The sequence below is a fragment of the Leclercia sp. GHBNCSD genome (genome assembly GCF_055805075.1).
Genome location: NZ_JBQVYO010000001.1, coordinates 2,461,809 through 2,519,479, shown reverse-complemented (window position 1 = coordinate 2,519,479; position 57,671 = coordinate 2,461,809). Strand labels below are relative to the sequence as shown.

Genomic DNA, 57,671 nt, shown 5'->3' with positions numbered 1-57,671 from the left:
GTAGGCCCGGTAAGCGTAGCGCCACCGGGCTTAAGCATTTAAAGTCACCACAAGAAACCCCATATATGAAAAACGCAACGTTCTATCTTCTGGACAATGACACCCAACAGGATGGCTTAAGCGCCGTTGAACAACTGGTGTGTGACATTGCCGCAGAACGTTGGCGCGCGGGTCTTCGCGTGCTGATTGCCTGCGAAGATGAGCAGCAGGCCATCCGTCTGGATGAAGCGCTGTGGGCACGACCGCCGGAAAGTTTTGTTCCGCATAATCTGGCGGGAGAAGGACCGCGCGGCGGTGCGCCGGTGGAGATCGCCTGGCCGCAAAAGCGTAACAGCAGTCCACGCGATATTCTGATTAGCCTGCGCAGCGGCTTTGCAGATTTTGCCACCGCTTTCACAGAAGTGATAGACTTTGTCCCTCACGAAGATTCCCTGAAACAACTGGCGCGCGAACGCTATAAAGCGTACCGCCTGGCTGGTTTTAACCTGAATACGGCAACCTGGAAATAATGGAAAAGACATATAACCCACGCGATATCGAACAGCCGCTTTACGAGCACTGGGAACAGCAGGGCTATTTCAAGCCTAACGGCGATGAAAGCAAAGAGTCCTTCTGCATCATGATCCCGCCGCCGAACGTCACCGGCAGTTTGCATATGGGGCATGCCTTCCAGCAGACCATCATGGATACCATGATCCGTTACCAGCGCATGCAGGGCAAAAACACCCTGTGGCAGGCCGGTACTGACCACGCGGGTATCGCTACCCAGATGGTGGTTGAGCGTAAGATTGCCGCTGAAGAAGGTAAAACCCGTCACGACTATGGCCGCGACGCCTTTATCGACAAAATCTGGCAGTGGAAAGCTGAATCTGGCGGCACCATTACCCGTCAGATGCGCCGTCTCGGCAACTCCGTGGACTGGGAGCGCGAGCGCTTCACCATGGACGAAGGTCTTTCCAACGCCGTTAAAGAAGTGTTCGTCCGTCTTTATAAAGAAGACCTGATTTACCGTGGCAAGCGCCTGGTAAACTGGGACCCGAAACTGCGCACCGCCATCTCTGACCTGGAAGTGGAAAACCGCGAGTCGAAAGGCTCCATGTGGCACATCCGCTATCCGCTGGCCGATGGCGCAAAAACGGCAGACGGTAAAGATTACCTGATTGTCGCGACCACCCGACCGGAAACGCTGTTGGGCGATACCGGCGTGGCCGTTAACCCGGAAGATCCGCGTTACAAAGATCTGATTGGTAAATTTGTGGTGCTGCCGCTGGTGAACCGCCGTATTCCGATTGTGGGCGACGAACACGCCGACATGGAAAAAGGTACCGGCTGCGTGAAGATCACCCCGGCACACGACTTTAACGACTACGAAGTGGGTCGTCGTCACGCCCTGCCAATGATCAACATCCTGACCTTTGACGGCGATATCCGTGAAAGCGCAGAGGTGTATGACACCAAAGGTAACGAATCCGACGTTTACTCAAGCGACATTCCGGCTGAGTTCCAGAAGCTGGAGCGCTTCGCCGCGCGTAAAGCGATCGTTGCCGCTGTCGACGCCCTGGGCCTGCTGGACGAAATCAAGCCACACGACCTGACCGTCCCTTATGGCGACCGTGGCGGCGTGGTGATCGAGCCGATGCTGACCGACCAGTGGTACGTCCGTGCTGACGTACTGGCGAAACCGGCGGTTGAAGCGGTCGAAAACGGCGACATCCAGTTCGTGCCAAAACAGTACGAAAACATGTACTTCTCCTGGATGCGCGATATTCAGGACTGGTGTATCTCCCGTCAGTTGTGGTGGGGTCACCGTATCCCGGCATGGTATGACAACGAAGGCAATGTCTACGTTGGCCGTACTGAAGACGAAGTGCGTCAGGAAAACAACCTGAGCGCTGACGTTGCCCTGCGTCAGGACGAAGACGTACTGGACACCTGGTTCTCCTCCGCGCTGTGGACCTTCTCCACCCTCGGCTGGCCAGAAAACACCGATGCGCTGCGTCAGTTCCACCCAACCAGCGTGATGGTCTCCGGCTTCGATATCATCTTCTTCTGGATCGCCCGCATGATCATGATGACCATGCACTTCATCAAAGATGAAAACGGCAAGCCGCAGGTTCCGTTCCATACCGTCTATATGACCGGTCTGATTCGTGACGACGAAGGCCAGAAGATGTCCAAGTCGAAGGGTAACGTTATTGACCCTCTGGATATGGTTGACGGTATCTCTCTGGAAGAGCTGCTGGAGAAACGTACCGGCAACATGATGCAGCCGCAGCTGGCTGAGAAGATCCGCAAGCGCACCGAGAAACAGTTCCCGAACGGCATTGAGCCGCACGGTACTGACGCCCTGCGTTTCACTCTGGCGGCGCTGGCCTCTACCGGCCGTGATATCAACTGGGACATGAAGCGCCTGGAAGGTTACCGTAACTTCTGTAACAAGCTGTGGAACGCCAGCCGCTTTGTGCTGATGAACACCGAGGATCAGGATTGCGGCTTTAACGGCGGCGAAATGACCCTGTCCCTGGCAGACCGCTGGATCCTGGCTGAATTCAACCAGACCATCAAAGCGTTCCGCGAAGCGCTGGATAACTATCGCTTCGATATCGCGGCAGGCATTCTGTACGAATTCACCTGGAACCAGTTCTGCGACTGGTACCTGGAGCTGACCAAGCCGGTCATGAACGGCGGCACTGAAGCGGAACTGCGCGGCACGCGCCATACGCTGATTACCGTTCTGGAAGGTCTGCTGCGCCTGGCGCACCCGATCATCCCGTTCATCACCGAAACCATCTGGCAGCGTGTGAAGGTCATTGCGGGCATCAATGCTGATACCATCATGCTGCAGCCGTTCCCGTCCTTCGATGCCACGCAGATTGATGAAGCCGCCGCATCCGATACCGAATGGCTGAAGCAGGCAATCATTGCGGTGCGTAATATCCGTGCCGAAATGAACATCGCCCCGGGCAAACCACTGGCGCTGTTGCTGCGCGGTTGCAGCGAAGCGGCACAGCGTCGCGTGACCGAGAACAGTACCTTCCTGCAGACCATGGCACGTCTGGAGAGCATCGCCGTGCTGCCAGCCGATGATAAAGGTCCGGTTTCCGTGACCAAAATCATCGACGGCGCCGAGCTGCTGATCCCGATGGCAGGCCTGATTGACAAAGATGCTGAGCTGGCACGTCTGGCGAAAGAAGTGGCTAAAGTCGACGATGAAATTGGCCGTATCGAAAGCAAACTGTCCAATGAAGGCTTCGTTGCCCGTGCCCCGGAAGCGGTGATCGCCAAAGAGCGTGAAAAGCTGAACGGTTATGCACAAGCAAAAGCGAAGCTGATTGAACAGCAGGCGATCATTAGTGCGTTGTAATGAGTGAAGCAATGCGTGTAAATGCTCCAGTAACGGCGCACCTGCGCCGTATCACCGCCACGGATAACCCGGCCATTGCCGGCGTTATCCGCCGGGTATCTGCCGAATACGGCCTGACGGCCGATAAAGGTTATACCGTTGCGGACCCCAATCTCGACGAACTGTACGCCCTGTACAGCCAGCCGGGACATGCCTATTGGGTTGTCGAGCAGAACGGGCAGGTTGTGGGCGGCGGTGGTATTGCACCGCTCGCCTGCAGCGAACCCGATATCTGCGAGCTGCAAAAAATGTATTTCCTGCCTGTCGTCCGTGGACAAGGCCTGGCGAAAAAACTGGCGTTACAGGCGCTCGATCATGCCCGCGCGCAAGGGTTTAAGCGCTGCTACCTTGAAACCACCGCCTTTCTGACCGAAGCCATCAGGCTGTACGAGCATCTCGGCTTTGAGCATATTGACCAGCCGCTGGGCTGTACCGGCCATGTTGATTGCGAAGTGCGGATGCTGAAAACGCTGTAACCTCTCTCCTGCCCCCTTCTGTTAAGCGGTTGTAAACTGAATGCTCTACACTCTCAGTTCAACACCACGAAGGGGAAAACTGATGTCAAAGATAAAAAGCTACGCTGCACCGCAGGCGGGTGCAGAGCTTGAGCTGTACGAATACGATGCAGGCGAGCTGAAAGCAGAAGACGTCGAAGTGCAGGTGGATTACTGCGGCATTTGCCATTCCGACCTGTCGATGATCGATAACGAGTGGGGCTTCTCACAATACCCGCTGATTGCCGGTCATGAAGTGATCGGTCGCGTTGTTGCCCTGGGCGATGCCGCACAGGATAAGGGGCTGAAAATTGGTCAGCGCGTGGGCATTGGCTGGACCGCCCGTAGCTGTGGTCATTGTGATGCCTGTATCAGCGGCAACCAGATCAACTGTCTGCAAGGGGCCACACCCACCATCCTGAACAACGGCGGCTTCGCCGACAAACTGCGTGCCGACTGGCAGTGGGTCATTCCTCTCCCTGAGCAGATGGATATTGAATCTGCCGGTCCGCTGCTGTGCGGCGGGATCACGGTCTTTAAACCGCTGCTGATGCACCACGTCACCGCCACCAGCCGCGTGGGGGTGATTGGCATCGGTGGTCTGGGCCACATTGCCATTAAGCTGCTGCATGCGATGGGCTGTGAAGTGACCGCCTTCAGCTCAAACCCGGCCAAAGAGCAGGAAGTGCTGGCGATGGGGGCTGACAAAGTGGTCAACAGCCGCGATCCCGAGGCGCTGACCGCTCTGGCGGGGCAGTTCGATCTGATCATCAACACCGTAAATGTCGATCTCGACTGGCAGCCCTACTTTGAAGCGCTGGCCTATGGCGGAAACTTCCATACCGTCGGTGCCGTGCTGAAGCCGCTCCCGGTTCCCGCCTTTACGCTGATCGGTGGCGACCGCAGCATCTCCGGTTCCGCAACGGGCACGCCGTACGAGCTGCGCAAACTGATGAAGTTTGCTGGCCGCACCGGTGTCGCGCCGACTATCGAGATGTATCCGATGTCGAAAATCAACGAAGCGATCCAGCATGTTCGTGACGGAAAAGCCCGTTACCGTGTGGTATTGAAAGCGGATTTTTGACGTCAATGTGCCGGGTGGCGGCCACGCCTTACCCGGCCTACATGTGCTTTGTAGGCCCGGTAAACGTAGCGCCACCGGGCGTTTCTCTACAACCGCACCAGAGCCGCAAACACCTCCGCCACCGCAACCGCGCCAGGATCGGCAACGCCCTGCAGATTCTCCTTATTCACATAGGATGAGCGCCCCGCTCCGGCTTTGCCCATGCTCGTCGTGGCATCTGCCCCCTCTTTTGCCGCCCTGACGGCAGCCTGAAGCCCCTCTTTCTGCCACGCTTCCAGCGCGGGCTGCAGCGCATCGATCAAGGTGCGATCGCCCAGATCGGCGCCGCCATAGTGCTTCATTTGCGCAAGCCCGGTCAGCAAAGCATCCGGCAGAGGCTTGCCGCTACGCAGCGCCTGCCCGGCGGCGGTAAAGAAGATCGACATCAACACCCCGCTCGACCCGCCCATCACCGTTGCCAGCCGCTCCCCCACCACCAGCAGCAGCTGCGGCAGATCGTTCAGCGGCAGGCGATCCTCCTCCAGCCATTGCGCAATGTCCCGCGCACCTTGCGCAAAGGTCGAACCGGTATCGCCATCCCCCACTTTCGCGTCCAGGGCGTTAAGGCGGTTTTCCAGGGCAATTAACCGCTCCGCCACCGCAGCGACGTGCTGCGCCACCTGCGCATTTGCCGACGGGGTAAATTCTACGCTGTCGTGCAGCGGGGTATGGGTCAGCGTACGCAGCGGCGCAAAGGCGACGGGCTTTTGCCAGCCCAGCGTCTCCACCGGGGCGTTCAGCGCCTGCTCAAATGCCGCGTTCAGCTTCAGCAACGATAACGAAAAGCCTTTCATGTCCAGCGAGCTCACCAGCGGCGCCGGGCCAATCAAATACGCAATCTGATCCTTCAGGGCGGAATGGGCCAGCTCTTTGGTCAACAGCGCCATCTCCAGGGCCGACACGCCGCCGAGGTTGTTGATCAGGATCGCCAGTCGCCCCTGCCCCGCCTGCGCCAGCAGGGGTTGCACCAGCGTATCGATAATGGCTTTGCTGTTGTGTGTCTCTACCACCGAGGCCCCGGGCTCGCCGTGGATCCCCAGCCCCAGCTCGACATGGCCTTTTTTGATGCGCCCTTCTTCGTCATCGCTGCCCGGCAGGTTGCAGGTCTGCATAGCCACACCCAGGCTCCAGAGATTATCGCAGGCCTGGCGGGCCATATCGCGCACCTCGTTTAGCGACTTGCCCTGTTCGGCAGCATACCCGGCTACCTTATGCACCAGCGCGGTTCCGGCGATGCCGCGCGGCTGCTTGTTATCCGGCAGGGCAATGTCATCGGCCACGATCACCATCTCCACTTTGAGCCCGTAGCGTTTGGCCTTTTCTGCCGCGAGGCCAAAGTTGAGACGATCCCCGGTGTAGTTTTTGACGATCAGCAGACAGCCCCGATCGCCCGTGACGGCCACAATGGCGCTGAGCACCGCCTCGACGCTGGGGGACGCAAACAGATCGCCGCAGACGGCCGCGGTCAGCATCCCTTTACCAACAAAGCCCGCGTGCGCCGGTTCATGGCCGGAGCCCCCGCCGGATATCACCGCCACGCGACTTTTATCCCAGTCGGCACGCACCACCACGCGGATAGCCGGATCGATATCCAGCCTGGCGAGATTGCCGTGCGGGGCGGAGATCAGCATCCCTTCAATGGCATCATTCACCAGCTGTTTGCGGTCGTTAAAGAAGAATCTGGACATAGCTTTCCAATATGTTGTTAACCGTATGCAAAAGCATAGTCCGCGCTGCGTAATGCGCTGCAAACTAAGAAATTGACACATTCATTTTGCCGGCAGGTTGCCTATACTCCACCCAGGATTCCACGAGGATGCGCATCATGAGTACACCCCTGCTGATTGCCCGGACGCCGGACACAGAACTGTTTTTGCTGCCCGCGATGGCAAACCGTCATGGTCTGATCACCGGCGCAACGGGCACGGGGAAAACGGTAACGTTGCAAAAGCTGGCCGAGTCATTTTCCACTATTGGCGTGCCGGTGTTTATGGCTGACGTGAAAGGCGATCTCAGCGGCGTTGCCCGGGAGGGGGCCGCATCGGATAAGTTACTCGAACGGCTGAAGAGTATTGGCGTGACCGACTGGCAGCCGCAGGGCAACCCGGTGGTGGCGTGGGATATTTTTGGCGAGCATGGGCACCCGGTACGGGCGACCGTTTCCGATCTCGGCCCGCTGCTGCTGGCACGTCTGCTCGATCTGAACGAGGTGCAGACCGGCGTGCTGAACATTATCTTCCGCATTGCCGATGACCAGGGGCTGTTGCTGCTCGATTTCAAAGATCTGCGGGCCATTACGCACTATATCGGGGATAACGCCAAAGCCTTCCAGACGCAGTACGGCAATATCAGTCCCGCCTCCATCGGCGCCATCCAGCGTGGCTTACTCTCCCTGGAGCAGCAGGGAGCTGAACACTTCTTTGGCGAGCCGATGCTCGACATCCGGGACTGGATGCGAACCGACAGCAACGGCAAAGGTATTATCAACATCCTGAGCGCGGAAAAGCTCTACCAGATGCCGAAGCTCTACGCGGCCAGCCTGCTCTGGATGCTCTCAGAGCTCTATGAACAGCTACCGGAAGCGGGCGATCTGAACAAACCGAAGCTGGTCTTCTTCTTCGACGAAGCCCATCTGCTGTTCAGCGATGCGCCGCAGGTGCTGCTGGATAAGATCGAACAGGTGATCCGCCTGATCCGCTCTAAAGGAGTGGGCGTCTGGTTCGTTTCGCAAAACCCGGCCGATATTCCTGATAACGTCCTGGGCCAGCTGGGTAACCGCGTCCAGCATGCCCTGCGCGCCTTTACGCCGAAAGATCAGAAAGCGGTCAAAGCCGCGGCTCAGACCATGCGCGCCAATCCGGCCTTTGATACCGAGTCCGCTATTCAGGCGCTCGGCACCGGCGAAGCGCTGATCTCTTTCCTGGATGCCAAAGGCAGCCCATCTATGGTGGAGCGCGCGATGGTCATTGTGCCCTACTCCAGAATGGGGCCGATTAGCGACGACGAGCGTAACGGGCTGATCAACCATTCCCCGCTCTACGGAAAATATGAAGATCAGGTGGACCGGGAGTCCGCGTTTGAGATGCTGCAAAAAGGGGTGCAGGCCACCACAGAGCAGCAGCAGGCGCCAGCCGCTAAAGGCCAGTCCGTGGCGGTCGATGAGGGCATTCTCGGCGGGTTAAAAGAGATTCTGTTTGGCAGCACCGGGCCGCGCGGCGGTAAACGCGACGGGGTGGTGCAAACCATGGCGAAAAGCGCGGCACGTCAGGTGACGAATCAGATTGTCCGCGGTGTGCTGGGCAGTTTACTGGGCGGACGCCGGAGATAGCGTGGGTACCCAGGGTGTGCCCAGCGCCGACCCCTGCACGCCCTGCTCGTTCAGATAGCGGTCCAGCTCTACCATCCCCGTCCAGCGATTCTCACACCACAGCGGTGCCAGTAGCGTTGGGCGACGGGCGCTGGCGGAGATGCGGTGATAGACCACTTCCGGTGGTGTGTGGCGAATCATCTCCCCGGCGGTGAGAACATACTCGTCCAGCTCAATCCCGTTCAGCCGCCCGGCTTCCCACGCTTTCGCCATAATGCTGCCACTGACGATATGCAGCGGGTGCAGCTTGATGCCATCCACGCCGGTCTCTACCACACTGTGCAGGGTTTCCAGTGCATGATGTCGCCCTTCTCCCGGCAGGCCAACAATAAGGTGGGTACAGACCTTCAGCCCGCGCTCGCGCGCCAGCCGGGTGGTGCGCTGATAGCAGGCAAAATCGTGACCACGGTTGATGCGGTGCAAAGTTTTATCGTGGGCGGTCTGCAATCCCAGCTCCAGCCAGATCTCGTACCCCTGCGCTTTATATTCGCTGAGCAGATCCAGTACCGCTTCCGGTACGCAGTCGGGGCGGGTGCCGACGCAGAGCCCGACGATATTCGCCTGGCTCACCGCCTGTTGATACATCGACCGCAGCACCTGTACTTCAGCCCAGGTACTGGTATAAGCCTGGAAATAGGCCAGATACTGCTTCGCCCGGTTAACCCGCGTGGACTGATGGGCGAGCTGGGCAGCGATAGACTGGTACTGCTGCGCTTCGTCAGCAAAAGAGGCCACATTACAGAAGGTACAGCCGCCGCGTCCGATAGTGCCGTCGCGGTTCGGGCAGCTAAATCCCCCGTGGAGCGACAGCTTATGAACCTTTTGCCCGTACCGGCGCGAAAGATCCCCACCAAACATATTGACTAATTTCTGTAACTGCATAATCTGTTAGACCGCCCCGTTGAAAGGGGACAAGCCTGCCATTTTTAACCGCCGTCGGCGATGACCTGGATCAATCGCCCTGGTGCGCTTTTATCTTTTGAATAATTAACCAGGATAATTGCAATTTCATTCACCGCCTGCTTAATTACTTTTCCTTATGTTCTGATGGTTTTTTTCATTTATATCGTCTTTGCTGAAAAACAGTGACATCATGCGGGCTTTAGTAGCATGACAGCATTTAATCCTGCTTAAATCGCACTATTTAGCATGCTACAGCGATAATACCGCTTTCATATAGTGAGTCAGATCACACTCCCCAAAAGCCCACAGCAAGGTTACAGTGATGTGAAAGCAGCTAAATATATACTTAAATCAATGATATAACCTGTTAGTAGCACATATCTGGATAAATAAGATTGCCATTTGACCTGTGTACAGATTCCCGATAAGTTGGAAATCCGCTGGAAGCTTTCTGGATGAGCAGCCTGCTCATCATATTTATGCAGTAATTGAGATTCCCTCTGAAGCAAGTCCTCAAACTTGTTTACCTGCGCGAAAAGGATATTAAGAGGGCGAATGCGAGGTACGCGTATGAAGCGCAAACCCCGTCGCCATGCTCTTTCTGTGCCTGTGCGCCACGGTTCAGTGGGAAGCCCGACGAGCCTGGGGAGGTTCACTGATATGTTGTACGATAAATCCCTTGAGAAGGATAACTGTGGTTTCGGCCTGATCGCCCACATAGAAGGCGAACCTAGCCACAAGGTAGTGCGTACCGCTATACACGCACTGGCCCGTATGCAGCACCGTGGCGCTATCCTTGCGGATGGTAAAACCGGCGACGGTTGCGGTCTGCTGCTGCAAAAACCGGATCGTTTCTTCCGTATCGTGGCGGAAGAGCGCGGCTGGCGTTTAGCCAAAAACTACGCTGTCGGCATGCTGTTCCTGAATCAGGACGCTGAAAAAGCCGCCGTATCACGCCGCATCGTCGAAGAAGAACTTCAACGTGAAACCCTCTCTATTGTCGGCTGGCGCGATGTGCCAACCAACGAAGGGGTGCTCGGTGAAATCGCCCTCTCCTCGCTGCCTCGTATCGAGCAAATCTTTGTCAACGCGCCTGCGGGCTGGCGTCCGCGTGATATGGAACGCCGCCTGTTTATCGCCCGCCGCCGCATTGAAAAACGTCTCCAGGACGATAAAGAGTTCTACGTTTGTAGCCTCTCGAACCTGGTGAACATCTATAAAGGTCTCTGTATGCCGGCTGACCTGCCGCGCTTCTACCTGGACCTGGCGGACCTGCGTCTGGAATCGGCCATTTGCCTGTTCCACCAGCGCTTCTCCACCAACACCGTACCTCGCTGGCCGCTGGCTCAGCCGTTCCGCTATCTGGCGCACAACGGCGAGATCAACACCATCACCGGTAACCGCCAGTGGGCCCGCGCCCGTACCTATAAATTCCAGACCCCGCTGATCCCGGATCTGCACGATGCCGCGCCGTTCGTTAACGAAACCGGCTCGGACTCCAGCTCTATGGATAACATGCTGGAGCTGCTGCTCGCCGGCGGGATGGATATCGTCCGCGCCATGCGCCTGCTCGTTCCACCAGCATGGCAGAACAACCCGGATATGGATCCGGAGCTGCGTGCCTTCTTCGACTTTAACTCCATGCACATGGAGCCGTGGGATGGCCCGGCGGGTATCGTCATGTCCGACGGTCGCTTTGCCGCCTGTAACCTCGACCGTAACGGTCTGCGTCCGGCGCGCTATGTCATCACCAAAGACAAGCTGATCACCTGTGCCTCCGAAGTAGGCATCTGGGATTACCAGCCTGACGAAGTGGTAGAAAAAGGCCGCGTTGGCCCTGGCGAGCTGATGGTCATCGACACCCGTGGCGGTCGCATCCTGCACTCCGCGGAAACCGACAACGATCTGAAGAGCCGTCACCCGTATAAAGAGTGGATGGAGAAAAACGTCCGCCGTCTGGTGCCGTTCGAAGATCTGCCGGATAACGACGTGGGCAGCCGCGAGCTGGATGACGATACCCTCGCCAGCTACCAGAAACAGTTTAATTACAGTGCGGAAGAGCTGGACTCTGTTATCCGCGTACTGGGTGAAAACGGCCAGGAAGCGGTCGGCTCTATGGGTGACGATACCCCGTTTGCCGTGCTCTCCAGCCAGCCGCGCATTATTTATGACTATTTCCGTCAGCAGTTCGCGCAGGTCACCAACCCGCCGATCGACCCGCTGCGTGAAGCCCACGTAATGTCGCTGGCGACCAGCATTGGTCGCGAGATGAACGTCTTCTGCGAAGCCGAAGGCCAGGCCCACCGTCTGACCTTTAAATCGCCGATCCTGCTCTACTCCGATTTTACCCAGCTGACCACCATGCAAGAGGAGCACTACCGCGCCGACACGCTCGATATCACCTTCGACGTGACCGAAGCGAACCTCGAAGAGACGGTGAAAGCGCTGTGCGATAAGGCCGAACAGATGGTGCGTAACGGTACCGTTCTGCTGGTGCTGTCCGACCGTAATATCGCGAAGAACCGTCTGCCGGTTCCGGCGCCTATGGCGGTGGGTGCAATCCAGACCCGCCTGGTGGAGAAGAGCCTGCGCTGCGACGCCAACATCATTGTTGAGACCGCAAGTGCGCGCGACCCGCACCACTTTGCCGTGCTGCTGGGCTTTGGTGCGACGGCGATCTACCCGTACCTGGCCTACGAAACGCTGGCAAAACTGGTCGACACCAACGCCATCGAAAAAGATTACCGTACCGTGATGCTGAACTACCGTAACGGCATCAACAAAGGTCTGTACAAGATCATGTCCAAAATGGGCATCTCGACCATCGCCTCTTACCGCTGCTCGAAGCTGTTCGAAGCCGTTGGTCTGCATGATGATGTCGCCGATCTCTGCTTCCAGGGTGTGATCAGCCGTATCGGCGGAGCGGGCTTCAGCGACTTCCAGCAGGATCTGCTGAATCTCTCCAAACGCGCCTGGCTGGCACGTAAGCCGCTGGATCAGGGCGGACAGCTGAAGTACGTGCACGGCGGCGAATACCACGCCTATAACCCGGACGTGGTTCGCACCCTGCAACAGGCTGTCCAGAGCGGCGAGTACAGCGATTATCAGCAGTATGCTGAGCTGGTTAACAACCGCCCGGCGGCCACACTGCGTGACCTGCTGGCGCTGAACCCGGGTGACGAGGCTGTGAGCATCGACGACGTAGAGCCTGCGTCTGAACTGTTCAAACGCTTCGATACCGCTGCGATGTCCATCGGTGCGCTGAGCCCGGAAGCCCACGAGGCGCTGGCTGAGGCGATGAACAGCATCGGCGGCAACTCTAACTCCGGCGAAGGCGGTGAAGATCCGGCGCGCTACGGCACCAATAAAGTGTCGCGTATCAAGCAGGTGGCATCCGGTCGCTTCGGTGTGACCCCAGCGTACCTGGTCAACGCCGACGTGATTCAGATTAAAGTCGCTCAGGGTGCAAAACCGGGCGAAGGCGGCCAGTTACCTGGTGACAAAGTGACCCCGTACATCGCCAAACTGCGCTACTCGGTACCGGGCGTGACGCTCATCTCCCCGCCGCCGCACCACGATATCTACTCTATCGAGGACTTAGCGCAGCTAATTTTCGACCTGAAACAGGTCAACCCGAAAGCGATGATCTCCGTGAAGCTGGTTTCCGAACCGGGTGTCGGCACCATCGCCACCGGCGTGGCAAAAGCCTATGCGGATCTCATCACCATCGCCGGTTACGACGGCGGCACCGGCGCAAGCCCGCTCTCCTCCGTGAAATACGCGGGCTGTCCGTGGGAGCTGGGTCTGGTGGAAACCCAGCAGGCGCTGGTGGCTAACGGCCTGCGTCACAAGATCCGTCTGCAGGTGGATGGCGGCCTGAAAACCGGTCTCGACATCATTAAAGCGGCGATTCTGGGTGCAGAGAGCTTTGGTTTCGGTACCGGCCCGATGGTGGCGCTGGGCTGTAAATACCTGCGTATTTGTCACCTGAACAACTGCGCAACCGGTGTTGCTACCCAGGACGAGAAGTTGCGTAAGAACCACTATCACGGTCTGCCGTTCAAAGTGACCAACTACTTTGACTTCATCGCCCGCGAAACCCGCGAGCTGATGGCGCAGCTGGGCGTAACGCGTCTGGTGGATCTGATTGGCCGTACCGACCTGCTGAAAGAGCTGGACGGGTTCACGGCTAAACAGCAGAACCTGAAGCTTTCCCGCCTGCTGGAAACGGCTGAGCCGCATCCGGGTAAAGCGGTCTACTGCACCGAGAACAACCCGCCGTTCGACAATGGCGTGTTGAATGCGCAGCTGTTGCAGCAGGCGAAGCCGTTTGTGGATGAGAAGCAGAGCAAAACCTTCTGGTTTGATATTCGCAACACCGACCGTTCCGTAGGCGCGTCGCTCTCTGGCTACATCGCGCAGACGCACGGCGACCAGGGCCTGGCTGCCGATCCGATTATCGCGCACTTCAGCGGTACCGCGGGCCAGAGCTTCGGCGTCTGGAACGCCGGCGGCGTTGAGCTGTACCTGACTGGCGATGCCAACGACTACGTCGGTAAAGGCATGGCGGGCGGTCTGCTGGCGGTACGTCCTCCGGTGGGTTCTGCCTTCCGCAGCTGTGATGCGAGCATCATCGGCAACACCTGTCTGTACGGTGCCACCGGTGGTCGTCTGTTCGCCGCAGGCCGTGCAGGTGAGCGTTTTGCGGTGCGTAACTCCGGTGCTATCACCGTGGTGGAAGGTATCGGCGATAACGGCTGTGAATACATGACCGGCGGGATTGTCTGCGTACTGGGCAAAACGGGCGTTAACTTCGGTGCAGGTATGACCGGTGGTTTCGCCTACGTACTGGATGAAGACGGTGAGTTCCGCAAACGCGTGAACCCGGAACTGGTGGAAGTGCTGGAGGTTGATAGCCTGGCGATCCACGAGGAGCACCTGCGTGGTCTGATTACCGAGCACGTGCATCATACCGGTTCCGTGCGCGGCGAAGAGATCCTGGCCAACTGGCCGGCGTTCTCTGCGAAATTCGCGCTGGTTAAACCGAAGTCCAGCGATGTTAAAGCCCTGTTGGGTCACCGTAGTCGTAGCGCAGCAGAGCTGCGTGTGCAGGCGCAGTAAGGAATTCAGATGAGCCAGAATGTTTACCAGTTTATCGACCTGCAGCGTGTGGATCCGCCGAAGAAGCCGCTGAAGATCCGTAAAATTGAATTTGTTGAAATTTATGAGCCGTTTTCCGAAGGCCAGGCCAAAGCACAGGCAGACCGTTGCCTCTCCTGCGGCAACCCGTACTGCGAGTGGAAATGTCCGGTACATAACTACATCCCGAACTGGCTGAAGCTGGCTAACGAAGGACGTATTTTTGAGGCCGCCGAGCTCTCTCACCAGACCAACACCCTGCCGGAAGTGTGCGGCCGCGTGTGTCCGCAGGACCGTCTGTGTGAAGGCTCCTGCACCCTGAACGACGAGTTCGGCGCGGTGACCATCGGCAATATTGAACGCTATATCAACGATAAAGCGTTTGAGATGGGCTGGCGCCCGGACATGACCGGCGTGCGTCAGACTGACAAACGCGTGGCGATCATTGGTGCCGGTCCGGCAGGCCTGGCCTGTGCCGACGTGCTGACCCGCAACGGCGTGAAAGCGGTGGTGTTTGACCGTCATCCGGAGATCGGCGGTCTGCTGACCTTCGGCATCCCGGCCTTCAAGCTGGAAAAAGAGGTGATGACCCGCCGCCGTGAAATCTTCACCGGCATGGGCATTGAGTTCAAACTCAACACCGAAGTGGGCCGCGACGTGATGCTCGACGATCTGCTGAAAGATTACGACGCCGTATTCCTGGGCGTGGGTACCTATCAGTCGATGCGTGGCGGGCTGGAGAACGAAGAGGCGCCGGGCGTATACGACGCGCTGCCGTTCCTGATTGCCAACACCAAGCAGCTGATGGGCTATGGCGAAACCGCCGACGAGCCGTTTGTGAGTATGGAAGGCAAACGCGTAGTGGTGCTGGGCGGGGGCGATACCGCGATGGACTGCGTGCGGACCTCCATTCGTCAGAATGCGGCACACGTAATCTGCGCATACCGTCGTGACGAAGAGAACATGCCGGGCTCAAAACGCGAAGTGAAAAACGCGCGTGAAGAGGGCGTGGAATTCCAGTTCAACATCCAGCCTCTGGGTATTGAAGTGAATGCCAACGGCAGAGTGAGCGGCGTGAAGATGGCGCGTACCGAGATGGGAGCCCCGGATGCCAAAGGCCGTCGCCGCGCCGAGATTGTGGCTGGTTCGGAGTTTGTGATCCCGGCTGACGCGGTCGTCATGGCGTTCGGTTTCCGCCCTCACAGCATGGAGTGGCTGGCGAAGCACAGCGTCGAGCTGGATTCACAGGGCCGCATCATCGCCCCGGAAGGCAGCGACAACGCGTTCCAGACCAGCAACCCGAAAATCTTCGCCGGTGGCGATATCGTTCGCGGTTCAGACCTGGTGGTGACCGCCATTGCCGAAGGCCGTAAAGCAGCTGACGGCATCATGAACTACCTCGAAGTGTGATCCTGACGGATCGGCGGGCCTGCTCGCCGATCCGATTACAAGTAAACAAGGCTGATAACGGCTTCACCATCCAGCTTAATCGTCTGGCTACTTCCTAACGCGTTCGCCACCGTGGCGCTAACCTGCAACGGTATCGTGGCTGTGCTGATGGGTTGCGGAGCCAGCGTGCCTTTTTGCACCAGGGTATAAAAATAATCCTGCTTTGTTGGCAACGGCAGCAGGTCACTTTTTTCCCAGGTTCCTTTCGAATTTACCGCACCGGCAACCTCCACCGCCACGCTGCGATCGCCATCTGATGCGATGACATTCATGGCATCAATCTGCACGGCATAACTGCCGATGGGCTTGTTTTCCGCCGTCATGCCCAGGCCAAACAGCCGTGATGGCTCACTGACATACTGACCGCCGTTAATCTGAAAACGTGGCCCTTCCTGGCCTTGATTATCCCTGCCCCAGACGACCGAAGTGGCCCGCGTATCCCGCGCGGTGATGGCTACCGCCGTGGACGATTCACAGGTGATGCTCAAAACCAGATCCCGGGTTCCCAGCTGTGTAAAAGCGTTGCGTGATAAGCTCCCGGCGCTGCGCGAATTGAAATCCACAACGCCATTATTGCTCAGGACGGGCGTGCAGGCAGCGGCATCGGCGGTAAGCTCAAAATCAATACTGACGGTGTCACTTGCCATGACAGGCACCGCCATGAAGGCCGCAAGTAGCAGGCAAAAACCACGCATCATTGCGCCTCCAGGTTTATATTCAGGTTTCCGCGCCAGGTGGTCTGTTCCGTCACCGGACCGGGTTTAACGCGCGCCGCCACCAGCAGGGAGACCGAGGCATTTTTGCCAAACACCTCATCGCCGTTGCTGAATGCCAGCCCCTCGTTCAGCGACACCTGTAACGTTTCACTGCTCCCGGAGCGGAGCACGGTATCCGCTCTGTTTACCGACGCAAGACGCACCGGACGATCGTCAACGTACGCATGTGCTGCCGTAATGAGCATCTCCCCTTCGCTACCGAATGAGAAGGTGCCGTTATGCGGCAGGTCGCTGCCGAAAAACAGCCGTATTCGCTGCGGTTCGCTACAGCTCACCTGCACTTTAATCTGTTTTTCCGGAAGCGTTATCCACGGCCCGGTAGCCTGCTGTCGCTCGGCCGGGCTTAGCCGGGTGTAGGCGATCTTTTGCTGGCTGGCGATAAGCTGGCACTCCGCCAGGCTCTGGCATGGTATTAACCCTATCGCCGCCAGCAGCAGATAATATTTCATTGGCATACTCCTTTTGCCGTTTCATAAAATACGTTCGTCTGCGCCTGTTCTGGCAGGGTCAGCTGAATGCGGCAACTCCCGGATTCATCCAGCGCCACCAGCCCCTGTCGCGCGCTGGCGTTGTTCAGAAATACCACGCCATCATCAACCGAGGTGGTAAGGTAGTTGCCTTGCGTATCCATAATGGCTCTGTTTTTCGGCAGCTTTTTACCATCCTGCATGGTCACTTCAAGCAAGACGCGGCGCTGGGTTATAGCCGCAAAATGAACCTTACTTACCGATCCCCTGCCCAGACTCAGGAAACGAGTCCCGTTGCCAACATCCATATTCTTTGGCAACGTTTCGGTATGTAACTCCACACGCGAGTTTTGCCACGCGTTCAGCGAAGGCAGCACCGCGTAGCCGCGGGCATCCGTCCATACCGGCCCCTGCGGCGTGTCGATTTTAATACCGGCAATCGGCTGATCCAGCGAGACAACTCCAAAGGTGTCACGCACCGGCAACGGCGAAAAGGTGACGCCTTCTCCGTGCGCCACGATGCCGCCCTGCAGAGAGCCCGAATAGCTGCGTTGGCTATCGTTGGCCATGCTGGCGTTAAGCATCAGCTGGGAGTAGTGCAGGTTACTGCTTAGCCCCGCGCTGATGCTTTGGTCCTTCTCTTTCTGGTCAAACTCTGCCCCCAATGAATAACCATTTTCATTCGAGATATTTCCCATCACCGTGGAGCCATAGCGGGTGGAGCTGCCCTCCCGGCGGACGTAAGTGTTTACGTTGCTTTTGCCGAGCGGGAAGCTGACATTGAAGTAGAACAGATCGTCTTTTTTACCGTTGGTATCGCTCAGCTGATGCTGCCAGTTGGCCGAAACATAGGCTGAAAACAGATTGCTTCCCCATCCCGCGTTGATATACCGCGTTTTGCCGGACTGGTTGCGGTTCTTCGTTTCGTAAAGGCTGGCGCTGAACGTCCCTGCCTTGCTGGTTTGCCACTGCAATCCAACGGCATAGTCATGCTTTTTGATCGCCGTAAAACCGCGGTCAATAAACTCCGAGAACTCCCGATAGCCCGGCGAGTAATAGCCCGCCGACGCGGTCACGCTGATGCCTATCGCTGACGTCAGGCTGGCTTCGAGACGATAGCTTTGTCCCTGGCGCGCGTTTTCATGGTCATAGGACTGATTGACCTTCAGGCTCAGCAGGGTCGAAGAAGAAGGCGCCGTATTCAGGCCGACGCCAGCGGCCTGGAAATCCCGGGCCAGTATTGCCCCCAGGTTGATATTACTCCCGGGCAGCAGCCGCCAGCCGCCCGACGCGCTCAGCACCAGCGGTTTTTTGTTGTAATCATCGCTTACCTGGCCAAACGCCAGAAACAGACCAGCCGGATTACCCAGCCTCTGCAGAAAGAGTGAGGCAGGGATCGTATAGCTGTGCCGGGTGCCGTCGGTCTCGACAACCGTTACGCTGAGATCGCTGGTGTAGTTGCGCAGAGCAACATCAGTAAGCGTAAAGGGCCCCACCGGAACGAGGGTCGAATAGACGAGCGTACCCTGCTGGCGAATCTCTACGCGCGCCTGCGAGGTATTAGCGATCCCGCTCACCCTGACCATGCTCTGCTGCGCATCCAGACCGCTTTCCGGCGACAGGGAGACGCCGTACAGACTGGTCCCCTGCAGCAGTCCGTTATTCATGCTGACTTCACCCATTTGTGCGGTTGTGCGCAAATTAACAAAGGTGCGCTGCAAATAGGTCTGGCTGTTTTCGCTGTTGAACTTGCCTTCCGACTGGCTTAATAACTGGTTGGTACGCAGTAGCCACCCGGCAACGTTCACCCCACCTTCAAGCTGCGCCTGTGACCAGGTGGCGCTGCCGCCGCTATATTCGTTGCGCGAAGACATGGCGGAATAGTTAAGCACGGCGGCGGTTCCCTCCATGGTAAAATCCGTAACGGCCTTACCCGGCTGGGCGATCTCTTCAGGGGGGATCACCAGCTCGATCATCTCCTGGCCGGGATCGGCCTTTACGACGGTTTGGGGATGCTGCTTCAGGTAATCGTAACACCCCTTCTGATAGTCGCTGGGGATACGAATATGCGCATGCTCCATTAATGACTTGTCGAAGCAAAGCTCGCCCTGCCGCTGGAAATGCGCCAGCACGCGACCTTTATTCTGCCCGTTCACTTTCAGCGTAACCGTTGTCTGCCCGGGCATAAAGCGTGATTTCTCAGCAAAATATGACGAAACCGTGGGATCGATGCCCAGCGACCTTAAGGTTTCACTATCAAATTCGAGAGAGCCTGCGTCGATTTCAACGGCTTTCCCCTGGCGTGCGCAGAACATACTGACTGCACACATAAGCAGCGTTCTTTTAAACATCCTTGTTTTCCCTGAACGACTTACTGTAATGGTGCTATATATTTTTCACCTTTGTATCCATAACGGCTGGCGGGATAAAAATGCACTTCCGTATCCGCTTTATTGGGTAAGGCTACGGTCGTGCTGGTGTGCGGCAGTAAATAGGTATTTTTCAGCGCACCCTGTTGACCGGATGGTAATGTTGTAAACCCGGCCGCCATACGAACCACATAATTTGAGGGATTGGTGACGACCAGAGAATTGCCCTGCTTATGCCATTTAAGATGCTTCCAGGGAATGAGATCCTGGGCGAGCCCCGCCGGATGAATAATTACCGGTAAATCCTGGCGAATGGTGACTGCAACCCGCTCTTTGCCCTTTTCCCTGGGTGGTATACCTTCGAAGGTTACTCTTTTGAGCTCTTCCTGCATCAGCGGCTTTTGTAACTGCAGCATAAAACGCATTCGCTGTACGGCCCCCGCCTCAACCCTTACAACGGGTTGAGAAACAATAACGCGAACACCTTTATCGCTTTCTGGCAAATCCACAATATTAGTATAAAGCAACGCAGGTCTGGAATCCGTATTCCTCACGTTCATACTGGCTTCCCCTTTGTCGGCATCAATTAATAATACCGATGTTTCGGGTACCATACCGGAGGCGTAACTCTGCACAGAAATAAATAAAAGAGAGTAAATAATGCTACGCTTCATAACATGCCCTTCAGCTGCGATAATGGAAAAGATTATTAACTCCCAGAAAGGGTATTATGAATCCTGAAATGTAATTGTTTGACAGTAACAGGTGTCAAATATTCAAATGGAGTGCGGCGTGTTTTTATTATTAAATCGCCGCACTCATTATTTTTATGGCTTACAGATAAACAAGGCTCAGAGTGGCATTACCGTTCAGAACAATTTCATCAGCACCCAGTACAGAACTGGGCTGCACGGCTGCGGCAATTTTCATCGGTACAGTCATTTCTTTGAACATCTTCGGTTCTGTGGAACCTACCTGACCTACAGTAACAATACGCGAGTTATCATTACTCTGGTTCCCGTAAGACGCGGCACGCCAGGTTGCCCCGTTATTATCAGAAACAAGCAGGTCTGCCGCTACGCTATCTGCAGTCATCTTTGCGCCATCTACGGCGACAGTATAGGCACCGATTTTCGCATCATTGGTCGCCACACCCAGACCAAAGCCGAAATAGCTTTGTGTGATGCTCGGGCCACCTGCGAATACAGAATTAACATATGCACTGGAAGAGAGGGTGACAGCGGAGCTGGCGCGGTTATCGGCCATGGTGAAGCCAATAGCTGTTGCGGCATCACAGGTTACGGTTAAGGTAATATCTTTAGAACCCAGCTGCACCAGGGCATTGCCAGCGGGAGCTTTTCGAATTGACGAGGCAGCAATGGAACCAAAAGCGACTTCACCGCTATTGCTTAATGCCGGGGTGCACGCAGCGGGAAGAATGGTGCCAGAGACTTTCATGGTGACATCGTCAGCAGCATTCACCTGAGCAGAGACCAGCAGTGCAGCGCCCACAGCCAGAGTGGCTACGTTCTTTTTAAACAGAGTCATTTTATTCTTTCCTTAATGTTATTAACCAGCAACTTTCCCGGTTGGCCATGTTTTAACAACCAGATACGCTTTACTATGAAATATATCATTCATAGACTATTTGTAAGAAACAGTGTCGACAAGACTACAGGATAAAATGACGGCCATCATTTAAGTTCGCTACATCAACCTTTCATAACTTCTAAAGATATTTATTTTCATAAAGTTAGCGCGTCGAACACGAGAAGGAATTTTATATTGAAGCTTCTATCAACGGCTAATTCTTTTCATAAAAATAAACCCACCCAATAACCAAAAGCAATTCATCATAGTTACGAATGCTTTAAGGAAATAAAAAAATATGCTTTAGGATATATAGTGTGATAAACATCATTGCCAAAAATAATAAAATAACAATATATTGATGATTCTAAATATCAGACAAAAAAAGGGCCCATGGGGCCCTTTTTTATTTCACTACACGTAACGCCGGACGCCCACCGCGTGGCGGCGGGGTGTCGTCTGGATCATCGTCGTGATCGGGCTTATCGCCATCGATAATCGACATGACCGGTTCGCTTTCACTCTCGGTCGCGCCATGCTCATCATTGAGGCTGGAAACGTCTTCATCGTAAGCCGCTTCCGGCTCAAACATGGTGCCCGCGCCGTTTTCCCGTGCGTAAATAGCCAGTACAGCAGCCAGCGGCACAGAAACCTGACGCGGAACGCCGCCAAAGCGGGCGTTAAAGCGAACTTCGTCGTTCGCCAGCTCAAGACCACCCACCGCGCGCGGCGCAATGTTCAACACAATTTGCCCGTCACGTGCATATTCCATAGGAACCTGCACGCCCGGTAACGTCACATCCACTACCAGGTGCGGCGTGAGCTGGTTATCCAGCAGCCATTCATAGAAGGCACGCAGCAGATACGGACGGCGCGGAGAAAGCTGTGACATTTCCACAATGATTAACCCCGGCCGAGACGCATTTCACGTTCAGCTTCAGTCAGAGAAGCAAGGAAGGAGTCGCGTTCAAATACGCGCGTCATATAACCTTTGAGCTCTTTCGCACCAGGACCGCTGAATTCAACACCCAGGGTTGGCAAACGCCACAGCAGCGGAGCCAGGTAGCAATCCACCAGACTGAACTCATCGCTCAGGAAGAACGGACGCTGACCGAACACCGGTGCGATCGCCAGCAGCTCTTCACGCAGCTGTTTACGCGCAGCATCGGCTTCCGAAGAGGAACCGTTCGCAATGACGTTCATCAGCGTATACCAGTCTTTCTCGATACGCTGCATGTACAGACGGCTTTCCCCACGCGCAACCGGATAGACCGGCATCAGCGGCGGATGCGGGAAACGCTCATCCAGATATTCCATAATGATACGGGATTCCCACAGGGTCAGCTCACGATCCACCAGCGTTGGTACGCTCTGGCTTGGGTTGAGATCAATAAGATCCTGAGGCGGGTTATCCTTTTCCACATGCTCGATCTCAAAACTGACACCCTTCTCGGCCAGCACGATACGAACCTGATGGCTATAAATGTCAGTAGGACCAGAAAACAGCGTCATTACCGAACGTTTGTTGGCAGCGACAGCCATGAAAACCTCCAGGTATATTCAGAATTTTTACTGCTACCGGCCATACAGGCCAGCCAGATGTTTTGTTGCCCATCCCAGGGAATTCCTACTCTTGTTCAAAAAGAGAACAAAAATCGAGCATTCACCATTATTTGGGCAGAAAAGTGGATGATAGTTTACCAGATTTTGCGACCTTTGTGGTGAGGGTATTCTGGAAATGCGGAAAAAGAGGTCAGAAAGGGCGTCTGGATGTGGATGCGTTGAGCATGAGCCATAAAAAAACCCGCCGAAGCGGGTTTTTCGCAAATTGTTGTCTGCCGAAGCAGAAAGCAATTAACGCTTGGAGAACTGTGGACGACGACGTGCTTTACGCAGACCCACTTTCTTACGTTCAACCTGACGAGCGTCACGAGTAACGAAGCCAGCTTTACGCAGTTCAGAACGCAGGGATTCGTCGTACTCCATCAGAGCGCGGGTGATACCGTGACGGATCGCACCTGCCTGACCGGAGATACCACCACCTTTAACGGTGATGTACAGATCCAGTTTTTCTACCATATCAACCAGTTCCAGCGGCTGGCGAACTACCATGCGGGCAGTTTCACGACCGAAGTATTGTTCCAGAGAACGCTGGTTGATTACGATTTTACCACTGCCCGGTTTGATGAACACGCGAGCGGCGGAGCTTTTGCGGCGACCAGTGCCGTAGTATTGATTTTCAGCCATTGCCTATAATCCCGATTAGATGTCAAGAACTTGCGGTTGCTGTGCCGCGTGGTTGTGCTCGTTACCTGCGTAAACTTTCAGTTTACGGTACATAGCACGACCCAGCGGGCCTTTTGGCAGCATGCCTTTAACCGCGATTTCAATCACACGCTCAGGACGGCGGGCAATCATCTCTTCAAAGGTCGCTTGTTTGATACCGCCGATGTGGCCGGTGTGGTGATAGTACACTTTGTCAGTACGCTTGTTGCCGGTTACAGCAACTTTGTCAGCGTTCAGAACGATGATGTAATCACCGGTATCGACGTGCGGAGTGTATTCCGCTTTGTGCTTACCGCGCAGGCGACGAGCCAGTTCGGTAGCCAGACGGCCCAGAGTTTTACCGGTCGCGTCAACAACATACCAGTCGCGTTTTACGGTTTCTGGTTTAGCTGTAAAAGTTTTCATTAAAAGCTTACCCAAATAAATAAGTTACACGTTGGTGAACACCCAAACGTTTAGTAGTTGAGGTTCACACGACATTGTCCAGCAAACCTACCCCTTCGAATAGCCTATGCCGGCGCAGAGAAAGTTTTGGGAAAAAAACCTTCTTGTAACGTGGGGTCGCAAGATTATAGAGAAGTCAGGGGTAAAGATCGACCCTTAATTGTGATTTGAAGCGGGTTTTTACGGGGAGCCGAAAAGCCGGGCGGCGGTGGTGCCTTATCCGGCCTTGCGCGCTTAACGGAGGAGATTTACGGCATATGCTGGCGCTTCAGATACTCTTCGCTTTGCATCTCCTGCAGGCGTGACAGGCAGCGCTGGAACTCAAACTTCAGCCGCTCCCCCTGATAGATCTCATATAAAGGCACGGCTGCGCTCACCACCAGCTTAACGTGGCGTTCGTAGAACTCATCCACCAGCGCGATAAAACGTCGGGCTTCACTCTCCATCAACGTAGTCATCACCGGCACCTCAAACAGCATCACCGTATGGAACAGGCGCGAGAGCGCAATATAGTCATGCTGGCTGCGGGCATCGACACAGAGGGTGGCAAACGACACGGCGAGGGTCTGGTTGACGACGCCCAGCGTTTGCAGGGGACGATGGTTTACCTCCAGCACCGGGGCGTTACCCCGCTCCGCGCCGGCAAGCGCCAGCCACAGCTTGTCCATCTGCTGTTGCGTGTCGTCATTCAACGGCGAAATCCACAGATGGGCCTGGGTCAGCGTACGCAGACGGTAGTCGATGCCGGCATCCACATTCATGATGTGACAATGCTCTTTAATCGCCGCGATAGCCGGCAGGAAGCGGGCACGTTGCAGGCCGTTACGGTAGAGCTCATCTGGCGGAATGTTTGATGTCGCCACCAGGGTGATACCCCGGTCAAAGAGCGCTTTCATTAATCCGCCCAGCAGCATGGCGTCGGTAATATCCGAGACAAAAAACTCATCGAAGCAGAGCACATCGGTTTCAGCTTTAAAACGCTCAGCGACGATATCCAGCGGATCGCTCTGCCCCTGCAGGGCCGTCAGCTCTTCATGGACCCGCAGCATAAAGCGGTGAAAGTGAAGACGCTGCTTACGCGTCCCCGGCAGGCTCTGGTAAAAAAGATCCATCAGCCAGGTTTTGCCGCGCCCGACGCCCCCCCACATATATAAGCCCCGCACTGGCGTGACGCTCTGCGGCGCTTTCTTGCCCAACAACCGTCCAAATGCGGCTTTTAACCCACCGGAAGGCGCAGCTTCGGCTGGCCGGGCCGTCAGCTCATGCCAGATGCCGTCCAGACGGCTTACCGCTTCACGCTGTACCTCATCTGGCTGGTGGGAGCCCTCGCTCAGGGCCTGTTGATAACGCGATGTAGGGGAGAGACTTTGCATAATGTTATTGTTATTCCTTCAATTAATACCCGTCAGACTGCTCAGTTGACGAAAAAAAGGCCGTTCTACAGTACGCGATGATGCGGCGGGATTCCACTTCTAAGGAAATAGCGGTTATAGTGGCATAATCAGGCCCTGGCATGGAGCCGAGCCAACACCCTACGGAACCACAAGACAACGGGAGAAGTTCATGACCTGGGAATATGCGCTAATTGGTTTAGTCGTCGGCATCGCTATCGGCGCCGTGGCCATGCGTTTTGGTAATCGCAAATTGCGTCAGCAACAGGCGTTGCAGTACGAACTGGAAAAGAACAAAGCTGAACTGGACGAGTATCGTGAAGAGCTGGTCAGCCACTTTGCTCAGAGCGCCGAGCTGCTGGACAACATGGCGCATGACTACCGTCAGCTTTATCAGCACATGGCGAAAAGCTCCAGCAGCCTGCTGCCGGAGATGAGCGCGGAAAACAATCCGTTCCGTAACCGTCTGGCCGAGTCCGAAGCCAGTAACGATCAAGCGCCTGTACAGATGCCACGTGACTACTCCGAAGGGGCTTCCGGCCTGCTGCGCGGTGGCGCAAAGCGCGACTAATCGCAGATCGAAAATAAATTTTACGGGCGCAGCCTTTGCGCCCGTCCTTTCTTCCTGACCCCAGCTATTATTTAGTCAAACACCTCATTGTTCAGCGTTTTAAAATTCAATAACATCAGTCTGTTTCAGGGCCGTTATCCCTTCATTCCAGGTTGCGAGAGCCAGCAAAAATGAACAAAAAAAATCAGCTGTTGAGCGCGTTAGCATTGAGTATCGGTTTATCCCTGTCGGCCTCGTATCCGCTGGCTGCCGCACTCCCTTCGCAGGTTCCCGGCGAGGCCGCCCTGCCGAGCCTGGCGCCAATGCTGGAGAAAGTCCTGCCCGCCGTCGTAAGCGTGCAGGTCGAAGGCACCGCGGTGCAAAGCCAGCGTATTCCGGAAGAGTTGAAGAAGTATTTTGGCGATGAAGCTCCTGACCAGCAGGGACAGCCCTTTGAAGGTCTGGGCTCCGGGGTCATCATCGACGCCGCGAAGGGCTATGTCCTGACCAATAACCACGTCATCAGCCATGCCGATAAAATCAGCGTGCAGATGAATGATGGCCGGGAGTTTGATGCCAAACTGATTGGCGGTGACGATCAGAGCGATATCGCCCTGCTGCAGTTGCAAAACCCAACCGGCCTGACGCAAATCGCCATTGCTGACTCCGATAAACTACGCGTCGGCGATTTCGCGGTGGCGGTGGGTAACCCCTTCGGCCTCGGCCAGACCGCCACCTCCGGCATTATCTCCGCGCTGGGCCGCAGTGGGCTGAATCTTGAAGGGCTGGAAAACTTTATCCAGACCGACGCCTCCATTAACCGGGGTAACTCCGGCGGCGCGCTGCTGAACCTGAACGGCGAGCTGATTGGCATTAACACCGCCATTCTTGCCCCTGGCGGCGGCAGCGTCGGGATTGGCTTTGCCATTCCCAGCAACATGGCACGCACGCTGGCCCAGCAGCTGATTGAATTTGGCGAAGTGAAACGTGGCCTGCTGGGTATTAAAGGCACCGAGATGAGTGCGGATATCGCCAAAGCGTTCAACCTGAACGTGCAGCGCGGCGCCTTCGTCAGCGAAGTGTTGCCGAATTCCGGTTCCGCAAAAGCGGGCGTGAAATCCGGGGACGTGATTGTCAGCCTGAATGATAAACCGTTAAGCAGCTTTGCCGAACTGCGTTCGCGCATCGCCACTACGGAGCCGGGTGCGACGGTTAAGCTTGGCATTTTGCGTGACGGGAAGCCGCTGGATCTGCAGGTCACGCTCGATAAAAGCACCTCTTCTTCGGCCAGCGCAGAGATGATTGCTCCCGCGCTACAGGGGGCGACCTTAAGCGACGGACAGTTAAAAGACGGCACCAAAGGCATCACCCTCGAAAGCGTCGAGAAGAGCAGTCCTGCCGCGCAGGCTGGGCTTCATCAGGACGATGTGATTATCGGGGTGAACCGCGTTCGCGTGCAGTCTATCGCCGAAATGCGCAAGGTGCTGGAGAGCAAACCTACCGTTATCGCCCTGCAGATCGTGCGTGGTAACGATACGCTCTATATTCTGCTGCGCTAAGCCTGTACCTGTCCGGACATCACCCCGTGTGATGTCCGGATAAGTCATGTTATGCTGCTTGCGTTCTCCCTTTAACGACGCCCGTATCATGGTTTTTAAGCTCATTCGTTCGGTCGCCATCGGCCTGGTAGTAGGTGGCCTGTTACTGGCCGCGATGCCCTCTTTACGTCAGTTCAATCAGCTGGCTGCGCCGCAGTTCGACAGCGCAGATGAAACGCCTGCCAGTTATAACCAGGCAGTACGCCGCGCCGCCCCTGCGGTGGTTAACGTCTATAACCGTGGGCTAAACAGCACCAGCCATAATCAGCTGGAGATCCGCACCCTTGGCTCCGGGGTGATTATGGATGAACGCGGCTACATTATTACCAACAAACATGTGATCAACGATGCCGATCAGATCATCGTGGCGCTGCAGGATGGCCGCGTCTTTGAGGCACTGCTCGTGGGCTCCGACAGTCTGACGGATCTGGCAGTCCTCAAAATCAACGCCACGGGCGGCCTGCCCGTTATCCCCATCAACCGTAAGCGGACGCCCCATATCGGCGACGTGGTGCTGGCCATTGGCAACCCCTATAACCTCGGACAGACCATTACCCAGGGGATCATCAGCGCAACCGGGCGTATCGGCCTGAACCCATCCGGACGGCAGAATTTCCTGCAGACGGACGCGTCCATCAACCATGGCAACTCCGGCGGCGCGCTGGTGAACTCGCTGGGCGAACTGATGGGCATCAACACCCTCTCGTTTGATAAAAGCAACGACGGGGAAACGCCCGAAGGGATCGGCTTCGCCATCCCGTTCCAGCTCGCTAACAAGATTATGGATAAGCTGATTCGCGACGGACGCGTGATCCGCGGCTACATTGGTATTGGCGGGCGTGAGATTGCTCCGCTGCATTCTCAGGGTGGCGGAATCGATCAGATCCAGGGGATTGTAGTGAACGAAGTGACCCCTGGCGGCCCAGCGGCAGAAGCGGGTATCAGGGTTAACGACGTGATTGTCTCGGTGAACGGTAAACCGGCCGTGTCGGCGCTGGAAACCATGGATCAGGTGGCGGAGATCAGGCCAGGCTCTATCATCCCGGTGGAAGTGATGCGTGATGATAAGAAACTGACCCTGCAGGTGACCATTCAGGAATACCCGGCCACCAACTGAGTTGGCAGGCATAAAAAAACCGGAGTTCATACTCCGGTTTTTTATTGCCCTGACGGGAAGCGCGTCGCTTATTTATTAACGAACTCTTCGCCCAGAACGATATCGTTCTTCAGGGTTTCCAGCATGCCAGCCATCGCCTGCTGTTCAAACGCGCTCAGGGTGCCGATAGACTTACGCTCTTCGATACCGTTTTTACCCAGCAGCAGCGGCTGAGAGAAGAAGCGCGCGTGCTCGCCGTCACCTTCAACGTAAGCGCATTCCACCACGCCTTGCTCACCTTGCAGGGCGCGGACCAGAGAGAGGCCGAAACGTGCCGCAGCCTGGCCCATAGAGAGGGTTGCAGAGCCGCCACCCGCCTTCGCTTCCACCACTTCGGTGCCGGCGTTCTGGATACGTTTGGTCAGGTCAGCCACTTCCTGCTCGGTGAAGCTCACACCTGGGATCTGGGACAGCAGTGGCAGAATGGTCACACCAGAGTGGCCGCCGATAACCGGGACTTCGAGCTCGGTTGGCTGTTTGCCTTTCAGTTCCGCAACAAAGGTGTTGGAGCGGATGATGTCCAGCGTGGTTACGCCGAACAGTTTGTTCTTGTCATACACGCCCGCTTTTTTCAGCACTTCTGCCGCGATAGCCACAGTGGTGTTAACCGGGTTAGTGATGATACCGATGCAGGCTTTCGGGCAGGTAGTAGCAACCTGCTGAATCAGGTTCTTAACGATACCCGCGTTCACGTTGAACAGGTCGGAACGATCCATACCTGGCTTACGCGCCACGCCTGCGGAGATCAGCACCACGTCTGCGCCTTCGAGCGCCGGGCGAGCATCTTCACCGGAGAAGCCTTTGATTTTAACAGCCGTCGGGATGTGGCTGAGGTCTACCGCCACACCAGGTGTTACCGGGGCGATATCATAGAGAGAGAGTTCTGAGCCTGCAGGCAGCTGAGTTTTCAGTAGTAGGGCAAGCGCCTGGCCGATACCGCCAGCAGCGCCGAGGACTGCGACTTTCATCCTAAACTCCTTATTATGGTGAGCTAACTTTCTGTTACTCCGTCGCGGCGACCTTAATTCAGCAGATCAATAAATACAATCGTGATGTATCAGGAATTAGCGGTCACGCGCTTTTCGCTTCTGCCGGAAAGCTATCGGGCGTTATGCGATAACTAAGCAACGAATCAAGAGGTGGTTACAATACACCCTCGCCAGCCACCAAAACAACATCAATTTGATAACATTTAATTTACTTTTAAGCTTATTTGCGAGGCGTGACGCAGGCATGTTCCTTGATAACGAATTTTGATAAAATCACTCCCTTTCATAACATTATTTCAGCCTAACATTGGGCAGATAGTTTGCATAAAAATTCATCCATGTGCATAATAATGTTGTTTCTACCGCTATATTTCGGGTGATTTATGCGAATCTCTTCTAAACAAGAAGAATTGGTTAAAGCGTTTAAAGCGCTGCTTAAAGAAGAAAAATTTAGTTCCCAGGGGGAGATTGTCCAGGCTCTACAGGATGAGGGTTTTGAAAACATCAACCAGTCGAAAGTCTCCCGCATGTTAACCAAGTTCGGCGCGGTGCGTACCCGCAACGCCAAAATGGAGATGGTCTACTGTCTGCCAGCCGAACTGGGCGTCCCGACCACCTCGAGCCCGCTGAAGAATCTGGTACTGGATATCGACTATAACGAAGCTGTGGTGGTGATCCACACCAGCCCGGGTGCGGCACAACTGATTGCGCGCCTGCTCGACTCGCTGGGTAAAGCGGAAGGTATCCTCGGCACTATTGCCGGTGACGACACCATCTTCACGACCCCGGCCAATGGTTTCTCCGTGAAAGATCTCTACGAAGCCATTCTGGTACTGTTCGAACAGGAACTCTGATCCCCTTCCCTGCCGCCGCTCGCGGCGGGGAACCTTCTGCTCCCGCCCCGTTTCACCCTACAATCTGTTATCTGTAATTTAACAAATAGTGCGTTTTTCTGCCTCATTGCTTTTACACAGCGAATGATAAACCACAAGATCGCACAAATAATCAAAGTTACATATCTTATTAATTTTAATAGAAATAACTGCTCAAGCCCCGCTTATCTCCCTGCTTTTTATTTCTTTTCGTTATATAAAATCCCTTGTTTAATTCTTGACCACCCAAGAAACAATTAGCATGGTATTAATTTATGCCGTTATTAGTGTATACTTGTTTTTGTGATGAGGGTCACGAAACGACGACCCCAGTAAAAGAATATGACGAGGAAAAGAATCATGAAAATCAAAACTACCGTAGCCACACTAAGCATTCTCTCTGTCCTGTCTTTCGGCGCCTTTGCTGCTGATGCGATCAACGCCGAGCAGGCTCAGTCTCGTGAATCTATCGGTACCGTTTCTATCGGTGCGATCGGAACCTCTCCGATGGACATGAACCAGATGCTGAACAAAAAAGCGCAGGAACAGGGTGCCTCTTCCTATCGCGTTATCGAAGCGCGTACAGGTGACCACTGGCATGCAACTGCTGAGCTGTACAAATAAGTCGTACCGAGTATTACCCGTACTACCCGATATCTCTGTTCAACGGCACCAGGCATAAAAATAGCAGCACAACCCTTCTTGCCGTTGAGCCTGCACTCCAGGAGTAAAGACTATGAACACTAAATTAATTATCGCCGCTGGTTTCGCTTCCGTTCTCTCATTTGGTGCCAGCGCTGCTGTACATCAGGTAAACGCCGACCAGGCGCAAGGCCTGCAATCTATGGGGAGCATCTCCGTAAGTGAAGTGGCCGGCTCGCCGATGGATGTCCGTCAGGCTCTGGCCGCAAAAGCTGAAAAAGCGGGCGCCAGCAGCTATCGCGTTACTGAGCTGAATACCGGTGACCACTGGCATGCCACGGCCGAGCTGTACAAATAAACCCTCGTCGTATTGATATACGACTTGCCCCTGCTTCGCAGGGGCTTTTTTATATCCTGCACTAATGTACGTTAAAGCGAATCTGCCCCTCCAGCTCCTCTTCCGCCTCATCAAACAGCAGGATCAGCGCCCCAAAGCGTCTGCGCAGCTTTTCCGGTAAATGGATGAATTCGATTTCAAGCGGTAGCGGCAACTGGCTGCTGGTCACTATTTCCCACAGGGAGTCCAGATCCGTCACCCTCTCCTGCCCTATACCGAAGGTCCGTGAAAACTCACGGTAGAACGCCTCCTGACTGTCAATTTCATCAAAATCAAACGTATAGATATTCATGCCAGCCACCCCGTCCAGGTGAGCGGCTTCTGCCGCTCTGCCAATTATAATCCCCCGATATGCAGGGTTTTGACTTCCAGGAACTCCTCCAGCCCCAGCACTGACCCTTCGCGGCCCAGCCCCGACTCTTTCACCCCGCCAAAAGGCCCAAGCTCCGTGGATACCGCGCACTCGTTTATGCCGATCATCCCGCTCTCAAGGGCCTGTGAAACGCGGAACACCCGCTGCAAATTCTGAGTATAGAAATAGGCAGCCAGGCCAAACGGTGTATTGTTGGCGCGCTGGATCACCTCCTCTTCAGAAGTGAAACGGAAGCAGGCCGCCACGGGTCCGAAGGTCTCTTCGCTGGCAAGCGCCATCCCTTCATGGCAGTCTGCCAGCACCGTCGGTTGCCAGAAGTTGCCGCCGAGAGCATGGGCTTTGCCGCCCGCCAGCACCGTCGCCCCTTTGGCGACGGCATCCTCCACATGCTCACGCACTTTTTTCACTGCGGCAGGTTCAATCAACGGCCCGACGACGGTCCCCTCTTCCAGACCGTCACCCACTTTTAAGTCGTTTACGGCAGCGACGAGTTTGCTGACAAACGCCTCATACACCGACTCCTGAATATAGAAGCGGTTAACGCTGACGCAGACCTGCCCCGCGTTACGGAATTTATTGGCTATTGCCCCTTTCACCGCCGCATCGATATCGGCATCGTCAAAGACGATATAAGGCGCATTCCCGCCCAGCTCCATCGACACTTTTTTCATGGTCTCGGCGGCATTGCGCATCAGGGTTTTGCCCACCGCCGTCGAGCCGGTAAAGGAGATTTTGCGCACCTCAGGGCTATACATGATCGCGTCGCTTATCTCAGCGGTATTTCCCGCCACCGCGTTGAGTACGCCATCCGGGACCCCCGCTTTTTTAGCCAGAGTGAGCAGCGCAAAGGCGCTCAGCGGCGTGTTATTAGCCGGTTTAATCACGCCGGTACAGCCTGCCGCCAGCGCCGGGCCCAACTTGCGGGTCAGCATCGCCATCGGGAAGTTCCACGGCGTGATAGCCGCCACCACGCCAATGGGTTCGCGGGTGGCAAGAATGCGGGAGCCGGGTTTAACAGGAGGGATGATTTCGCCGTTGGCGCGTTTGGCCTGCTCGGCAAACCACTGGATGAAACTGGCCGCGTACTCCACTTCCCCTTCCGCCTCTTTCAGCGGTTTGCCCTGCTCGGTGGTCATCAGTTGGCCAAGCCACTGCTTGTTTTCAATGATTAATTCATACCAGCGATAGAGGATGGCCGAACGCTCTTTAGCGGTTTTTGCACGCCAGGCCGGGAAAGCCCGGCTCGCGGCGGCGATGGCCTCTTCGGTCTCTTTCTTGCCTGCTTTTGCCACCTGGGCTACCACAGCCCCGGTCGACGGGTTAAGTACATCGAATGTAGTATCGAGCGTTTTCCATACGCCATCGACTAAATATCCGGTCTGAAATAGCGCACTATCCTGAAGAGACTGGGTAGTCATGTATCCTCCCATTTTGAGTTTATGTCCTCGCCAGGATAAGTATAGTCACAAAAAAACCGACGCTTATGGCGTCGGTTTTAGGAAGGATTAGCTGTCGGTCAGGGCATTCTGGTATCGATGCAGCATGCCCACCAGCCGCTGCACCGGTTCGGTCACCTGTCGCGGCGCCTCCCAGATACGCAGTTTTTCCTGATAGATTTCCAGCTCCGCCAGCAGCTGCGTGAAATAGCGCCGGCGCTTATCGTCGCTGGAGGCTGAAATCACATGATCGGCAGTACGGCGCAGCTGGCGGTGGAACGCAGAGAGATCGTCATTCACCGGAATCGGCGCGTTGCGCAGACGCTGGTGGGCGATGATCAGCGTCAGGGCCAGGCGGAATTTCGCCAGATCGCCCGGGAACTTGTTCAGCAGTAAAAAGAGCTGCTGATAGAGCGCAGGCAGATGGTTCTCTTTACGTCGGGCGGTATTGGTGGTCATCGCCGAGACGGCGGCAGAAACGAACTGGTTCAGCAGCACGCGTCCGGTTCGGGCCTGAGAGTTATCGCGCACCAGCAGGATCACCATCATCGCCAGGAAGCAGCCGACAATCTGTCCCAGCGCGCTGTCGAGAAACTGGCTGAAGTGGAACGTCATCGGGTTATCCAGGACCAGAATATTGATGGTACTGGCCAGGGCCCCCAGCGATCCCAGGCGTCGCTTCTGTACCTCGATACCAATAAAGAAGGCCATAACCGCGAGACTCAGACAGAGCAACAGCATGCTTTGCTGGGTTGACGGGAGGACCACCAGGAAATAGAAAGCGCCAATCGGCAACGCCGCCAGGGTGCCGTACAGAAAATCGAGCGCCACCATCCGGGGATTAGGCAGTCGCATCGCCAGCGAGGTGACCACCGCGATCATCACCATCGCGCCGCTTCCGGAGGTCCAGCCGGTCCAGAGCCAGAAAAGCGTCCCCAGCATACAGGCCAGCGTGGTACGCCAGAAGTTAACCATCGCATGGTGGCGCTCCGCCGACTCGGCTTTTACCACCACTTCCCCCTGCAACACCTCCTCTTCGGTGGCGCTGATTTTAGTGTTGCCGATAACGCCGCGTTTGAGCAGCAGGTAGCGCGTCGCCGCGCCGACCCAGGTATAGATGGTGACCGGGGTATCGCGTTCGCCGGTCCAGGCGATGACCCGGCGCATGCGTTTGAGCTGCTTATGCACGTCCTGAGCAGTGGCAACGGGGGTGGCAAACAGCTCGCGGAAGGTCCCGGTGATCGCCTCGGGGCGCGTGTTCTGGATCAGATAGGTTTCACAGGCCTGGGTGATGAGGGTTAAGGAGACGGTATTAAGTGCCTTCAGGCGGCGGTTTGCCCGCGACCAGCGCGACGACTCCATATTGAGGTTGCTGCGCATCCCCTCCAGCGCGGTGGTACGACGCACCAGCGCGCTCCAGGCGTTATCGACCTCTTCACTGTCGCCGTGCTCGATGCACAGCTGCATGAGTTGATACTGGGCAACGATCAGCGCATCCAGCTCGCGATCCACCTCCTGTTTGATCGAGCGGGGAGAGAAGAGCAGATCCGCCACGATCGCGCAGACGATCCCCATCACGATCTCACTGCAGCGCTCTACGGCAAACTGTGGGGCCAGCAGGGGATTGGCCTGAATGGTGATGATAATAATCAGCGCCGTATAGCCTGAAAGGCCCCAGGCGTAGGAGTTCTCCACCCGCACCAGGGAGGAGATCCAGGTACAAAAACCGGCCCAGATACAGCACACCATCAGCATCAATAGCGGGGTGCGGATCATCAGGATCACGATGGTGAGCGCCGCGATACAGCCGATAAAGGTGCCGACGATACGCAGCATCCCGCGATAGCGGATGGCGCCGGAGTAAGGCTCACCGCCTGCGGCAAACGCCGGGCCGGCGGCGACAATCGCGGCCGTCAGCACCGCCCAGCGGGGCGTTTCCAGCTGAAAATGAAACCCGACAAACAGCGCCAGCACGATGGCGAAAGCCAGCTTAATCGCGAAGCGCAGGTGCTGGTTGGCGATGGAAAAGATACCCATGGCGATTAACCAAACTCGCGCAGACGGTGGGCAATTTTGCGGAACAGCGAATCGTGGCGTGCATCCCGATCTTTCTCACCGGTGATCACCACCGTCGCCGTCGTTCCTGCTGGCCACAGGTCGCCCTGCTGTGCATCCAGACGAATACGCACCGGCACACGCTGCGCCAGACGCACCCACTCCAGATTGGAATCTACCGTCGCCATCCCTTTGCCGTCGCGGGTGGCGCTGGCGTTAGTCACCCCTGCCGCTATGCTGTCGACAGTACCTTTCAGCACCTGGTTGCTGCCAAGGGGAGTGATCTCAGCCCGGTAACCCGGACGGACATTTTCCAGTTTGGTCTCTTCCATATAGGCGAGTACATAGAAGGAGTGCTGTTTCACCAGTGCCACGGCGGTGGAGCCGCGGGTAATAAATTCACCGGTATAGACGTTGAGGTTGGTCACCCAGCCATCGGACGGCGCGCGGATGACGGTGCGCTCGAGATCGAGCTTCGCCAGATCGCGGGTGGCCTCGGACTTCGCCAGCTGATGCAGTACGGTTTGCAGCACGTTGTTGGACTGGTCAATCTCCTCGCGGGACATCGCCTGCACCCCCAGCTTATTACGGCGCCCAGCCTCACGACGTTTTTCCGCCGCCAACGCCTCGTAGTATGAGACATCCGCTTCGGCTTGTTCCAGCGCTTTCCGGTAACGAGGCTGGTCGATGGTAAACAGCACCTGATCCTTTTTGACCAGCTGGTTGTCATGCACATTGACGGCGGTGATCAGCCCCGCCACATCGGGGGCGATGGCGACGATGTCAGCGCTAAAACGCGCATCACGCGTCCACGGTGACTCAGTGTAATAGACCCACGCGCGAAAAATAGCGATGAACGCGAGGATGACCAGTGCCACGGTAATGGCGGTACGGGAGATTTTTCTTGTTAGTGTTTTCACATCAACCTCAAACAAACAGGCGCGATACCAGATAGAACAGGCAGCAATAGAGCGCGGAATTAAACAATGCAGGGTGCCAGACGAAATCATAGATCCCGGTTGGAGCCAGCACCTTTCGCACCAGCCAAAAAATCGCCAGTGATAAAAGCAGTTCGAAGAATATCGGTGGGAACGACAAACCGAACACCACGATAACGGGAAACAGACTCATGTTGACCTTGATTAGAGCGAGCAGGCGAAAGAATTATTCAGCGTACACCACCGCAGAAGTGGCCAGAAAAGCCGGGCGAGAGTGGCGTAGCTATAATGTATTAATAATATATTAGCGTAACTGTTATGCTGTTATCTATCATATGTGATCTAAATCACTTTTAAGCCAGAGTGAATAATGGAACGTCTAAAACGGATGTCAGTTTTTGCCAAAGTCGTTGAGCTGGGCTCCTTTACCGCCGCGGCCAGGCAACTACAGATGAGCGTCTCTTCTATCAGCCAGACCGTTGCCAAACTGGAAGATGACCTCCAGGTGAAGCTTCTCAACCGCAGCACGCGCAGCCTCGGCCTGACGGAGGCAGGGAAAATCTATTATCAGGGCTGCCGGCGAATGTTGTATGAAGCCCAGTCGGTACATGAGCAACTCTACGCCTTCAATAACACCCCCATCGGCACGCTGCGCATCGGCTGCTCTTCAACTATGGCACAAAATGTCCTGGCTGAAATGACCGCTGAGATGTTGCAGGAGTATCCGGGGCTGACGGTTAATCTGGTCACCGGTATTCCCGCTCCGGATCTGATCGCCGATGGCCTGGATGTGGTGATCCGCGTCGGGGCTTTGCAGGATTCGAGCCTCTTTTCGCGTCGTCTGGGGAGCATGCCGATGGTGGTGTGCGCGGCGAAAAAATACCTCGCCAGAGCGGGTATCCCGGAAAAACCGGCGGACCTCAGCAATCACGCCTGGCTGGAGTACAGCGTGCGGCCGGATAATGAATTTGAGCTGACTGCGCCAGAGGGTCTGTCAACAAAGCTGCTGCCGCAGGGGCGTTTTGTCACTAACGATCCGATGACCATCTCCCGCTGGCTGGTGGCTGGAGCCGGGATCGCCTATGTGCCGCTGATGTGGGTGATCAACGAGATCAACAGCGGCGAGCTGGAGATCCTCTTCCCGCGCTATCAGTCGGATCCACGCCCGGTTTACGCGGTCTATACCGAAAAGGATAAGCTGCCGCTGAAGGTGCAGGTGTGCATTAACTATCTGACGGACTATTTTGTGCAGGTGGCGACGCTGTTTCAGGAGATGCGGGGAAGGAAGGAGTAACCCTCTCCCGCGGGAGAGGGTCAGGATGAAAAGATTACGCAGTACCACCGACGGTCAGGTTATCCACTTTCAGGGTTGGCTGACCGACGCCTACCGGCAGGCTCTGCCCCTCTTTACCGCAGACACCGACGCCGTTATCCAGCTTCAGATCGTTACCCACCATTGAGATCTGCTGCATCGCTTCGATGCCGGAGCCAATCAGGGTGGCGCCTTTCACCGCTTTGGTCACTTTGCCCTTCTCAATCAGATAGGCTTCTGAGGTTGAGAAGACAAATTTACCGGAGGTGATATCCACCTGGCCACCGCCGAAGTTCGGCGCGTAGATCCCGTAATCAACGGATTCGATAATTTCCTGCGGCGTGGATTTACCCGCCAGCATATAGGTGTTGGTCATACGCGGCATCGGCAGGTGCGCGTAGGATTCGCGACGGCCATTGCCGGTTGGCGCAACGCCCATCAGGCGCGCATTCAGCTTGTCCTGCATATAGCCTTTCAGGATGCCGTTTTCGATCAGCACGTTGTACTGGCCCGGCGTGCCTTCATCGTCGATGGAGATCGAGCCACGACGATCGGTCATGGTGCCATCATCCACTACGGTACAGAGTTCCGAGGCTACCAGCTCCCCTACCTGACCGCTGAACACAGAGGTGCCGCGGCGGTTGAAGTCGCCTTCCAGACCGTGGCCTACCGCTTCGTGCAGCAGTACACCAGGCCAGCCTGCACCCAGCACTACCGGCAGCGTACCCGCAGGCGCCGCCACGGCAGAGAGGTTAACCAGCGCCATGCGCACCGCCTCTTTCGCCCAGGCGTCGGCACGCACTTCGCCATCCACCGGATTGAGGAACCATTCATAACCGAAACGACCGCCGCCGCCGCTGGAGCCGCGCTCGCGTTTGCCATCCTCTTCCACCAGCACGCTGACGGAGAGACGCACCAGCGGACGCACGTCGGCGGCCAGGGTGCCGTCGGTTGCCGCCACCAGAATCAGCTCATATACGCCGCTCAGGCTGGCCGAGACTTCCTGTACGCGCTTGTCTTCCGCGCGGGCGACTTTGTCCACCCGGCGCAGGATATCCAGCTTCTCTTCACGACTCATGCTTTGCAGCGGATCGACGCTGGTATAGAGCGCAGAGTGCTGCACTTCACCCAGGGTTTTCACCCGGCCATCGCCACTTTCGCGCACGATGGTGCGGGCCGCCTGCGCGCTCTGTTCCAGCGCGGTCAGGCTAACCTGGTCCGCATAGGCAAAACCGGTTTTCTCACCGCTAACGGCACGTACGCCGACGCCCTGGTCGATGTTATACGAGCCATCTTTGATGATGCTGTCTTCTAAAACCCAGGATTCGTGATAGCTCGACTGAAAGTAGAGATCGCCGTAGTCGAGACGGCGTTCGGTCAGTTGACCAAGAATGGAAAAGAGGTCCTGATGGCTCAGGCCGTTCGCTGCCAGCAGATGTTCACTTACCAGGTTCAGACTCATCGTTTTGCTACTCGTTCGTTGCCGTCCACAGGACGTATCTAAGATCTTATCTATTGAGAGTGAGGCAATTAATTGCCCGCGTCAAATCATTGCTGTGCATCTTTGCGAGGCTGACGCAGCACTTCATTAATCTGCGGTTTATCCACCGGGCCGGTAATGTGATAGCGCAGAATGGAGACTTTGCTCCACAGCGGTCCCAGCACTTTACTGGCGGCAAACACCGCCGCGCCCACAATCGGGTTAACGGCAAAGGCCGCCGCCACGCCGACGGTGGCGGAAATTTCCGGCGCCACCACCGCTTCCATATCCAGCTCACGACGCACCAGATTGACGGAGCCTTTCATGGCGATATCTGCTTCCAGCCCGTCCACCAGCGTATCGTCGGTGTGCAATACGCCATCTTTGATCCACGCGGTGCTGCGGATCGAGTCGAAGTAGAAGCCTTCATTAAAGGTATCGTTGAAGTCAAAGCGCAGCTTGCGCAGCAGGGCGTCGAAACTGAGTAACCGCAACAGTTGCCCTGCATGGCCGGTGCTGAGATCGGCGATTTCACCTCTCCCCAGCCGCGTTTTCAGAATGCCGTTAAGCGAGGCTTCGTCAGGCTTCCAGGGCATGTCGCGCCAGTGCAGATCGTAATCGACATCAAACGATGAACCGCGAATCGGGGTCGTGACGCCAAAATAGTTAGCGGCGGCATCCAGCTTGTTGCCCTTAATTTGCCCCTTCAGAGAGGTGCGCTTCTCGCGGACGCCGTTCACCCATTCGCCGTTGGCGGTCAGGCGCCCGAAGCCGGTATCAATCAACCCTCCCGCCAGGGTCAGGGTATCGCCCTTGATGGTGAAATCGCCATTAACTCGGCCATACTTCTGTCCCCAGAGCCAGCACTCGGCGCAGCGCAGCTGTAGGTCAGGCCAGCCGCTAAAATCGATTCGTGAGGTACTGGATAACGGCGAGACGTTATTGCTTGTCCCGGCGGTGACGGAGGCCGGATTGTAATAGAGATAGCGGATCTGCGCCTGCCACGGCGCGGTGTCACGCATCAGCAGGCTGGCGTTGATCTCCCGTCCCTGGGCATCGATTTTCGAACCGTTGAGGGTGGGCTGCGAGACAATGCTCAGGTTATTCCACTGCTGCCCGCCCAGCGTCAGCGCTGGCGTGCGCACCGTGATGTGTTGCGGGAACTGCGCCGCTTCATCCACATTTTGCCCCACCCCGCGCTGGAAAAGCGCCAGCCATTCTGCCCCGTCCATCGGCGGCAGGTTGAGCTCTATACCCGCCTGCTCCGGCAGCGGCGGCAGGGTGCGGCTGTCGGTGGTCCAGATGGCGCGATCCAGCGTCAGCTTACGGTTCAGCAGCCAGCGGCTGTTAAAGTGATTTGTCCCGCTGGCGTTGCCGGTCAGGGTAAAGCTGTTGAGATCCCCGTCGACATTTAGCTTCACCGGCAGCGGCTCGCCTGCGCGCTTGTTCAGGGGAGAAGGCAGATCGCTGCTGACGCTTTTCAGGTCGCCGCTGATGTCCACTTTGTAATGCGGGGTGCCACGATAAGGCAGATCGATCGCCACCTTGCCGTTCCACGGTACACGGCCTTCAAGGGACTGGCTGACCACTTTGGGCAGCACATCCATCCGCGAAGGTTGCCAGCTGGCATCCATATTGACCGCCACCTGGTAGGCTTTCTCGCCCTCGGTGGTGGAGAAATCGATCTTCACCGGCTGGCTGAACCAGTTTGCGGTCAGCGGCCCGCTTTTCAGATCGCCATTCACGAAGCTGAACTGGCCGGTCAGGTTTTTCAACGTGCTGTTCAGCGGCTTGATGAACAGGCTGTTATTTTTCAACCTGACGTCGCCTTCTGCGGTGGTCATGGTGCCGTCCAGCGGGATATCCAGATGTAAGCGAGCATTCACATCGCCATCCAGCTGGAGCTGCTGGAGCGTGGCGCCCAGCGAATCGTCTAACGGCGTCTCGTCAAAATAGGGTCCAACGGCTTTTCCAGGCCCGTTGATATCGGCGTCGATCAGCAGTTTTTCTTTTGAATAATCGGGGATCACCGCCGTCAGGTTGCTGGCCTTCACGCCGCCCAGCGCCACGCCATCGGTTTTCATCCACAAGCCGTCATTGATAAAGTTGAGCTCAATATCGAGGTTTTTCAGCGCCGGCCAGTCAGGCTGGAAGGCATAGGTGGCGTTGCGTAACGGCACCAGCACCTGGAACTGCCCTTCGTTGTGCTTGTAGGGGAAGAGATGCGGATTGCCGCCATACGCCAGGGTGGCGTTGTCCGCCTGCCCGCCCTGAATGGCGCCGCTCAAATAGTCCACCAGCGCTTTACCCATCAGGTTTTCAGGAAAATAGCGCCAGGCCTGTGAGCCGTCGTCGGTGCTGATGCCCGCCAGGATCCCCAGCCAGGGCTCATCGCCCGCCGGTTGCAGATAGCGGAAATCACCCCGGGCATGCACCGCTTTGGCTTTCACGTCGATGTCGCGCCCGTCGAGCTGGAAACCTTTCTCGTTCTTCAGCCAGTGGAGGGTGGCGGTCCCTTTTTCAATTTCCAGCGGCGCGCGGAAGACCGTTTCATACGGCATTTTCGCGTCACGCATATGGGCCACCAGACGGCCATCTTCCATGCTGCCTTCCAGCGTGCCGCTAAAATGCTCGGCGCCCGGCAACATCTCCCACTGCTTCCAGGCGAGATCGGTCCAGGCAATGTTGAAGCGGGTTTTTTCTGTTGCCTGCAGCGGAATATCCAGTGCCAGGGCGTTGATCGCCCCCACCGGCTGGGTGGCCTGCCAGACTTCGCCCAGCGCCGGAGAGAGTTTCGCCGCAAGGGTCCGTAGCCCCTCAAGGCCAGACAGCTCCAGATTGCTGGCGCGAATGCGCAGTTCATCGCTGCGTTTACTGTCAACGCCGCCCACATCCTGCGCCGGAATCCAGGCCAGCGACAAGGCCCCGCGTGGCCAGGCTTTGTCATCCAGGGTGATACGGGTATCCGGAATGGCGAACTGCCAGCCCTCATTGGCACGGGTCACATGGGCGGTGAGATTATCCACAGAGAGCTGATGCTGACGCGTTTCCCCCGGCCAGGTGGCGCCGCCCTGCTTTAGCCAGAGATCGCCGCTGGCGAACTGGCCGTTGGTGAGGGTCATCCAGCCTTCAATGCTAAAGCGCGCGGTTTCGAGCTGCATGTCCTGCTGCAGCCACTCTCCCAGCCAGGGTTTGACGTCCACGTCGTCGGCCTGCATCCACACTTTACCGTTATTCAGCAGGCCATTGTCGTCACGCAGATCCATACGCACCTGCATCACGCCGTGCTGTCCGTTCAGGCTGGAGAGGCTGACCTGGCCTTCGGCGCGATGGCGCTCTTTGCCGTTGAGCCAGGTTAACTGGGGGATCGCCAGCTCGGCACGCTGCCCGGAAAGGGTGATAAAGCTTATCTCGCTGTCGCGCAGATCGAAATGATCGAACTGGCGCAGAAAGAGATCGCTGATGCGGTTGGCTTCGAAGCCTTCGCCCTGATCGTCGCTGCGCAGCGGGGTGTTGGTCAGAAATTGCAGCTGATAGAAGGTGAGATCGCGAAACTGCCAGCGCAGGTGCAGCAGGCTTTGCCAGACATCCAGCGCCAGGGTCACACGCTTAATCTTAACGTGGCCGCCATCCTTCAGCTGCGCGTTGATGTCGCGCACTTCCAGGGTCGGGCCAAAGTTTTGCCAGCTCGCGTTGAGCTGGCTGGCCGCGACGGGCACACCGGTCGCGGATTCGATCTTCGCCAGCAGCTGCGGGCGCCAGTTGTCCAGATGCGGCAATACGAGACGCAGCCCGCTTACCAGCAGCGCGACAATCACTATCAGCGTTGCCCCTGTAAGCAGTAAAATCCCCGGCAATCGCCTCACGCGTCTCTCCTTGTCAGCCGTTTTCTCGCAGCACGCTGCGTTTTACATCATCACCACGTCAAACTGCTCCGGGTTATAGAGCGGCTCGATTTGTACTTTTACCTGTTTGCCGACAAAGATTTCCACTTCCGCCAGAGCGTGTGACTCTTCCCCTTTCAAGGCTTCCGCCACCGAAGGAGAAGCATAGACCAGGAAACGGTCGGAGTCGTAGGCGTGATGCACGCGAACGATCTCACGCATGATCTCGTAGCAAACCGTCTCTACCGTCTTCACCGTGCCGCGACCATGGCAGGTTGGGCACTCGTTACACAGCACATGCTCCACGCTTTCACGGGTGCGCTTGCGGGTCATTTCTACCAGCCCAAGCTGGGAAAAGCCGTTAATGCTGGTTTTTACGCGATCTTTACTCAGCGCCTGCTCCAGCGAATGCAGCACGCGACGGCGGTGGTCTTCGTTACTCATATCGATAAAGTCGATGATGATGATGCCACCCAGATTGCGCAGACGAAGCTGACGCGCAATGGCCTGCGTCGCTTCAATATTGGTGTTGAAAATGGTGTCGTCCAGATTGCGATGCCCGACAAACGCCCCGGTGTTGATATCCACAGTGGTCATCGCTTCGGTCTGGTCGATAATCAGATAGCCGCCGGACTTCAGCTCGACCTTACGCTCCAGCGCGCGCTGAATTTCGTTCTCAACGTCGTAGAGATCGAAGATGGGCTGTTTGCCGGTGTAGTGCTCCAGCAGGCCCGGCATTTCAGGAATGTATTCTGCGGTGAATTCGAGCAGCGCATCATAGGTCAGACGGGAGTCGACGCGGATGCGATCGAGCTGGGCATCGGCGAAGTCACGCAGGACGCGCTGGGCCAGCGCCAGTTCACCGTACAGCTGACAGCGGGTCTGGTTGCGTTTTTTACGCTCCATCACTTTGGTCCAGACGCGTTTCAGGTAGGCGGCATCCGAGGCCAGATCCTCTTCGCTAATCCCCTCTGCGGCGGTGCGAATGATAAAGCCGCCCTGCTCATCGCAGTAAGCACTGACGACTTTTTTCAGCCGTTCGCGCTCGCTTTCACTTTCGATACGCTGGGAGACGCCAACGTGTGACGCGCCAGGCATAAAGACCAGATAACGGGAGGGTAAGGTAATGTCGGTGGTCAGGCGCGCCCCTTTGGTGCCCAGCGGATCTTTCACCACCTGCACCATCAGATCCTGGCCCTGACGCACCAGCTCGGAGATATCACGGACGGTAAACTGCTTCTGCTCTTCTCCCGCCACGCATTCGGTGTGCGGCATGATATCCGAGGCGTGTAAAAATGCCGCTTTATCGAGTCCAATATCTACAAATGCCGCCTGCATACCCGGTAGTACACGACTGACACGACCTTTGTAGATATTGCCTACTATTCCGCGTCGCGCTTCGCGCTCAATATGGATTTCCTGAAGAATGCCGCCATCAATATAGGCCACACGGGTTTCCGATGGCGTTACGTTTACCAACAATTCAGCCGTCATAATTATCCCTTCCCTCACGCAGTGAGTTAAAATTGCTCAGCAACTCATACGTTTCCACCAGCGGTAAGCCGACTACGGCGTGATAGCTGCCATTGATCTTCCTGACAAAACAGCCACCCAACCCTTGAATACCGTATGCACCTGCTTTATCCATAGGTTCACCGCTGGTGATATAACCGGCGATATCCTCATCTGTGAGTACTCTGAACGTGACATCGGTGACAACCAGACAGTCGAGCACGTGCTGACGGTCAGCCAGCGCGACGGCGGTCATCACCTGATGCGTTTGTCCGGACAATTTGCGCAGCATCCTGAAGGCATGCTCGCCGTCGTGAGGTTTCTCGAGGACTTCACCGTTAAGGATCACGATGGTATCTGCGCCCAGCACCGGTAAATCGCGTGGCACCTGCGCCACGCCAGCCTGCGCTTTCTCCCGCGCCAGGCGAGAGACATACTGCTGAGCGCTTTCGCCCTCAGCCCGTTTTTCCTCAATGCCGGTAACGATACGTTCAAAAGAGAGACCCAACTGCGTGAGCAACTCCTGACGGCGCGGGGAGCCGGAAGCGAGATATAAAGACGTCATAGAAACCTTTTATTGCACGGCAAATTGCTGGCGGACCTTACGCATCAACAGGAACAGCCATGGCCAGAGCACACCGTTTACTACACTACTCCAGAACACTTCCGGACGGAAAGAGACGTTGATCACTAAAAACTCTGCCCAGAAAACAATGATATCCGCGGCCATGGATAACAACATCACCACCAGCGCCTGTTGCCAGAGCGCCAGATTACGAAAGAGCTGATATTTCAGTGCGACCAGGTATGCGATGATACTCATGGACAGCGCGCGTACGCCAAGCGTCGAGCCACTGATCAGATCCAGTATGGCACCCATCACAAAACCTGTGCCCACATTTACGCGGTGCGGCAGAGCAAGGATCCAGTAGAGCAAAATCAGCAGCACCCAGTTTGGCCGGAAAACGAGAATGTCGTCCGGCCAGGGCATGACTTGCAGCAACAGCGCGATCAAAAACGAGAGCCAGATAACCCAGCGTCCCTGGCTACGGTAGCTTGCCACTATTGCCCTCCCGGAGAGAGTTGCGGTGGCGGCGGCGCATCAGGCGGTGGCTGGGTCAGCCCTGTCGCTGGCGCAGGAACTGGCGCAGGCGGCCCCATGGAGTTTGGCGCAGGCAGAACCTGCGGCATCATCTGCATCAGACGTTCATTCGCCACGCGGTGCACCTCTTCCGGCGTCATGGGATTGCTACCGTTACGATCGGCGCCCCACAACAGCAGCAGATAGCGCAGACGCTGTAAGCCCGCGGTAGGACGTGCCTGAATCACCGTATACGCGCGCTGAGTATCCAGCTTCACGGAGGAGACCACCCCAACCGGGTACCCTTCCGGGAAACGCCCGCCGAGACCGGAGGTCACCAGTACGTCACCCACGCGAATATCGGTATTCGCCGGCAGATGTTCCAGCTGTAGATCGTCCGTACAACCGTTACCGGCTGCGATCACGCGGATGTCGTTACGCAGAACCTGGATCGGCAGCGCATGGGTCGCATCGCAAATCAGCAATACGCGGCTGGTGAGCTTAGCAACGGCTACCACCTGGCCGACGACGCCTTTATCGCTGATGACAGGCTGGCCTTCGTAGACGCCATTAACGCTGCCTTTGTCGATGACCACCTGATCGCTGTACGGATCGTTAACGGTGGAGATCACCTGGGTCACCATCTTCTGCTCATCCTGACGCAGCGGGGAGCCCAGCAGCTCGCGCAGACGGGCATTCTCCTGCTTGTACTGGCCCAGCATCAGCAGTTCGCTGTTTTTCAGCAGCAGTTCCTGACGTAACGCGCGGTTTTCAAGTTCGAGTTGATCGCGTGAGGACAGAGTTTGCGAAACGCTGTCGAGTAATTCACGGGGACCATTTGATACAAAATAGAAAGGACTGACGGCGGTATCCATGTACGTTCTGATCTGGCTGAACGTACCGAGGCGGCTATCGGCAATAATGACACCAAGCGCTACCAACACCCCAAGGATGAGGCGAAACTGTAGCGACGGGCCACGGCTAAAAATTGGCTTCATAGGCTATGCGTACTCTCGCGTCAGAGAGAAAGGGTAGCCATCCGCTACCCTTTCACACCTGACTACTCTTCGCTGAACAAGTCGCCGCCGTGCATGTCGATCATCTCCAGCGCCTTGCCGCCGCCACGGGCTACGCAAGTCAGTGGATCTTCTGCAACTACGACAGGAATTCCTGTCTCTTCCATCAACAGGCGGTCGAGGTTACGCAGCAGCGCACCACCACCGGTCAGAACCATACCGCGCTCGGAGATATCGGAAGCCAGTTCCGGCGGGCACTGCTCGAGGGCAACCATGACGGCGCTGACGATACCGGTTAACGGCTCCTGCAGCGCTTCGAGGATCTCATTGGAATTCAGGGTAAAGCCACGCGGAACCCCTTCTGCCAGGTTACGGCCGCGAACTTCGATCTCGCGAACTTCATCACCCGGATAAGCAGAACCGATTTCATGCTTGATACGCTCTGCGGTGGCTTCACCGATCAGAGAGCCGTAGTTACGGCGAACGTAGTTAATGATGGCTTCGTCAAAGCGGTCGCCACCGATACGTACCGAGGAGGAGTAAACCACACCATTCAGGGAGATAACGGCCACTTCAGTGGTACCGCCACCGATATCCACCACCATGGAACCGGTTGCTTCGGAAACCGGCAGACCCGCGCCGATTGCCGCCGCCATTGGCTCTTCAATCAGGAAAACTTCACGCGCACCAGCGCCCTGAGCGGATTCACGAATAGCACGACGTTCAACCTGGGTAGCGCCAACCGGCACGCACACCAGAACACGTGGGCTCGGACGCATAAAGCTGTTGCTGTGCACTTGCTTGATAAAGTGCTGAAGCATTTTCTCGGTCACGAAGAAGTCAGCGATAACGCCGTCTTTCATCGGACGAATGGCAGCGATATTACCCGGCGTACGGCCAAGCATCTGCTTAGCGTCATGGCCTACAGCCGCTACGCTTTTCGGTGAACCAGCACGATCCTGACGAATGGCCACAACTGAAGGCTCATTCAGTACGATGCCTTGTCCTTTTACATAAATGAGGGTATTCGCGGTACCCAGGTCAATGGACAGGTCATTGGAAAACATGCCACGAAATTTTTTCAACATACTAAGGGATAATCCTGAAAGCTGGGGCGGAAAACAAAATCCGCTTACTTTACCAACCACACGCAGCAGCGACAAGGCGCAAAAATCGCCTGCTACGGTGAAAATTAGTGCAGCACGTTTCCTTTGTTACAAATCGTCGCCTGACTCCCTCAGGGCTGAGAAAACAGCAGCGTTCCTCACGTACATTTGTAACCCGTTAAAGGTCGTTCACTGTCATTTTGCTCGTCATACATCACGCTACAGGCGCGATATTCTACGTGAAAACTCACCAAACGGCAGGTTAAACAGAGTATCTTTGCGAATATTTTTTCACATTGCTGTCAAGAGGCTGAGAGGCCGCAAAAAAATCGCCCTGACCCCCTGTCACGCCGCGCTCTGTCAATGTCTGCCATTCCGTTCGCGACCGCACACCCGTAGCAAATACACGCGTTTGCGTTCCTTTGCACGCTTCCACCAGGCTCTGTACCAGCAGCTGGTTTTCCGTGCGCTTTTCAATATTTCTTACCAGCCCCGGATGCAGCTTCAGGAGCTCAACCTCCAGCGCCTTGATCCAGCTGGTGCTGACCAGCGTTAAACCCGCCTGCGTCACCGCGACGCGCGCGCCCAACGCGTTAATCAGCCGAACAACCGGCTGTAACCGACTGATGTGTTGACAAACATCCGCCTCTGCAAGTTCAAAAATAATCCGTTTCCGCTGCGATTTTTCACATTGCATCAGCAGATCCCGCAGCCAGCGCTGGAAACGCGGGCGGATCAACGACTCCACCGTCACCTGCAGCGCCAGGTTCTCTTCGGGCCAGTAGGATAAAAATGGCATCAAGCGCGATATCTGCTGGCGGTCGTACTCTTCAGACAGGCCAAACTGCAGGATCATCGGCAGATACTCGGCCGATACCACCTCTTCGTTGCCGTCGAAGATTCGACAGAGCAGTTCCCGATGATGGACCTTGCCGCTGGTCAGCACCGCCGGTTTTTGGTAAATCCGCGGTCCGCCTCGGGTCAGCATCTGCTCGATTAAGGTTCGCCAGCGCACGTTGCCGCGTCCTTTTTCGGGCAGGGAGTCATCATAAACCGCCCAGCCGTTCGCCCCTTGCAACACCGCATTACGGGTGGCAGCCTCGGCATGTTCCATCACCTGCTCGGTAGACTGGCCGCCGCGCCAGGCGCAGATGCCGATATGCACCATGTCATCACGATCGAGCATTTTGCTGGGTGGGAGCGCATCCACCGATTTCAACAGCAGCCCGGCAATGCTTTCAGACTCCTTCAGCGTGCGGTGCGGCAACAATACGGCGTAATCACTGCGGTGATAGCGTGCCAGCAGTGCGCCGGGGTAACGCATGATAAAGGTGGAGAGCATATTAATGAGCGTAAACTGCTGCTCCTCCGCCACTGCCCGCCCCCAGTTATCTTTCAGCAGATCGAAGTCCGGCAGACGGATAATCATCACCACCCCATGTGTGCCCACGTTCTCCTGATCTTCCAGCAAAGTGCCCAGCTGATTATCAAAGAACAGGCGGTTATTGAGGCCGGTTTTATTGTCCTGGGCGGCATAGGATCGGATCAGGGTATCTATCCGGCTGCGCTGGTCGCTGGCGAACTGAATTTCGGACAGCAAAACGTCCAACGCGCTGCTGGTGCGTGAGGGCCACTCATAGACCGAGCCGCGCACCTGCGCGCCGCGTTCACCGTTAAGGATCCGCGTAGAACGCGACTCCAGTAGCTCCTGTCCGGCGAGCTGACGCCGCAGCCAGCGCACCGCCAGGAAGATCAGCACCACGATGAAAATCACCGCCACCGTGAGCGGTGCGGTGGTCATCAATGAACGAAAATAACTGGTCATTGGGTCCAGATAGACCAGGCTTATCGTCATACCGGGGTTTTTCAGGGAGGGGACGGTGAGCTGGAGCATCTGCGGAGGTGAACCCACCTGCCGGTAATGCGTATGCCCGGTGTGGCTTAAAAGGAGGTTGCCGCCCTGCTTAATCTCCACCCGCATGATATCCACCGGGGCCATCAGCTCATCCAGTTGACGGGAAAGTTCTGGAAAGGGTGTGCTGACAAGGCGGGAATCAATCACTGACGCCACGGAGTGGACGCGGTTCGCCAGCTTTCCCTGGATCGCATTATAAAAACTGAGCGAGCAGCCGATAAAGGTGACGAATATGGTCAACCCGGTAAGCAAGGAGATAAAAGCGGAGAACTTCGTCGATAATCGCATCCTTGAGATTACTCCGTGAGTTGGTGAGGATAGCAAGTAAGTACTAACTCGCAATACGGCACTGGCATACTACCAAATCAGGTGTATCTGGCAATTTATTGCGTTAAATCGGCATTGCATGTCATTGAGCGAGTATAGTCTCCAAAAATTTTTTTCCAATCATCATGCTGAGTAAGGAATCGTATGCAGGCTTTGATCTTAGAACAGCAGGAAGGCAAAACTCTTGCGTCAGTACAATCTATCGAAGAGAGCCGCCTGCCTGAAGGCGCCGTGACTGTAGATATCGACTGGTCCAGCCTTAACTATAAAGACGCCCTGGCCATTACGGGCACCGGAAAAATTATCCGCAATTTCCCAATGGTTCCAGGTATCGATTTTGCGGGACGCGTACATGCCAGCGAAGACCCACGTTTTCATGCCGGCCAGCAGGTGCTGCTGACCGGCTGGGGCGTGGGGGAAAACCACTGGGGCGGGCTGGCGGCGCAGGCGCGCGTCAACGGCGACTGGCTGGTACCCATGCCAAAAGGGCTGGATGGCCGGAAAGCGATGATCATCGGCACCGCCGGTTTTACCGCCATGCTCTGCGTAATGGCGCTGGAAGAGGCCGGAGTACGTCCTGAATCGGGTGAAGTGGTGGTGACGGGCGCCAGCGGTGGCGTCGGTAGCACGGCGGTTGCCCTGCTGCATAAGCTGGGCTATCAGGTCGCGGCGGTCTCTGGCCGTGAAAGCACCCATAACTATCTGCGTTCCCTGGGCGCGAGCCGCATTCTGGGCCGCGACGAATTCGCTGAGACCCGCCCGCTGGAGAAACAGATCTGGGCCGGTGCCATTGATACCGTGGGCGACAAAGTGCTGGCGAAAGTGCTGGCGCAGATGAACTACGGCGGCTGCGTCGCGGCGTGCGGCCTGGCGGGCGGTTTTGCCCTGCCGACTACGGTGATGCCGTTTATTCTACGCAACGTCCGTCTGCAGGGTGTCGATTCGGTGATGACCCCGCCAGAGCGCCGTGCCCAGGCCTGGGAGCGACTGGTTCGCGATCTGCCGGCCGCCTTCTACGACCAAAGCGCCACTCAGATTAGCCTTGAGCAGGCACCGGAGTATGCCGCGAAGATCATCAATAACCAGATCCAGGGCCGTACGCTGGTGAAGCTGGCGTAATCTTCAAATTTTCGTGACATATTCGCTTTAAACCCGCTCCTCCGTCATGCTTAGAAAAATGCATGACGGAGGATGCCATGAAAGTGAAACCCCTGACGGAAGCCGATATCACCGCGGAATCCGTTTTTATGCTCAAGCGCCGCCAGATCCTGAAGATGCTGGGGATCGGCGCTGGTGCGCTGACCCTTTCGCCTCTCGCCCAGGCCGACCTGCTGGACTGGTTCAAGGGCAACGATCGCCCAAAAGCGCCACCCGGAAAACCGCTCACCTTTACCCAACCTGCCCAGTGGCAAAGCCAGCTTGCGAAGACGCCTGAAGAGAAAGTGACGGGCTATAACAACTTCTATGAGTTTGGCCTCGATAAAGCCGATCCTGCCGCCAACGCCGGCAGCCTGAAGACCAATCCCTGGACGCTGAAAATCGACGGCGAAGTGGCAAAACCGCTGACCCTTGATTACGACGACCTGACTAACCGTTTTCCGCTGGAAGAGCGAATTTACCGTATGCGCTGCGTTGAGGCCTGGTCAATGGTGGTGCCGTGGATAGGTTTTCCGCTGCATAAACTGCTGGCGCTGGTAGAGCCCACCAGCAATGCGAAGTATGTCGCCTTCCAGACCCTTTACGCCCCGGATATCATGCCTGGCCAGAAAGATCGGTTTATCGGCGGCGGACTCGATTACCCTTACGTGGAAGGGCTGCGCATTGACGAGGCTATGCACCCGCTTACGCTGCTCACCGTAGGTGTGTATGGCAAAGCCCTGCCACCGCAAAACGGCGCACCCATCCGCCTGACCGTACCGTGGAAGTATGGCTTCAAGGGGATCAAATCGATTGTCAGCATCAAGCTAACCCGCGAGCGTCCGCCCACCACCTGGAACCTGGCCGCACCTGACGAGTACGGTTTTTACGCCAACGTGAACCCGCACGTCGATCATCCGCGCTGGTCGCAGGCTACCGAGCGTTTTATCGGCTCAGGCGGCGCGCTGGATGTGAAGCGCCAGCCCACGCTGCTGTTTAACGGCTATGCCGACCAGGTGGCCTCGCTCTACCGCGGCCTCGATTTGAAGGAGTTTTTCTAAGTGCGTCTGACGGCAAAACAGATTACCTGGCTGAAGGTCGCCCTGCATCTTGCAGGGTTACTTCCTTTTATATGGCTCTTCTGGGCCGCCAGTCATGGCGGCTTTAGCGCCGACCCGGCTAAAGATATCCAGCACTTTACTGGCCGGACGGCGCTGAAATTTTTACTGGCGACTCTGCTGGTTTCACCGCTGGCGCGCTATGCAAAACAGCCGCTGCTGATCCGCACCCGTCGCCTTCTGGGGCTATGGTGCTTCGCCTGGGCGACGTTACACCTCACCAGCTATGCGTTACTGGAGCTGGGCATCAACAATCTGGCCCTGCTGGGAAGCGAACTGGTGACCCGTCCATACCTGACGCTCGGGATCGTCAGCTGGATAATTTTGCTGGCTTTAACCCTCACCTCTACCCAATATGCCCAGCGAAAACTGGGGAGGCGCTGGCAACTTCTGCATAATTTCGTTTATCTTGTCGCGATCCTGGCCCCCATCCACTACCTTTGGTCAGTGAAAATTCTCTCGCCACAGCCGATCATCTACGGGTTACTGGCTTTAGGGCTTCTGGCATGGCGTTATAAGAAGTTTCGCCAGTGGTGGCGATAGTGAACGAAAACGTGCGTATCCCCGCAGATCGTTTAACCTTCCTGGGCATTTATCCGAATGCTGTTGATAATCTTCCCTGATAAGACCAGTATTTAGCTGCCAAATGCTACGAAATCGTTATAATGTGCCACTTTGGTCTCCCCGACGGGTTTTTCGTAGCCTGAGAGGGTGACAATCGTGCATCGAAGGTATATTTTGTTTTTTACCGGAGAATCGCAGGAGATAGCGGCACAATGGCTGACAAGTTTCACATCTTAGTTTTAAACGGACCGAACCTGAATATGCTCGGCACCCGTGAACCCGAGAAGTACGGCACGCTGACGCTCACCGATATTGTTACACGTCTGGTTAGCGAAGCAGCGTCACTGAATGTGGATTTGGATCATTTTCAGTCAAATGCGGAGTACGCACTCATCGACCGTATTCATCAGGCTAAAGACACTGTGGACTATATCCTGATCAATCCGGCCGCGTTTACGCACACCAGTGTTGCTATCCGCGACGCACTGCTGGCGGTGAGTATCCCGTTTATCGAGATCCACCTCAGCAACGTGCACGCCCGAGAGCCGTTCCGCCACCATTCGTATCTGTCGGATATCGCCGCTGGCGTTATCTGCGGACTGGGCGCAGACGGTTATTCATACGCTTTACAGACAGCGGTAAAACGCTTGTCACAATCACACTAAACAAGAGTACGGAACCCACTCATGGATATTCGTAAGATTAAAAAACTGATCGAGCTGGTTGAAGAATCAGGCATCTCCGAACTGGAAATTTCTGAAGGCGAAGAGTCTGTACGCATCAGCCGTGCAGCCCCAGCCGCTAGCTTCCCGGTAATGCAGCAAGCTTATGCTGCGCCAGTGCAGCAGCCTGCGCTTTCCGCAGCCGTTGCGCCAGCCGCAACTGAAGCCGCACCTGCCGCTGCAGCAGAAATCAGTGGTCACATCGTACGTTCCCCAATGGTTGGTACTTTCTACCGCACCCCGAGCCCGGACGCGAAAGCGTTCATCGAAGTGGGCCAGAAAGTTAACGTGGGCGATACCCTGTGCATCGTTGAAGCCATGAAAATGATGAACCAGATCGAAGCAGACAAATCAGGTACTGTGAAAGCGATTCTGGTCGAAAGTGGTCAGCCGGTTGAATTTGACGAGCCGCTGGTCGTCATCGAGTAACGAGGCGAACATGCTGGATAAAATTGTTATCGCTAACCGTGGCGAGATTGCCCTGCGAATCCTTCGTGCCTGTAAAGAGCTGGGCATCAAGACCGTCGCTGTGCACTCAAGCGCGGACCGCGATCTGAAACACGTATTACTGGCGGATGAGACGGTCTGTATTGGCCCGGCTCCGTCCGTCAAAAGCTATCTCAACATCCCGGCCATCATCAGCGCCGCTGAAATCACCGGCGCGGTGGCTATTCACCCGGGTTACGGCTTCCTCTCTGAGAACGCCAACTTTGCTGAGCAGGTTGAACGCTCTGGCTTTATCTTCATCGGCCCGAAAGCTGACACCATTCGTCTGATGGGCGACAAAGTGTCTGCGATCACCGCAATGAAGAAAGCGGGCGTACCGACCGTACCGGGTTCCGACGGCCCACTGGGCGACGATATGGATGCTAACCGCGCCCATGCAAAACGCATTGGCTACCCGGTTATCATCAAAGCGTCCGGCGGCGGCGGCGGTCGCGGTATGCGCGTTGTGCGCAGCGATGCCGAACTGGCCCAGTCTATCTCCATGACCAAAGCGGAAGCGAAAGCCGCGTTTAACAACGACATGGTCTACATGGAGAAGTACCTGGAAAACCCACGCCACATCGAAATTCAGGTGCTGGCTGACGGTCAGGGTAACGCTATCTATCTGGCAGAACGCGACTGCTCCATGCAGCGTCGTCACCAGAAAGTGGTCGAAGAGGCACCAGCACCAGGCATCACGCCGGAGCTGCGTCGCTACATCGGCGAGCGTTGCGCCAAAGCCTGTGTGGATATCGGCTATCGCGGGGCGGGTACTTTCGAGTTCCTGTTCGAAAACGGCGAGTTCTACTTCATCGAGATGAACACCCGTATTCAGGTTGAACACCCGGTTACCGAAATGATCACCGGCGTTGACCTGATCAAAGAGCAGCTGCGTATCGCTGCGGGCCAGCCGCTCTCCATCAAGCAGGAAGAAGTGATTGTCAAAGGCCATGCGGTGGAATGCCGTATTAACGCCGAAGACCCAAACACCTTCCTGCCAAGCCCGGGTAAAATCACGCGTTTCCACGCGCCGGGTGGTTTTGGTGTGCGTTGGGAGTCTCATATCTACGCCGGTTACACCGTACCGCCGTACTATGACTCAATGATCGGCAAGCTGATCTGCTACGGCGAATCCCGTGATGTGGCGATTGCCCGCATGAAGAACGCCCTGCAGGAGCTGATCATCGACGGCATCAAAACTAACGTTGATCTGCAGATGCGTATCATGAGCGACGAGAACTTCCAGCATGGTGGAACCAACATCCACTATCTGGAGAAAAAACTCGGTCTTAATGAAAAATAAGCCTGCATAAGCGTAAAAAGGTCGGTTAATCCGGCCTTTTTTTATTTCTGGGGATCGCCAGGCCCCATAAGGTACAATCCCCGCTTTCTTTTTCCACAAGGGACAAAAAATGGACAAACGTTTTGTTCAGGCCCATAAAGAAGCGCGCTGGGCGCTGTGGTTAACCCTTCTCTATCTCGCGGCATGGTTAGTGGCCGCTTACTTACCTGGCTCTGCAATCGGGATCACCGGTCTGCCTCACTGGTTTGAGATGGCCTGCCTGCTCATCCCGCTGGTGTTTATTCTGCTCTGCTGGGCGATGGTGAAATTCATCTATCGCGATATTCCGCTGGAGGATGACGATAATGCAGCTTGAAGTGATCCTGCCCCTCGTCGCGTATCTTTTTATTGTTTTTGGCCTCTCTGTTTACGCCATGCGCAAACGGACAACGGGCACGTTCCTGAACGAGTATTTTCTTGGCAGCCGCTCGATGGGTGGTATTGTGCTGGCGATGACCCTGACCGCCACCTATATCAGCGCCAGCTCTTTCATTGGCGGCCCGGGCGCGGCCTATAAATATGGGCTGGGCTGGGTATTGCTGGCGATGATCCAACTGCCCGCCATCTGGCTCTCGCTGGGCATTCTGGGGAAAAAATTCGCTATCCTGGCGCGTCGCTATAACGCCGTCACTCTCAATGACATGCTCTTTGCCCGCTACCAGAGCCGCCTGCTGGTCTGGCTGGCCAGCCTGAGCCTGCTGGTGGCCTTCGTGGGTGCCATGACCGTGCAGTTTATCGGCGGCGCGCGTCTCCTTGAAACCGCAGCCGGTATTCCCTATGAAACGGGCCTGCTGATTTTTGGGGTCAGTATTGCGCTATATACCGCCTTTGGCGGCTTCCGCGCCAGCGTGCTCAATGACACGCTGCAGGGCATGGTGATGCTGGTCGGCACCCTTGTGCTGCTGGTGGGCGTGGTGCATGCCGCGGGCGGGTTAAGTCACGCGGTGGAGACACTGCAAGCCATCGATCCGAAACTGGTTTCGCCGCAGGGTGCGGACGACATTCTGTCGCCAACCTTTATGACCTCCTTCTGGGTGCTGGTCTGCTTCGGGGTGATTGGTTTACCCCATACCGCCGTGCGCTGCATCTCTTATAAAGACAGCAAGGCGGTACACCGTGGGATTGTCATCGGCACTGTCGTGGTGGCGATCCTGATGTTCGGTATGCACCTTGCAGGTGCGCTGGGCCGGGCGGTAATACCTGACTTAACCGTGCCGGATCTGGTGATCCCTACCCTGATGGTGAAAGTGCTGCCGCCGTTTGCTGCCGGGATCTTCCTTGCTGCGCCAATGGCGGCGATCATGTCGACAATTAATGCTCAACTGCTGCAAAGTTCCGCTACGATCATTAAAGATCTCTATCTGAATATTCATCCTGAGCAGATGAACAACGAGCGCCGCCTGAAGCGGATGTCAGCCGCGATCACCCTGGTTCTGGGCGCGTTGCTGCTGTTGGCCGCGTGGCGACCGCCGGAGATGATCATCTGGCTCAACCTGCTGGCGTTCGGCGGGCTGGAAGCGGTGTTCCTCTGGCCGCTGGTGCTTGGCCTCTACTGGGAGCGCGCCAATGCAGCCGGTGCGCTGAGCGCAATGATTGTCGGCGGCGTGCTCTATGCCGTGCTCGCCACCTTTAAAATTCAGTATCTGGGCTTCCATCCGATTGTGCCTTCGTTACTGTTAAGTTTGCTGGCGTTTGTGGTGGGGAACCGTTTCGGTCAACCCGCTCCGCAGACCGCCGTCATTTCTACTGATAAATAAAGAGTTTTGCCATGCCGTGGATCCAACTAAAACTGAATACGACCGGCGCCAATGCCGAAGAGATGAGCGATGCGTTGATGGAGGCCGGAGCGGTCTCCATCACCTTCCAGGACACGCATGACACGCCGGTGTTTGAACCGCTGCCGGGTGAAACGCGTCTGTGGGGCGATACCGATGTCATCGGTCTGTTTGATGCCGAAACCGACATGGCCGAGGTTGTGGCCATTCTGGAAAATCATCCGCTGCTGGGTGCAGGCTTCGCGCATAAGATCGAGCAGCTGGAGGATAAAGACTGGGAGCGCGAATGGATGGATAACTTCCACCCGATGCAGTTCGGCAAGCGTCTGTGGATCTGCCCGAGCTGGCGCGACGTGCCGGATGAAAATGCGGTAAATGTGATGCTCGATCCGGGCCTGGCATTTGGTACCGGTACCCACCCGACCACCTCTTTGTGCCTGCAGTGGCTGGATGGTCTGGATCTGGACGGCAAGACGGTGATCGACTTTGGTTGCGGCTCCGGGATCCTCGCTATCGCGGCCCTGAAGCTGGGTGCGGCAAAAGCGATTGGGATCGATATCGATCCGCAGGCGATTCAGGCCAGTCGCGACAATGCTGAACGCAACGGTGTCTCCGATCGCCTTGAGCTCTATTTGCCGGATGACCAGCCGCAAGCCATGAAAGCCGATGTCGTGGTCGCTAACATTC

Annotated in this window: 49 protein-coding genes (1 of these 49 only partly in view); 23 read left to right on the top strand and 26 right to left on the bottom strand. The window is 56.3% G+C overall.

Annotated features, from left to right (window positions below; genetic code table 11):
• Positions 1 to 65: 65 nt before the first annotated feature.
• From holC to ahr, 4 genes are all read left to right on the top strand, one after another.
• Complete coding sequence (gene holC, locus ACT3IC_RS12195; protein ID WP_103177201.1) at positions 66 to 509, top strand: DNA polymerase III subunit chi; 444 nt, start codon at positions 66 to 68, stop codon at positions 507 to 509.
• On the top strand, positions 509 to 3,364 hold the full coding sequence (locus ACT3IC_RS12190) for a valine--tRNA ligase (protein WP_473477619.1): 2,856 nt from the start codon (positions 509 to 511) through the stop codon (positions 3,362 to 3,364). Before holC ends, ACT3IC_RS12190 begins: the two co-directional genes overlap by 1 nt.
• 11 nt (positions 3,365 to 3,375) lie before the next feature.
• Entirely contained in the window at positions 3,376 to 3,879 is a 504-nt protein-coding gene (locus ACT3IC_RS12185; protein WP_103177203.1) for a GNAT family N-acetyltransferase, read from the top strand.
• An 82-nt stretch (positions 3,880 to 3,961) separates the two neighbouring features.
• Positions 3,962 to 4,981 carry an NADPH-dependent aldehyde reductase Ahr gene (gene ahr, locus ACT3IC_RS12180; protein WP_103177204.1) on the top strand — a complete coding sequence of 340 codons (1,020 nt, stop codon included), beginning with the start codon at positions 3,962 to 3,964 and terminating at the stop codon, positions 4,979 to 4,981.
• An 86-nt stretch (positions 4,982 to 5,067) separates the two neighbouring features.
• Here the strand turns inward: ahr and ACT3IC_RS12175 are convergent, their stop codons facing one another.
• Entirely contained in the window at positions 5,068 to 6,708 is a 1,641-nt protein-coding gene (locus ACT3IC_RS12175) for a dihydroxyacetone kinase subunit DhaK (protein WP_473477616.1), read from the bottom strand.
• A 137-nt stretch (positions 6,709 to 6,845) separates the two neighbouring features.
• Between ACT3IC_RS12175 and ACT3IC_RS12170 the strand changes: the two genes are divergently transcribed.
• Positions 6,846 to 8,348 (top strand): helicase HerA-like C-terminal domain-containing protein, encoded by a 1,503-nt coding sequence (locus tag ACT3IC_RS12170; protein ID WP_159339884.1) that lies wholly within the window; start codon positions 6,846 to 6,848, stop codon positions 8,346 to 8,348.
• Here ACT3IC_RS12170 and mnmL read toward each other — a convergent pair.
• On the bottom strand, positions 8,325 to 9,269 hold the full coding sequence (gene mnmL, locus ACT3IC_RS12165; protein ID WP_159339883.1) for a tRNA modification radical SAM protein MnmL/YtqA: 945 nt from the start codon (positions 9,267 to 9,269) through the stop codon (positions 8,325 to 8,327). The genes ACT3IC_RS12170 and mnmL overlap by 24 nt on opposite strands.
• A gap of 681 nt (positions 9,270 to 9,950) precedes the next feature.
• Here mnmL and gltB point away from each other — a divergent pair.
• Positions 9,951 to 14,411 (top strand): glutamate synthase large subunit, encoded by a 4,461-nt coding sequence (gltB, locus tag ACT3IC_RS12160; RefSeq protein ID WP_146052371.1) that lies wholly within the window; start codon positions 9,951 to 9,953, stop codon positions 14,409 to 14,411.
• A gap of 9 nt (positions 14,412 to 14,420) precedes the next feature.
• Positions 14,421 to 15,839 (top strand): glutamate synthase subunit GltD, encoded by a 1,419-nt coding sequence (gene gltD / locus ACT3IC_RS12155; RefSeq protein ID WP_103177208.1) that lies wholly within the window; start codon positions 14,421 to 14,423, stop codon positions 15,837 to 15,839.
• Between the two features lie 35 nt (positions 15,840 to 15,874).
• Here the strand turns inward: gltD and ACT3IC_RS12150 are convergent, their stop codons facing one another.
• The 10 genes from ACT3IC_RS12150 to zapE all read right to left on the bottom strand — a co-directional run bounded on the left by ACT3IC_RS12150 (position 15,875) and on the right by zapE (position 25,183).
• Positions 15,875 to 16,576 carry a DUF1120 domain-containing protein gene (locus tag ACT3IC_RS12150; protein ID WP_236560472.1) on the bottom strand — a complete coding sequence of 234 codons (702 nt, stop codon included), beginning with the start codon at positions 16,574 to 16,576 and terminating at the stop codon, positions 15,875 to 15,877.
• Positions 16,573 to 17,103 (bottom strand): DUF1120 domain-containing protein, encoded by a 531-nt coding sequence (locus tag ACT3IC_RS12145; protein WP_159339882.1) that lies wholly within the window; start codon positions 17,101 to 17,103, stop codon positions 16,573 to 16,575. The genes ACT3IC_RS12150 and ACT3IC_RS12145 overlap by 4 nt, the downstream gene beginning before the upstream one ends.
• Entirely contained in the window at positions 17,100 to 19,451 is a 2,352-nt protein-coding gene (locus tag ACT3IC_RS12140) for a fimbrial biogenesis usher protein (RefSeq protein ID WP_473477612.1), read from the bottom strand. The genes ACT3IC_RS12145 and ACT3IC_RS12140 overlap by 4 nt, the downstream gene beginning before the upstream one ends.
• A 41-nt stretch (positions 19,452 to 19,492) precedes the next feature.
• Positions 19,493 to 20,164 carry a fimbria/pilus chaperone family protein gene (locus tag ACT3IC_RS12135; protein WP_159339880.1) on the bottom strand — a complete coding sequence of 224 codons (672 nt, stop codon included), beginning with the start codon at positions 20,162 to 20,164 and terminating at the stop codon, positions 19,493 to 19,495.
• A 160-nt stretch (positions 20,165 to 20,324) separates the two neighbouring features.
• Positions 20,325 to 21,038 carry a DUF1120 domain-containing protein gene (locus ACT3IC_RS12130; protein ID WP_159339879.1) on the bottom strand — a complete coding sequence of 238 codons (714 nt, stop codon included), beginning with the start codon at positions 21,036 to 21,038 and terminating at the stop codon, positions 20,325 to 20,327.
• Positions 21,039 to 21,486: 448 nt separating this feature from the next.
• A complete protein-coding gene (gene sspB / locus ACT3IC_RS12125; protein ID WP_103177213.1) occupies positions 21,487 to 21,978 on the bottom strand; it encodes a ClpXP protease specificity-enhancing factor in 492 nt (163 codons plus the stop codon).
• 5 nt (positions 21,979 to 21,983) lie between these two features.
• Positions 21,984 to 22,622, bottom strand: coding sequence for a stringent starvation protein SspA (gene sspA, locus ACT3IC_RS12120; RefSeq protein WP_103177214.1), 639 nt, complete (start codon positions 22,620 to 22,622; stop codon positions 21,984 to 21,986).
• A 312-nt stretch (positions 22,623 to 22,934) separates the two neighbouring features.
• Positions 22,935 to 23,327 (bottom strand): 30S ribosomal protein S9, encoded by a 393-nt coding sequence (gene rpsI, locus ACT3IC_RS12115; protein ID WP_003860436.1) that lies wholly within the window; start codon positions 23,325 to 23,327, stop codon positions 22,935 to 22,937.
• A gap of 15 nt (positions 23,328 to 23,342) precedes the next feature.
• Complete coding sequence (gene rplM, locus ACT3IC_RS12110; RefSeq protein WP_024551131.1) at positions 23,343 to 23,771, bottom strand: 50S ribosomal protein L13; 429 nt, start codon at positions 23,769 to 23,771, stop codon at positions 23,343 to 23,345.
• 287 nt (positions 23,772 to 24,058) lie between these two features.
• Positions 24,059 to 25,183, bottom strand: a complete 1,125-nt coding sequence (gene zapE / locus ACT3IC_RS12105) for a cell division protein ZapE (RefSeq protein ID WP_159339878.1) — start codon at positions 25,181 to 25,183, stop codon at positions 24,059 to 24,061.
• 190 nt (positions 25,184 to 25,373) lie between these two features.
• Here zapE and zapG point away from each other — a divergent pair, with 190 nt between their 5' ends.
• From zapG to degS, 3 genes are all read left to right on the top strand, one after another.
• Positions 25,374 to 25,772 (top strand): Z-ring associated protein ZapG, encoded by a 399-nt coding sequence (zapG, locus tag ACT3IC_RS12100; protein WP_103177216.1) that lies wholly within the window; start codon positions 25,374 to 25,376, stop codon positions 25,770 to 25,772.
• 170 nt (positions 25,773 to 25,942) lie between these two features.
• Entirely contained in the window at positions 25,943 to 27,310 is a 1,368-nt protein-coding gene (gene degQ, locus ACT3IC_RS12095) for a serine endoprotease DegQ (RefSeq protein WP_103177217.1), read from the top strand.
• An 88-nt stretch (positions 27,311 to 27,398) separates the two neighbouring features.
• Positions 27,399 to 28,466: an outer membrane-stress sensor serine endopeptidase DegS gene (gene degS / locus ACT3IC_RS12090; protein ID WP_103180994.1), complete on the top strand. Its 1,068-nt coding sequence runs from the start codon at positions 27,399 to 27,401 to the stop codon at positions 28,464 to 28,466.
• A 68-nt stretch (positions 28,467 to 28,534) separates the two neighbouring features.
• Here degS and mdh read toward each other — a convergent pair whose 3' ends face one another.
• Positions 28,535 to 29,473, bottom strand: coding sequence for a malate dehydrogenase (gene mdh, locus ACT3IC_RS12085; protein ID WP_103177218.1), 939 nt, complete (start codon positions 29,471 to 29,473; stop codon positions 28,535 to 28,537).
• 404 nt (positions 29,474 to 29,877) lie between these two features.
• On the opposite strand from mdh, the gene argR reads away from it, so the two are divergent.
• From argR to yhcN (ACT3IC_RS12070), 3 genes are all read left to right on the top strand, one after another.
• Positions 29,878 to 30,348: a transcriptional regulator ArgR gene (gene argR / locus ACT3IC_RS12080; RefSeq protein WP_103177219.1), complete on the top strand. Its 471-nt coding sequence runs from the start codon at positions 29,878 to 29,880 to the stop codon at positions 30,346 to 30,348.
• 378 nt (positions 30,349 to 30,726) lie between these two features.
• Complete coding sequence (yhcN, locus tag ACT3IC_RS12075; protein WP_103177220.1) at positions 30,727 to 30,990, top strand: peroxide/acid stress response protein YhcN; 264 nt, start codon at positions 30,727 to 30,729, stop codon at positions 30,988 to 30,990.
• 112 nt (positions 30,991 to 31,102) lie between these two features.
• Positions 31,103 to 31,366 (top strand): peroxide/acid stress response protein YhcN, encoded by a 264-nt coding sequence (gene yhcN / locus ACT3IC_RS12070; RefSeq protein WP_103177221.1) that lies wholly within the window; start codon positions 31,103 to 31,105, stop codon positions 31,364 to 31,366.
• A gap of 61 nt (positions 31,367 to 31,427) precedes the next feature.
• Here the strand turns inward: yhcN (ACT3IC_RS12070) and ACT3IC_RS12065 are convergent, their stop codons facing one another.
• The 5 genes from ACT3IC_RS12065 to aaeX form a co-directional block, all read right to left on the bottom strand.
• Positions 31,428 to 31,697: a barstar family protein gene (locus tag ACT3IC_RS12065; protein ID WP_103177222.1), complete on the bottom strand. Its 270-nt coding sequence runs from the start codon at positions 31,695 to 31,697 to the stop codon at positions 31,428 to 31,430.
• A 44-nt stretch (positions 31,698 to 31,741) separates the two neighbouring features.
• Positions 31,742 to 33,196 (bottom strand): NAD-dependent succinate-semialdehyde dehydrogenase, encoded by a 1,455-nt coding sequence (locus tag ACT3IC_RS12060; RefSeq protein ID WP_103177223.1) that lies wholly within the window; start codon positions 33,194 to 33,196, stop codon positions 31,742 to 31,744.
• Between the two features lie 87 nt (positions 33,197 to 33,283).
• Positions 33,284 to 35,251 (bottom strand): p-hydroxybenzoic acid efflux pump subunit AaeB, encoded by a 1,968-nt coding sequence (gene aaeB, locus ACT3IC_RS12055; protein WP_473477603.1) that lies wholly within the window; start codon positions 35,249 to 35,251, stop codon positions 33,284 to 33,286.
• A gap of 5 nt (positions 35,252 to 35,256) precedes the next feature.
• Positions 35,257 to 36,189 (bottom strand): p-hydroxybenzoic acid efflux pump subunit AaeA, encoded by a 933-nt coding sequence (gene aaeA, locus ACT3IC_RS12050; protein ID WP_103180995.1) that lies wholly within the window; start codon positions 36,187 to 36,189, stop codon positions 35,257 to 35,259.
• A gap of 7 nt (positions 36,190 to 36,196) precedes the next feature.
• The gene (aaeX, locus tag ACT3IC_RS12045; protein WP_032614553.1) at positions 36,197 to 36,400 is read right to left on the bottom strand and encodes a p-hydroxybenzoic acid efflux pump operon protein AaeX; all 204 of its coding nucleotides are present in this window, start codon (positions 36,398 to 36,400) and stop codon (positions 36,197 to 36,199) included.
• 177 nt (positions 36,401 to 36,577) lie between these two features.
• Here aaeX and aaeR point away from each other — a divergent pair, with 177 nt between their 5' ends.
• A complete protein-coding gene (aaeR, locus tag ACT3IC_RS12040; RefSeq protein WP_103177225.1) occupies positions 36,578 to 37,501 on the top strand; it encodes an HTH-type transcriptional activator AaeR in 924 nt (307 codons plus the stop codon).
• A gap of 34 nt (positions 37,502 to 37,535) precedes the next feature.
• On the opposite strand, the gene tldD is transcribed toward aaeR, so the two are convergent.
• The 8 genes from tldD to csrD all read right to left on the bottom strand — a co-directional run bounded on the left by tldD (position 37,536) and on the right by csrD (position 49,801).
• Positions 37,536 to 38,981, bottom strand: a complete 1,446-nt coding sequence (gene tldD / locus ACT3IC_RS12035; RefSeq protein ID WP_156655286.1) for a metalloprotease TldD — start codon at positions 38,979 to 38,981, stop codon at positions 37,536 to 37,538.
• An 86-nt stretch (positions 38,982 to 39,067) separates the two neighbouring features.
• Positions 39,068 to 42,865 (bottom strand): AsmA2 domain-containing protein YhdP, encoded by a 3,798-nt coding sequence (gene yhdP, locus ACT3IC_RS12030; RefSeq protein WP_159339876.1) that lies wholly within the window; start codon positions 42,863 to 42,865, stop codon positions 39,068 to 39,070.
• Between the two features lie 42 nt (positions 42,866 to 42,907).
• Positions 42,908 to 44,377: a ribonuclease G gene (rng, locus tag ACT3IC_RS12025; RefSeq protein ID WP_103177228.1), complete on the bottom strand. Its 1,470-nt coding sequence runs from the start codon at positions 44,375 to 44,377 to the stop codon at positions 42,908 to 42,910.
• Entirely contained in the window at positions 44,367 to 44,960 is a 594-nt protein-coding gene (locus ACT3IC_RS12020; RefSeq protein WP_103177229.1) for a Maf family protein, read from the bottom strand. Before ACT3IC_RS12020 ends, rng begins: the two co-directional genes overlap by 11 nt.
• A 9-nt stretch (positions 44,961 to 44,969) precedes the next feature.
• Positions 44,970 to 45,458: a rod shape-determining protein MreD gene (gene mreD / locus ACT3IC_RS12015; RefSeq protein WP_103177230.1), complete on the bottom strand. Its 489-nt coding sequence runs from the start codon at positions 45,456 to 45,458 to the stop codon at positions 44,970 to 44,972.
• The gene (gene mreC / locus ACT3IC_RS12010; RefSeq protein ID WP_103177231.1) at positions 45,458 to 46,474 is read right to left on the bottom strand and encodes a rod shape-determining protein MreC; all 1,017 of its coding nucleotides are present in this window, start codon (positions 46,472 to 46,474) and stop codon (positions 45,458 to 45,460) included. Before mreC ends, mreD begins: the two co-directional genes overlap by 1 nt.
• A 62-nt stretch (positions 46,475 to 46,536) precedes the next feature.
• The gene (gene mreB, locus ACT3IC_RS12005; RefSeq protein WP_000913396.1) at positions 46,537 to 47,580 is read right to left on the bottom strand and encodes a rod shape-determining protein MreB; all 1,044 of its coding nucleotides are present in this window, start codon (positions 47,578 to 47,580) and stop codon (positions 46,537 to 46,539) included.
• Between the two features lie 280 nt (positions 47,581 to 47,860).
• Positions 47,861 to 49,801, bottom strand: a complete 1,941-nt coding sequence (gene csrD / locus ACT3IC_RS12000; protein WP_156655288.1) for an RNase E specificity factor CsrD — start codon at positions 49,799 to 49,801, stop codon at positions 47,861 to 47,863.
• Between the two features lie 183 nt (positions 49,802 to 49,984).
• On the opposite strand from csrD, the gene acuI reads away from it, so the two are divergent.
• The 9 genes from acuI to prmA form a co-directional block, all read left to right on the top strand.
• Positions 49,985 to 50,959 carry an acrylyl-CoA reductase (NADPH) gene (acuI, locus tag ACT3IC_RS11995; protein WP_103177233.1) on the top strand — a complete coding sequence of 325 codons (975 nt, stop codon included), beginning with the start codon at positions 49,985 to 49,987 and terminating at the stop codon, positions 50,957 to 50,959.
• Between the two features lie 77 nt (positions 50,960 to 51,036).
• On the top strand, positions 51,037 to 52,038 hold the full coding sequence (gene msrP, locus ACT3IC_RS11990; RefSeq protein WP_103177234.1) for a protein-methionine-sulfoxide reductase catalytic subunit MsrP: 1,002 nt from the start codon (positions 51,037 to 51,039) through the stop codon (positions 52,036 to 52,038).
• Positions 52,039 to 52,638: a protein-methionine-sulfoxide reductase heme-binding subunit MsrQ gene (gene msrQ, locus ACT3IC_RS11985; RefSeq protein WP_103177235.1), complete on the top strand. Its 600-nt coding sequence runs from the start codon at positions 52,039 to 52,041 to the stop codon at positions 52,636 to 52,638.
• 233 nt (positions 52,639 to 52,871) lie between these two features.
• Entirely contained in the window at positions 52,872 to 53,324 is a 453-nt protein-coding gene (gene aroQ / locus ACT3IC_RS11980; protein WP_473477576.1) for a type II 3-dehydroquinate dehydratase, read from the top strand.
• 21 nt (positions 53,325 to 53,345) lie between these two features.
• The gene (gene accB, locus ACT3IC_RS11975) at positions 53,346 to 53,810 is read left to right on the top strand and encodes an acetyl-CoA carboxylase biotin carboxyl carrier protein (RefSeq protein WP_013098992.1); all 465 of its coding nucleotides are present in this window, start codon (positions 53,346 to 53,348) and stop codon (positions 53,808 to 53,810) included.
• A gap of 10 nt (positions 53,811 to 53,820) precedes the next feature.
• On the top strand, positions 53,821 to 55,170 hold the full coding sequence (gene accC, locus ACT3IC_RS11970) for an acetyl-CoA carboxylase biotin carboxylase subunit (RefSeq protein WP_103177238.1): 1,350 nt from the start codon (positions 53,821 to 53,823) through the stop codon (positions 55,168 to 55,170).
• Positions 55,171 to 55,279: 109 nt separating this feature from the next.
• Positions 55,280 to 55,525, top strand: coding sequence for a YhdT family protein (locus ACT3IC_RS11965; RefSeq protein WP_103177239.1), 246 nt, complete (start codon positions 55,280 to 55,282; stop codon positions 55,523 to 55,525).
• Positions 55,515 to 56,966, top strand: a complete 1,452-nt coding sequence (gene panF / locus ACT3IC_RS11960; protein ID WP_156655289.1) for a sodium/pantothenate symporter — start codon at positions 55,515 to 55,517, stop codon at positions 56,964 to 56,966. The genes ACT3IC_RS11965 and panF overlap by 11 nt, the downstream gene beginning before the upstream one ends.
• Positions 56,967 to 56,977: 11 nt before the next feature.
• Positions 56,978 to 57,671, top strand: the 5' portion of a protein-coding gene (gene prmA / locus ACT3IC_RS11955; RefSeq protein WP_180209668.1) for a 50S ribosomal protein L11 methyltransferase. It continues 188 nt past the right edge of the window; the window shows 694 of its 882 coding nt (coding positions 1–694); it begins with the start codon at positions 56,978 to 56,980; its stop codon lies beyond the right edge, outside the window.

What these genes read in the sequence shown, in the direction of transcription:
- holC (WP_103177201.1), top strand. Translation starts at nt 66, where the DNA reads ATGAAAAACGCAACGTTCTATCTTCTGGACAATGACACCCAACAGGAT.
- ACT3IC_RS12190 (WP_473477619.1), top strand. Translation starts at nt 509, where the DNA reads ATGGAAAAGACATATAACCCACGCGATATCGAACAGCCGCTTTACGAG.
- ACT3IC_RS12185 (WP_103177203.1), top strand. Translation starts at nt 3,376, where the DNA reads ATGCGTGTAAATGCTCCAGTAACGGCGCACCTGCGCCGTATCACCGCC.
- ahr (WP_103177204.1), top strand. Translation starts at nt 3,962, where the DNA reads ATGTCAAAGATAAAAAGCTACGCTGCACCGCAGGCGGGTGCAGAGCTT.
- ACT3IC_RS12175 (WP_473477616.1), bottom strand. Translation starts at nt 6,708, where the DNA reads ATGTCCAGATTCTTCTTTAACGACCGCAAACAGCTGGTGAATGATGCC.
- ACT3IC_RS12170 (WP_159339884.1), top strand. Translation starts at nt 6,846, where the DNA reads ATGAGTACACCCCTGCTGATTGCCCGGACGCCGGACACAGAACTGTTT.
- mnmL (WP_159339883.1), bottom strand. Translation starts at nt 9,269, where the DNA reads ATGCAGTTACAGAAATTAGTCAATATGTTTGGTGGGGATCTTTCGCGC.
- gltB (WP_146052371.1), top strand. Translation starts at nt 9,951, where the DNA reads ATGTTGTACGATAAATCCCTTGAGAAGGATAACTGTGGTTTCGGCCTG.
- gltD (WP_103177208.1), top strand. Translation starts at nt 14,421, where the DNA reads ATGAGCCAGAATGTTTACCAGTTTATCGACCTGCAGCGTGTGGATCCG.
- ACT3IC_RS12150 (WP_236560472.1), bottom strand. Translation starts at nt 16,576, where the DNA reads ATGATGCGTGGTTTTTGCCTGCTACTTGCGGCCTTCATGGCGGTGCCT.
- ACT3IC_RS12145 (WP_159339882.1), bottom strand. Translation starts at nt 17,103, where the DNA reads ATGAAATATTATCTGCTGCTGGCGGCGATAGGGTTAATACCATGCCAG.
- ACT3IC_RS12140 (WP_473477612.1), bottom strand. Translation starts at nt 19,451, where the DNA reads ATGTGTGCAGTCAGTATGTTCTGCGCACGCCAGGGGAAAGCCGTTGAA.
- ACT3IC_RS12135 (WP_159339880.1), bottom strand. Translation starts at nt 20,164, where the DNA reads ATGAAGCGTAGCATTATTTACTCTCTTTTATTTATTTCTGTGCAGAGT.
- ACT3IC_RS12130 (WP_159339879.1), bottom strand. Translation starts at nt 21,038, where the DNA reads ATGACTCTGTTTAAAAAGAACGTAGCCACTCTGGCTGTGGGCGCTGCA.
- sspA (WP_103177214.1), bottom strand. Translation starts at nt 22,622, where the DNA reads ATGGCTGTCGCTGCCAACAAACGTTCGGTAATGACGCTGTTTTCTGGT.
- rpsI (WP_003860436.1), bottom strand. Translation starts at nt 23,327, where the DNA reads ATGGCTGAAAATCAATACTACGGCACTGGTCGCCGCAAAAGCTCCGCC.
- rplM (WP_024551131.1), bottom strand. Translation starts at nt 23,771, where the DNA reads ATGAAAACTTTTACAGCTAAACCAGAAACCGTAAAACGCGACTGGTAT.
- zapE (WP_159339878.1), bottom strand. Translation starts at nt 25,183, where the DNA reads ATGCAAAGTCTCTCCCCTACATCGCGTTATCAACAGGCCCTGAGCGAG.
- zapG (WP_103177216.1), top strand. Translation starts at nt 25,374, where the DNA reads ATGACCTGGGAATATGCGCTAATTGGTTTAGTCGTCGGCATCGCTATC.
- degQ (WP_103177217.1), top strand. Translation starts at nt 25,943, where the DNA reads ATGAACAAAAAAAATCAGCTGTTGAGCGCGTTAGCATTGAGTATCGGT.
- degS (WP_103180994.1), top strand. Translation starts at nt 27,399, where the DNA reads ATGGTTTTTAAGCTCATTCGTTCGGTCGCCATCGGCCTGGTAGTAGGT.
- mdh (WP_103177218.1), bottom strand. Translation starts at nt 29,473, where the DNA reads ATGAAAGTCGCAGTCCTCGGCGCTGCTGGCGGTATCGGCCAGGCGCTT.
- argR (WP_103177219.1), top strand. Translation starts at nt 29,878, where the DNA reads ATGCGAATCTCTTCTAAACAAGAAGAATTGGTTAAAGCGTTTAAAGCG.
- yhcN (WP_103177220.1), top strand. Translation starts at nt 30,727, where the DNA reads ATGAAAATCAAAACTACCGTAGCCACACTAAGCATTCTCTCTGTCCTG.
- yhcN (WP_103177221.1), top strand. Translation starts at nt 31,103, where the DNA reads ATGAACACTAAATTAATTATCGCCGCTGGTTTCGCTTCCGTTCTCTCA.
- ACT3IC_RS12065 (WP_103177222.1), bottom strand. Translation starts at nt 31,697, where the DNA reads ATGAATATCTATACGTTTGATTTTGATGAAATTGACAGTCAGGAGGCG.
- ACT3IC_RS12060 (WP_103177223.1), bottom strand. Translation starts at nt 33,196, where the DNA reads ATGACTACCCAGTCTCTTCAGGATAGTGCGCTATTTCAGACCGGATAT.
- aaeB (WP_473477603.1), bottom strand. Translation starts at nt 35,251, where the DNA reads ATGGGTATCTTTTCCATCGCCAACCAGCACCTGCGCTTCGCGATTAAG.
- aaeX (WP_032614553.1), bottom strand. Translation starts at nt 36,400, where the DNA reads ATGAGTCTGTTTCCCGTTATCGTGGTGTTCGGTTTGTCGTTCCCACCG.
- aaeR (WP_103177225.1), top strand. Translation starts at nt 36,578, where the DNA reads ATGGAACGTCTAAAACGGATGTCAGTTTTTGCCAAAGTCGTTGAGCTG.
- tldD (WP_156655286.1), bottom strand. Translation starts at nt 38,981, where the DNA reads ATGAGTCTGAACCTGGTAAGTGAACATCTGCTGGCAGCGAACGGCCTG.
- rng (WP_103177228.1), bottom strand. Translation starts at nt 44,377, where the DNA reads ATGACGGCTGAATTGTTGGTAAACGTAACGCCATCGGAAACCCGTGTG.
- ACT3IC_RS12020 (WP_103177229.1), bottom strand. Translation starts at nt 44,960, where the DNA reads ATGACGTCTTTATATCTCGCTTCCGGCTCCCCGCGCCGTCAGGAGTTG.
- mreC (WP_103177231.1), bottom strand. Translation starts at nt 46,474, where the DNA reads ATGAAGCCAATTTTTAGCCGTGGCCCGTCGCTACAGTTTCGCCTCATC.
- mreB (WP_000913396.1), bottom strand. Translation starts at nt 47,580, where the DNA reads ATGTTGAAAAAATTTCGTGGCATGTTTTCCAATGACCTGTCCATTGAC.
- csrD (WP_156655288.1), bottom strand. Translation starts at nt 49,801, where the DNA reads ATGCGATTATCGACGAAGTTCTCCGCTTTTATCTCCTTGCTTACCGGG.
- acuI (WP_103177233.1), top strand. Translation starts at nt 49,985, where the DNA reads ATGCAGGCTTTGATCTTAGAACAGCAGGAAGGCAAAACTCTTGCGTCA.
- msrP (WP_103177234.1), top strand. Translation starts at nt 51,037, where the DNA reads ATGAAAGTGAAACCCCTGACGGAAGCCGATATCACCGCGGAATCCGTT.
- aroQ (WP_473477576.1), top strand. Translation starts at nt 52,872, where the DNA reads ATGGCTGACAAGTTTCACATCTTAGTTTTAAACGGACCGAACCTGAAT.
- accB (WP_013098992.1), top strand. Translation starts at nt 53,346, where the DNA reads ATGGATATTCGTAAGATTAAAAAACTGATCGAGCTGGTTGAAGAATCA.
- accC (WP_103177238.1), top strand. Translation starts at nt 53,821, where the DNA reads ATGCTGGATAAAATTGTTATCGCTAACCGTGGCGAGATTGCCCTGCGA.
- ACT3IC_RS11965 (WP_103177239.1), top strand. Translation starts at nt 55,280, where the DNA reads ATGGACAAACGTTTTGTTCAGGCCCATAAAGAAGCGCGCTGGGCGCTG.
- panF (WP_156655289.1), top strand. Translation starts at nt 55,515, where the DNA reads ATGCAGCTTGAAGTGATCCTGCCCCTCGTCGCGTATCTTTTTATTGTT.